Origin of the sequence: Psychrobacter sp. 1Y10 (assembly GCF_052259005.1) — a bacterium.
Taxonomy (GTDB): Bacteria; Pseudomonadota; Gammaproteobacteria; order Pseudomonadales; family Moraxellaceae; genus Psychrobacter; species Psychrobacter saeujeotis.
The window spans coordinates 115,344-159,335 of sequence record NZ_JBQQES010000009.1; the positions used below are offsets into that span (position 1 = coordinate 115,344).

Below are 43,992 nucleotides of genomic sequence, written 5' to 3' on the forward strand. Positions count from 1 at the left end.
GCTGCTATTAAATTTGATCAAGCCAATATTCCTGTTATCCAAAATCGTCATGCTCGTATTGAGACTAGCGTTCAAAGTATCAAACAAGCGTTAACAGAGCAACTTAGCGAGCCTGTATTATGGTCAAAGACCATGCAAGAGCTGGCAGACAAACAAATAAATATATTAATTGAGTGCGGTAGTGGTAACGTGCTAAGTAATTTGGCCAAGCGTCAAACGCAGCCAATTGCAAGTTATCCAATAGACAAGCCTGCTCGTATGGAAAAACTGATGGAGGTATTATCATGAGTCGAACGATTGTATTAGTTAGTGGAGCAAGTCGCGGTATTGGTAAAGCAGTTGCTAAACGTTTTGCGAAAGAAGGACATTTTGTCATTGGCACAGCGACTACAGAAAAAGGTGCTGCTCTTATCGACGATTATTTGCATGATTCCGGTGGTATTGGTCGGGTTCTAGATGTCCGTGATGGCGCACAAATCGATAAATTGTTTGAAGAGATCGAAAGTGTGTATGGCGCTGTACAGGTATTAGTAAATAACGCAGGTATTACTCAAGATGGTTTGCTAATGCGTATGAAAGACGAAGATTGGGACAGTGTGATTGATACCAATTTAACGTCAGTTTATCGTATGAGTAAACGTGCAGTGCGCGGTATGATGAAAGCTCGTCGTGGGCGTATTATTAATATCAGTTCAGTGGTTGCAAAGATGGGTAATGCTGGACAATCCAATTATGCGGCGACGAAAGCGGGCGTAGAGGGCTTTAGTCGTACTTTGGCGCGTGAGATTGGCTCTCGTCAAGTAACGATCAACTGTGTGGCTCCTGGGCTGATTGAAACTGATATGACGGATGAGCTTGACGAACGCTTGCTAAACTCTATGTTGGACGCTGTGCCTATTGGACGTTTAGGACAGCCAGAAGATATTGCCGCAGCAACATTATTCTTAGCTAGTGATGAAGCGAGTTATATTACGGGCGCCGTTATACCTGTTAACGGCGGCATGTATATGTAATGTGATAAATAGGACAAAAGCGTCATTTACACTCATATAATAAAAACCTGCGTGAACGAGTGTAAACTGTATTTAATGGTGTTATAATGACGCATATTTTTATGTTTCAGACCTATATCATAAAGGGTTTCATAAAACATTAAATAAATCGAAATGGGTAAAACTGTGTTAGAGTCTTATCTCTGAGATAAAATACCGTATTCGATAAGACATTATCAGCTCAAAAAATAGCTAGATGATAGTTTTTAAAATTAATAGATAAAGGAGCAGTTTATATGAGTAATGATACTGAGTTAAGAGTAAAATCTGCAGTAGCAGAGCAGTTAGGCATGAACGTTGAAGATATCAGCAACGATGCTTCTTTCATGGAAGATCTAGGTGCAGATTCATTAGACTTGGTTGAACTTGTGATGTCTTTTGAAAGTGATTTTGGTATTACTATTCCTGACGAAGATTCAGCAGAATTGACTACTGTACAAAAAGCAATCGATTACGTCCAAGCTCAACTATAAGCTACTGCTGCTTTATAGTCTATTTATAATATGACTACAGCAAATTTTGCTAAACCGTTTATCTTTATTGATAAGCGGTTTTTTTAAACCTTTAAAAAGTTAACAGTCATGGTTCTTTTGTAATATAAGCAATTTTTCTTACATCATTAGCATTTATATTGTTTAAACAACACCAGTAATATTATTAACACAATCTACCTGTAAGTAACATTATCCAACATACTTTTACTATCTCTCGCTTTTTTGCCTTTCTGGCTTTGTTATACTGACTGGAATGACAGCAATCAAAATCAGTCTGTTATGAATTATAATTCTAGAATATGAAAGACAACCAACAATAAAATTTCAAGGAGTAAATATATGGGTATGTTCAGTTTTGCAAAAGATATTGGTGATAAAATTTTCAATCGTGATGATGATAAGCACGATGCAAAATCAGAGACTAAAGCAGATGCTAATACGCCAGTGAAAAATACAGAACCTTCTGCTCAGTCGGTTGCTAATATCTTGTTGCGCCGTATTCAGCAGCAAAATCTCAATATTGACAATCTAAAAGTTAAATATAACGGTTCAACTGATACTGCTGAAATCAGTGGTGATGCTAAAACGCAAGCAGATCGTGAAAAAGCTATCATCGCTATTGGTAACGTACAAAACGTAGCAAAAGTTATTGATAACATCGATATTGAAGAAGATGCTCCTGAATCTACCATGTATACTGTGAAGTCTGGCGATAGCTTGTCTAAGATTGCTGAGGAAGTATATGGTTCATCTGGTGACTATATGAAAATATTCGAAGCTAATAAGCCTATGTTATCTGATCCAGACAAAATATACCCAGGTCAAGTTTTGCGTATTCCTAAGCCGTAATTGTTAAGTTATAATTCAAACAAATAAAACGCCTCTTGTATTAAGAGGCGTTTTTTATTTTCGTTTGTTTATTAATATTCTGCTACTTGTTACTACTTTTTAGTTTTTCCTCTTGCTCTGCTATAGCCCAATAGATATGCTCATCAAGCATCTCGCTACATCCTAGTCTGTACTGTAGATGATCGATGACATCTAAACTAGGATTCGCGTTACCCAGTCCAATAGCAATGTTACGTAAAAAACTAATATATCCTGTTCGCCTAATTGGGCTACCTTTCGTGTATTCTAAAAAGTCAGATTCTTGCCACTGCCACAGCTCAATTAAACCGATATTATCAAAATGATGTCTAGGGGCAAAGTCGTCTACTGATGTCAGATTGGCATAACGGTTCCAGGGACAGATAAGCTGGCAGTCATCACAGCCAAATACTCGATTGCCTATGGCCCGGCGGTACTTTATGTCAATTGCGCCTTTGTGTTCGATGGTTAGATATGAGATGCAAGCAGCTGCATTGAGCTTATAAGGTGCGACAATCGCTTGCGTAGGACAGATATCAATACATGCGCTACAACTGCCACAATGCGCGTCAACGGGCTTATCATCGGGTAGGTTAAGACTAATAAACAACTCACCCAATACAAAAAACGAGCCTGCAGATTTATTCAGTAGTAAGGTATGCTTGCCTGTCCAACCAAGACCGACTGCATCGGCTATTGGTCGCTCAAAAATAGGGGCAGAATCACTAAATGGTCGAAAGATAAAATCTGACTCAGCTCCAATGTTTAAATGTTGCCATTCGGGGAGTTTATTTTCAATACTAAGTGCCAACTGCTTTAAGCGGTTACGCATTGTTTTATGATAATCACGCCCTCGCGCATAGCGTGCAATAATGCCTTGATTGGGATAATCATTATCGCTAACAGTGCGCGGCACAGGTGCCTGGGTTAGATAATCCATACGAACGCTGATAATGGTTTGTGCACCTGCAACAAGCTTAGCAGGGTGCGCTCTTAAATCATGATTGTTATGCATAAACTGCAACTGTCCTTCATACCCTTTATCTAACCACTGCTGTAGCTGCTCAATTTGTTGAGCAAATAAAGGATGATGGACGGATAAGAACCCACAGTCAGCGAACCCTAAAGCTTGGGCCTCAGACTTAATCCATTGTTTTACCTCTACTGCAGTAGCAAATACAGGAGTATTGGTAACTTCAATACCACCGCTCGTTTGCTGATTAGAGGAATGCACTGAATGCTGTTTGATGGACGATTTATTGTTCATATTAGAGGGTACTAGTTTGTGAATTTATACATCGATAGTGATGTTGTAGCGGCTATGATAGGCCAGTTTATTGCCAATGCAATCATAAAAATTAAATATTGGGTGGTTAGTATTAATACATAAAGCTAGATATGTTTTTGTTATATTTATAACCTAGCAGTTTATAAACTCATAAAATAAGAAAAAGGAATATTATGCAATCATCAATACAATCAGCAGCACAGTGCCCGTACTCGTCATTGCCTATCGCTTTATACGCTAGCGAACAAGTTTATGCTATAGAACAAGCATGGTTTGCACAAGGATACAATAGCTTTGGTTTGATGCAACAAGCTGCTTGGCAAATGGCACAACGTATTATACCGTTTTATGAACGAGTCAAGGCGCAAACGAAGCGCTACGCCAGACATCATCATTATATGACTCGTCAGCCTAGTGCGTGTGTTTGGGTAGGGCAAGGTAATAATGGCGGAGATGGTTGGTTAATTGCTCATTATCTACAGCAAGCGGGCTGGCAAGTACAAGTGATAACAGTCGGCGTAGAAATGGATAATCGGGCAGATAACAGTCAAAAGAGCCAAGAAACAGTCAACGATGCAACAAAGGCTCAGCGTAAGGCTTTAAGCATGAACTGTCCTTACCAACGCTTTGAGGATATGCAATGTTATCAAAATAAAAATGATCAATTGGATATGGCCTTGCAGGCTGATATCTATATCGATGCATTATTTGGTATTGGTTTAGATCGTGCGCCAAAAGGTTTGTATGAACAAGCAATTATAACATTTAATAACGCTGCTCAGCAGATTGGCGCTTTAGTAGTCGCTGTTGATATTCCAAGTGGTCTTGTCGCTTCTACTGGTCAAGTATTTGAAAAATTAGCCATACAGGCAGACATTACCTTATGTCTAATTGCGCGTAAGTTTGGTCTGCATACCAAAGATGGTATGGATTTTAGTGGAGAAGTAATTGATATACCGTTGATACCTTATGCATCTATTGAACCTATTGCAGTATTGCTTAAAGATGCCCAACATCTAACGCCGCGTCGTCATAACAGTTATAAAGGTAGTTATGGTCATGTTTTAGTGGTTGGAGGCAATCGTCTTGATGGCTCTCAAGGCATGGGCGGTGCAGCGATTCTGACTTCCTCTAGCGCGATGGCCACTGGCGCTGGCAAGATAACTGTTGCCTGTCATCAAGCATTTCATGGTGCATTATTGAGCTCATTACCTGACGCAATGACGATTGACTTGCATGATCAAGAGAGCGTTGAGCGTTTAATTAAAAGTGCAAGCGTCGTTGCTATCGGCATGGGGCTTGGCCGCGATGAAAAAGCAAAAATACTATTCACCCGTTACCTGAAAGCTGCAATAGCGCACAACAGATCGTTAATCATTGATGCCGATGGTCTTTATCATTTGGCAGCGTTACAAAGGGATAAAAATGAGCTAATTACTCAATTGCGAGAATATAGTAAGACGCACAATGTTTGCTTGACCCCGCATAGTGGCGAAGCTGCTAAATTGTTAGATAAAAAGATTAGTGCGATAGAAAATGACAGATCGTCAGCCATACATCAATGCGCTAATATCTATGGTGGCAATTGGGTATTAAAGGGCGCAGGCTCACTTATTTTAGCTCAAGGACAGTTATATGTTTGCGGTGTTGGGAATGCTGGCATGGCAACAGCTGGTATGGGTGATATATTATCTGGCGTCGTTGCAGGATTATTGGCTCAACAAGATTTAGATGACGAGCAGAATAACCCGTGTCAAGCGGTAGTGATTCATGCATTAGCAGGCGATATGTTGGTCCATCAAAGCTCATATGATGCTACGACATATGATCGCATAAGTAGCAATCAGTTATTGATTGGGCAGCGCGGCTTACAAGCACAAGATATGCCAGCAGCCATACGTCATATTATGCAAAAGCTGACTTGCTAAGTCTATTTAAGTCAACTTAAAAAATACCGCGTCACTGAGATAAAATTTTTGCATCATTAAGATTTATAGGTACAGCAAGCAAAGAATTGTACTAGCCACGCACTATAATGCTATATATTCATCTCGTTTAGTATCGACTATAGTATGACTGCACCGAAAGCGTTTTTGGTACGGGGCTATAATAACTACTAAAGATATATTTAAGTCTGTGTACCTTGACAATACTGTCCAATCGCTTGTTGTACACGCTCTCGCTTAAGTTCAATCTCGCGGCCATCTAGATACTGGCGTTTACCGTTTGCATCCATCTCATATATACGGCCACCGACATTTAAATTGGTTAAATTGTTACGTAACGATTGACAGCGCTGGGCGTTTGCCTGCGCTTCTTGATCTTTAATACGCGCCTCAAGTTGCGCGACTCGTTGCTGTTCTGCATTTGGCGTATCATTGCTTTGATTGGCATCCGTTTTACCTGCCATCTGTCCTGCATCAGATTGTCTACCATCACTGCGGAACTCAATTACCTCGATATTCCGTGCATTTTGCGGTGCATGTTGACTATATTTGACCTCACCATGCGTACCAAGAGACTTGTAAACTTGGATAGCATGACTTGCACTCATAGGCAGGGCAAATACACAAGTGGTGATAACACCAACCAATAGTTTGTTGACTGTATGAATCATGGGTGAATATGCCATGCTAGCAATCCTTTTGATGAATAAAAGCATTCATGTATAAGCGTAAATGAATTATTGTATAACTTACAATGAGCATACAATGTATGTCGATTCTAACAAAAAATAATGACAAATGTATATTATTTAATAACTAATAGTTAAGGATGGGTTTCACAAGTTTTTCTTGACAATAGGACTTAAACCGTCGAATATAAGGTTAGTTGATTGGTCAGTGAGCGGCTTTTATGATATTGCCGTAGCACTTGGGGATAATTACTGGTTACTGCTTATCAGCAGTCTCTGCAGTTTTATGCTCTTTGTGACAGTAGCACAGTGTAGTAAAAATCATGACTGTCATAGTCTTTATTTTTAACTGTACTTACTGTCTCCGGACTCATCGGTCTACAATGACTAAGATAAACTTATTATTTTAAATGCTAAAAGTTAACTGCTGTATATATACCCTATGATATTGTCATGTGTAATACAAAGTGCAGCCGTCTTATCGGTATGTTACTTTTATTAAGATCACTTATGTTGTCATTGGTTTGGATATTCAACGGTTTAATATTCTTACATTTCTTACCAATAATAAGCTTCTATTAAAAATGCTTTAATCTGCATTTCGTCACGTATATCGATAAACTCCTATCAAAAACCGACCATATAAATTGCTATGTTTGGCTAACTTGCTGTCTTATTGTACAGTTATGTTCTGACATAGTGATCACATATTATTGATAAGGTGATGACAGTGACGCAAACCACGCAAAGTCCAAACATGACCGGCCATACTCAAACGGGTAATGCCGCCAAACACTTCGACGAAAAACAACAACGTATTGCTGAGGGTAGCGCTCAGCCTGTGATGCTATCTGGTGCAGAAATGTTGGTGCAATCACTAACAGATGAAGGGGTCGAATATATTTTTGGCTACCCAGGTGGTGCAGTTTTACATATATACGATGCGCTGTTTCAACAGGACAATATTGAACATATCTTAGTCCGTCATGAGCAAGCAGCAGGTCATATGGCAGATGCTTATTCGCGGACAACTGGCAATACTGGCGTTGTGTTAGCGACATCAGGGCCTGGTGCTACGAATACAGTGACTGCTATTGCCACAGCGTTTATGGACTCAGTGCCGATGGTCGTGATTTCAGGTCAAGTACCAAGCAGTTTAATCGGTGAAGATGCCTTCCAAGAAACGGATATGGTTGGTGTTTCAAGGCCGATCGTTAAACATAGCTTTCAAGTTCGTCATGCCAGCGAAATACCTTCAATCGTCAAGAAAGCTTTTTATATCGCTCAGTCAGGGCGTCCAGGTCCTGTCGTTATTGATGTGCCCAAAGACATGACTGCCCCTAGCGAAAAGTACGCTTACCAATATCCAAAGGATGTGTTCATAAGATCTTATCAGCCATCTGTTAAGGGTCATAGCGGTCAGATAAAAAGAGCTGTTGAGACTTTACTTGCTGCAAAGCGTCCCGTTGTTTATGCAGGTGGCGGCGTTATTTGGAGTAAGGCTCATGAAGAGTTAAAGGATATTGCTCATCGCTTGAACTTGCCTGTGACCAACACTTTGATGGGTCTTGGTACCTTCCCTGGTTCTGATCGTCAGTTCTTAGGAATGCTTGGTATGCATGGTACTTATGAGGCCAATATGACTATGCATCATGCAGATGTCATTTTAGCAGTTGGGGCACGTTTTGATGACCGCGTAACCAACAACGTCAAGAAGTTTTGTCCAAATGCGACAATCATCCATATAGATATTGATCCGGCGTCTATCTCAAAAACTATCTTTGCGCATATTCCTATCGTTGGTGATGTAAAGTCTGTACTTAGCGATATGTTATCTATTATTGGGGAAGATAAAGAGTTAGAACAACATGCATTATTAGATTGGTGGTCGCAGATCAACGAATGGCGCAAGCGTCATGGTCTACGTTATGACACTGATACTAAAAATGGTATCAAGCCGCAAAATGTGGTACAGACTTTGTGCAAAATCACCGAAGGTAATGCAATTATCACCAGTGATGTCGGTCAGCATCAAATGTTTGCTGCGCTTTATTACACCTATAATGAGCCACGTCAATGGCTTAACTCAGGGGGTCTGGGTACTATGGGCGTTGGTTTGCCATATGCCATGGCAGCAAAGCTTGTAAGACCAGAGCGCGATGTCGTCTGTATTACAGGTGAGGGCTCAATTCAGATGAACATTCAAGAGCTATCAACGTGTCTGCAGTATGATCTACCAGTTAAGATTTTAAACCTTAATAACGCGCAGTTGGGTATGGTTAAGCAGTGGCAGGATATGTTGTATGAGGGTCGTCATGCTCATTCTTATATGAATTCATTACCTGACTTCGTTAAATTGGCCGAAAGTTATGGTCATGTTGGTATCAAAATTACTGACCCTGAAAAAATGGAAGAGCAATTGGCTGAAGCAATGGCCATGAAAGACAAGCTTGTATTCATCGATGTCTATGTCGATCGTAACGAGCATGTATATCCGATGCAAGTCGCAGGTCAAACAATGCGTGATATGTGGTTATCAAAAGGGGAGCGTACCTAATGCAACAACATCTGATTTCGGTATTAATAGAAAACGAAGCGGGATCGTTGTCGCGGTTGGTTGGCTTGTTTTCTCAACGTGGGTACAATATTGAGACTCTAAACGTTGCACCAACAGAAGATCCATCCATTTCACGCTTGACAGTAACGACGATTACTTCACCAGAAAAAATAGAGCAAATTACCAAGCAGTTGCATAAGCTGGTTGAAGTAATTAAAGTATTGAATCTATCTGAAAATGTACACGTTGAACGTGAGCTCATGCTGATTAAGGTTCGTGCCACTGGTAGTGTGCGTGAAGAAATTAAACGCAGCGCTGACATATTCCGTGCTCAAATCGTCGATGTGAATGCAAACCTATATACCATCCAAATCGTGGGTGATACCGCTAAGCTTGATGGGTTTATTGATACTATCGGTCGTGAGCGTGTGCTTGAAGTGGTGCGTTCAGGTGTCATTGGTATTGCCCGCGGCGAGAAAACCTTAAGCGTCTAATATTACTCTGTTTTAAATCATTTTATTACTAGGCTTATATTGTTTACTATTTTAAAAAATAATTATGATATAAGTATTTACAACCCATGGCTTCCCATAATTGAGGAAAAGGACTCTACCTATGAACGTTTTTTATGATAAAGATTGTGATCTATCCATCATCCAAGGCAAAAAAGTGGCTATTATTGGTTATGGCTCACAAGGACATGCCCATGCTTTGAACTTACAAGAATCTGGGGTAGACGTAACAGTTGGTCTACGTGCCAATTCTGGTTCGTGGAGAAAGGCTGAAAACGCTGGTCTAAAAGTCTCTGAAGTAGAAGAGGCAGTAAAGGCCGCAGACGTTATCATGATTTTGACACCAGATGAGTTTCAAAAGCAGCTTTATAATGATGTGATTGAGCCAAATATCAAAGAAGGCGCCACGCTTGCTTTTGCCCATGGTTTCGCCATTCACTACAACCAAGTGGTACCGCGTAGCGATCTTGATGTCATCATGGTCGCACCAAAAGCACCAGGTCATACGGTACGTTCTGAGTTCGTTAAAGGTGGCGGCATCCCTGATCTTATCGCTATTTACCAAGATGCATCGGGTCAAGCCAAGCAGTTGGCACTATCTTATGCCGCTGGTGTTGGTGGCGGGCGCTCAGGTATTATCGAAACAACCTTTAAAGATGAGACTGAAACTGACTTGTTTGGTGAGCAAGCAGTATTATGTGGCGGTGCTGTTGAACTGGTCAAAATGGGCTTTGAAACCCTGACAGAAGCCGGTTACGCGCCAGAAATGGCTTATTTTGAGTGCTTACATGAACTTAAGCTTATCGTCGACCTCATGTATGAAGGCGGTATCGCTGACATGAACTATTCGATCAGTAACAACGCAGAGTATGGCGAGTATGTGACTGGTACTGAAGTTATTAATGAGCAATCACGCGAAGCCATGCGTAATGCGTTAAAACGTATCCAGTCTGGTGAATACGCCAAAATGTTCATCTCTGAAGGTGCCACCAACTATCCGTCTATGACGGCCCGTCGTCGTAACAACGCTGAGCACGAGATTGAAAAGACAGGTGCTAAGCTACGTGGTATGATGCCTTGGATTGGTGGTAATAAAATCATCGACAAAGACAAGAACTAAATAGTTATCTGCTAAGCTATTATTAAAACCCATGTTATCGATAGATAGCATGGGTTTTTTGACCTCATATCATCGTCATAGGAGCATTAAAATTACTACTTTTGATTAGAGTAAGCAAACAAGTACTGCAATTAAAATAAAAGGTTGTCCTACTAATTTTGGAAGTAATAAAAAATAGCGCTTGAAAACTTACAATCAACACCCAATGTAAACAACCGATATACCACTTATGCAAAAGTTAATGTTTATAAAACAATAAGCTTGGATCTAAGGGTCTTTGAGCGTTTTTCTTTATTTTTATTTATACTATAGGTTATATGCTGTGCAAATATCTTTTCCAGACTGGCTAACGCCGCAATTCGCATATATTTTTTTCAGCGCTGTCGTTGCCGTTCTGATTTGGATAGAAGGGGAGATGCTTAAACGTAGCAGCGGTAAGCTGCCAAAATCTCTGTTCTTTCAATTTAGCTCATTATTAGACACTTCATGGTTTTTCGTTTCTGTAGTCATGATATATGTGATTGATTTATCACCATTGGCAACGACTGTGCCAGCAGCATATGGTCTTTATACAGTCTTTGGTTGGATCTATGGAACACGTTTACTTAAACTTCGCGGTATTCCAGACTCTCCTGAGGATTTGGTAATACCTTCTAAGTATATTGCTTATAGTCAATCATTCGCTTTAATATTCTTTGGGTTGTGTTTATTTATCTTAGCACTTCCTTGGTTGCCCATATTTGAGTCTTAAGTGTGTTATTAAACTGGCTATATTTGGTTACACAAGTTTACTAAATGAACAACTATACCTTTACAAAAACTCGCAATTTAACATCCTGACCACAATAAAAGCTGCTATACTAAACCTGTACTTAGGGAGTTGTAGACGAAAATAGTCACATATCGTTAAGATATAACGCTGGTTTTAGTCTTAGTATTTGCTTAAAATTCAACTAAGTATTTGTCAATTAATCGGTGAAGACAAAAGTCTCATCAACAGTTAAAGAGTTAGGAAAATTTATGTCAGATAAAGTTGAAGGCACTGTAAAGTGGTTTAATGAAGCTAAAGGTTTTGGTTTTATCGCTCAAGACAACGGCGGACAAGACGTATTCGCTCACTACAGCGCTATCCAAGGTAACGGTTTTAAAACTCTAGCCGAAGGTCAAAAAGTGTCTTTCATCTTAGGTGATGGTAAGAAAGGACCACAAGCTGAGCAAATCGAAGCACTTTAATCTTATTGATGTTAAGTTTGATCAATACTTTTCATTTTTAAAGATAAAATAAAAGCTGAGATTAGTTTGTTGTATAACAACAAAAATATTGTTTAGACTCTATAAAAAAGCAACCTCTAATCAGGTTGCTTTTTTTATTGAAAAAATAACTTTGTAGACAAACTATTGAGTAATAATTAACAAACGATTGATTATAAATAAGAAGGTGCAGTAAGGTGATAATATGAAATGGGAAAACTGGTTTTCGATTGATTGGCAACAGGTAGTTGGCATCTCTTTATCCGCAGTAGGCTTTTATATTGGCCTTATGATGTTCACACGCTTGATGGGACTACGTAGCTTCTCCAAGCTATCGAGTCACGATTTTGCCATGACTGTAGCCATTGGTAGTATCCTGGCATCGACAGTATTATCTGACACGCCATCATTACTCCAAGGATTGTGTGCAGTTGGTGCATTATTTGTCATTCAAGGTTTGGTCTCGATGATAAGACGAAAAATCAAACCTTTAAAAGCACTGATAGATAATCAACCTATAATCTTAATGGCGCATGGTGAATATTTTTGGGACAACTTAAAAGAAGCTAACTTGAGCACTAGTGATGTCCAACAGGTATTACGTAAAAATAGTATTAAATCAAAATCAGAGGTTTTTGTCGTGATCATGGAAACAACTGGTGATATGAGCGTCATTAAAAATAACGATGTAACACCAGATTGGTCATTATTTAATGATATACGTGACAGCGAGCTGCTAATTGACGCTACTAAAAATTCTATGAAAAAAGATACTTTGAACAAAGCATAGTTAAATATGTAATAATAAATTTTGAACGATAAAATCATGAATATATTATGTCATCTGACATGTTTTATATAAATAGTGACAAATTTATGACGCATTATTCACGGCGTTGTCTTGACCTTACTAAGATGCTCACGCAAGATAGTTAGGTCTAATAAGTCAAGCTCAACAGATAATCGTTGACAAACGTAGCTACAAGATTTAAGTAATATTTTGCATCAAGTAAATCAATAGTTTTTGATTTATATTTTCAATTCATAACATTAATAAACGAGGAACGTATGAAAGCATTAGTCGCGGTCAAGCGTGTCATTGATTACAACGTAAAAGTTCGTGTAAAAGCTGATAACTCTGGTGTGGATTTATCGAATACCAAAATGTCTATCAACCCGTTTGATGAGATTGCAGTTGAAGAAGCGGTTCGTCTAAAAGAAGCTGGCGTCATTGACGAGATCATCGTCGCTTCTATTGGACCAAAAGAAGCACAAGAGCAAATTCGTGCAGCGTTAGCATTGGGCGCGGATCGTGGAGTCTTAGTCAAAACTGATGATAAACCATATCCGCTACAAGTCGCTAAAATTCTAAAAAGCATTGCTGAACAAGAAAGCACGGATATTATTTTGTTAGGTAAGCAAGCGATTGATGATGACAATAATCAGACAGGCCAGATGCTTGCAGCCTTAATGGGTATTGGTCAAGGTACGTTTGCTTCTGAAGTAAAAGTCGAAGGTGATAGCGTAAATGTGACTCGTGAAGTTGATGGTGGCTTACAGACAGTGGCGCTATCTCTACCTGCAGTGATTACAACTGATTTACGTTTAAACGAACCACGCTATGCAAAACTGCCAAATATCATGAAAGCTAAGAAAAAGCCTCTTGATGAGAAAACGCCAGCAGATTTTAGTGTTGAGATGACGTCTAAGCAAGAAATCGTTAAAGTTATGCCACCTGCTGAGCGTAAAGCTGGTATTACGGTAGCCTCAGTTGATGAGTTGGTCGATAAGCTAAAAAATGAAGCGAAAGTAATCTAAGACTTCGCTGACGCATTTATAGAGTGTTAGTACTGTAAATGCCGTATTTAAAAGCTATCTGACGACATGAACAAATAAATAAAGGACAAAAAAATGGCAATTTTGGTATATGCAGAACACGACAATGCCAGTCTAAAAAAGGCGACTCTAAGTACTATTGCAGCTGCTAAGCAAATGGGTGATGATATTCATGTATTGGTTGCTGGCAGTGGTAATCAAGCGGCGGCTGACGAAGCAGCAAAAGCTGAAGGCGTAAGCAAAGTGCTATTGGCAGATAACGCAGCTTACGAACATCAAATGGCAGAAAATATATCGTTATTGGTTGCAGATATTGCTGCAGACTATAGCCATATTATTGCACCAGCAACGACCACTGGCAAAAACTTTATGCCACGTACAGCAGCTTTACTGGATGTCAGTATGTTGTCAGAGATTTCTGCTGTTATAGATGCTCAAACTTTTGAGCGTCCTATTTACGCTGGTAATGCGACTGCTACGGTCAAGACGACGGAAAATAAAATCGTATTGACCGTACGTACAACGGCTTTTGATCCAGTGGCTGCTGAAGGCGGTTCTGCTACTGTTGAGACAATCGATAATGTACAAGATGCTGGCAAAGCAAGCTTTGTCAATGAAGAAATGGCCGCTTCTGATCGCCCTGAGTTGACATCGGCCTCAATCGTTGTATCAGGCGGACGTGCCTTAGCGAATGGTGAGAACTTCACCAAATATATCGAGCCATTAGCAGATAAGCTAGGCGCTGCGGTTGGTGCATCGCGTGCTGCGGTTGATGCAGGTTATGTCCCCAACGATATGCAGGTCGGTCAAACGGGTAAAATTGTCGCGCCAGATTTATATATCGCGGCTGGTATCTCAGGTGCTATCCAGCATTTGGCAGGTATGAAGGATTCAAAAGTTATTGTCGCCATTAACAATGACCCAGAATCTCCAATCGCAAGTGTTGCCGATTACTTCTTAGAAGCTGATCTATTTGACGCGATACCTGAGCTCACTAGTAAGGTCTAAGTTCGATAGATGATCTATAAAAGACAATCTAAAAATCCCGCTATCATCGATAGCGGGATTTTTTTAAGTTTAAACACCAAGCTAATATAACTATTCTATATTAACTGTATATGAGTTTAACTATAACGGCGCTGACGTAGCGTTTCATAAAGACAGAGCGAACCTGCGACCGCAACGTTAAGGCTCTCTTGTCCATTGGGCTGCGGTAAGGCGATAGGAGTTGCACATTGCATTAGCTCATCACAGACGCCTTGACCTTCATGGCCCATGATCCAAGCAGTCGGAGCGGTAAGGTTATGTTCGTAAATCAAAGTATCAGTATGTGAGCTGGTTGCCAATAAAGGGGTTTTTACACACTTTAGGATATTTTGAACACTCAAACCTTCATAAATAGTGAGCGCAAACTGCGCGCCCATTCCCGCCCGTAATGTCTTGGGTGACCATGTTTGGGCCGTGCCGCTAGTACAGAGTACTGTTTCTATCCCAACTGCGGCTGCGGTACGTAGTAGCGTACCGACGTTACCACTATCTTGTACATCATTTAAAATCAAGCAGTCGTAATCTATCACCGTTAAGCTTGGCACAGGTACGTTTATGACTCCCATAATATCGATACCTGTACCGAGACTTCGAATGCCCTCATAAAGTGCATCGGACAACGTCAAAACACCTGTGTGGGTAGGCAGACGTGTCAGAACTTGCTGAACCTCAGGATGCTGGTGAGCTGATTGTGCGAGTAGTATTTGAACAAATGGATAATCACTGCGTAGAGCTGCGTCAATAAGATGCACACCTTCAAGTACAGTCTGCCCTTGTTTTTTACGTTGACGAGCTTGAGACAACAGCGCTTTTACGAGTTTTACTGAAGGGTTTTTATCTGAAGTTATCAGCTCGGTAGAGTCTATTGACATAATTGACCGCTTAAAAAAGGTAAAGTTAACAACATTAAGAACAAGCCAGTCCAAAATACTTTTTAATATAGGACTGGTCATGCTTGGTGGATAGGATTACATTATAAATAAGTAATGATAATGCGTACTATTTATTGTCATACTTGATATGTAAGTCTTTGATATAGTCAACCTCGTTTTTACTACCAAGGACGACAGGGACTCGCTGGTGGATGTCGGTTGGGGATATATCTAAAATACGATTGGTGGCGTCAGTCGCACTGCCGCCTGCGCGTTCGATGAGTAAACTCATAGGATTGGCTTCGTACATTAAACGTAACTTGCCAGCTTTGTTTGGATACTTTGTATCAAAAGGATACGTGAATAACCCACCGCGGCATAGTATACGATGCACATCGCCAACCATAGCGGCTACCCAGCGCATATTAAAATCACGACCACGTACGCCTGTATCACCAGCGGTTAGCTCATCAATATACTGCTGCATAGGAGCACGCCAATAACGATAGTTTGAGCTGTTAATAGCATATTCATTAGTATCTGCGTCGATCTGTACATTGTCTTTTACTAGTATGTAGTCGTTACTATCTGGATCTAAGCTAAACATCACTACATTATCCGCTACCGTCAGTGCCAGCATGGTCGATGTGCCATATAGTAGGTAACCTGCTGCCAGCTGTGCGTTGCCCGCTTGTAAAAAGTCGCTATTTTCACTCGTTTGGCCCTGGCGCTGGTAGGGGAGTATAGAGAAAATAGTGCCTACCGCCATATTGATATCGATGTTTGATGAGCCATCAAGTGGGTCAAATAATACGAGTAAGTTACCATCTGCATTGGCAGGGGTTGCATCATCTAGCTCTTCTGACGCCACACCTGCACAGTGTTTGTTTTGTGCTAAAGCATCTAATAATAAATCATTGGCCAATACATCCAGTTTTTTTTGTTCTTCACCTTGGACATTTTGATTGCCTGCTTCGCCCAAAATGTCTGCTAACGCTCCTTTTCTGAGCAGTTGTGAAATGGTTTTACCAACTTCTGTGACAGTAGTGATAACATCGCTTACGGCAGAGTCAGTTTTTTGTGCTTTTAAATATTGGGCTAAAGTCGTCATAGTAGTTCCTAATAAATGGAAGAAGTCGTCTAAGATAAAAAATCATAAGGTTTAGAAATACGCTAGATTAAGCTTATGACTTAGAATATGTTCAGCTAAAACTTTGGTTGAATAAGTAAATATGCAAATAGCAGGCACGTTATCTTTGTCCTGCATGCAAAATCAGCTACACTATGTCTATTATTATTGATAATTTAGTCAGACTTGCTGCTTATTATCGTAGATAGTGGGTTATTTATGAAAGCGAGTAAGATGACATAGGCTACTGCGATAAAGTGTAGCAAATAAGTGCCAAAATGTCCTCGTGTCTGTACACATGGTCATAGTCGTGAACGAAAAAATCGTTATGATTGACTTGATATAAACCCATAATAAAGACTTGCCATTATGCCAACTTCCAAAAAAAACACACCTACAAATACTGTATCACCATCCAAATACGCCACATTTGACCATGATACTGTCCATCAGAGACTCAACACTTCCCTTAGTCGTCCACAGTTAAACCAAGATGGAAGTTTGCGTCACTTTTTGGGCGTAGAAGGGCTAAATAAATCACAACTACAAGCCATCATTGCTAAAGCTGAAACTTTCTTTGATGAAAATGGTCAACTAATCAATCGGCCTGAGCTTGAAGGCTGCACAGTCATGAATCTGTTTTTTGAGCCTTCGACCCGTACCCGCACTACTTTTGAGGTGGCAGAAAAGCGTCTTGGAGCCAATGTGCTAAACATTGATATTGCGCGCTCTAGTACAAAAAAAGGCGAAAGTCTACGCGATACTCTATGGAATTTGCAGGCAATGACAGCTGATATTTTTGTAGTCAGGCATTCTGCATCAGGGGCTGCGCATTTTATGGCGACTGAGGTGACACCAGATATCGCTATTATCAATGGCGGTGATGGCTGGCATGCGCACCCGACCCAAGGGATGCTAGATATGCTGACCATTCATCGCGCCGCGCCGCGCCCGTTTGAGGCGCTATCAGTTGCTATCATCGGTGATATTAAGCATTCAAGAGTCGCGCGCTCCGATATCAATGCGCTGCAAACTTTAGGTGTCAAAGATATTCGCGTCTGCGCGCCACGTACGCTATTACCTAAGGGAATTGAGCGTTACGGTGTGCGTGTGTATGAAAATATGAATGAGTGCGTCACAGACTGTGATGTCATCATGGGATTAAGAATACAAAATGAGCGCATTGGCTCGCCGCTACTGGCCTCATCAAGTGAATATTACAAACATTATGGTATTACGCCTGAACGGGTAGCGCTAGCAAAACCTGACGCTCTAATTATGCACCCAGGTCCGATGAATCGAGGTATTGAGATTGCCTCAAGTGTAGCCGATGGTCCACAGTCTGTTATTTTAGAGCAAGTAAGTAATGGTGTAGCGATTCGTATGGCTGTGTTATCACTTGCCATGGAAGGCCAACGCGCTCATCAAACAGCAAGAAACTCATAAAAGACACCTAACCAATGACGTTAACAGCTGATATTTTGTAATGTAAACTTTAGACGTTTGATGAATCGATTCTATTTATTTAATTATTGATATGGTAACAAGCTCATGACTGACCCCATTACTACTGATGCACAGATGATAAATTTACTTCCTAACGTCTTTAAGAAATCGTTACCGAATGAGACGATGAATAAACTTACAAACCTTGAGACTGGTCGTGAGACTTGGTTATTACCTCCATTAGTAGACTTGTGCGCACGCCTACGCGAACCCGGACAGCAGCAACATGGGACATTATCCTCTGAAGGTCGAGCTGCCCGTGGCAATGGTTTTTTGCATGTAGTGATTCCACCTGATACCAACCCTATCTTAGAAAATGGCTCACTACTCAAAGGTTTGCGTGAACGTGCACTTGAAGATGGTGGTATTTATTTGCATGTACTTGGCGCATTGACAGCAGGTCTAGAAGGGACGCGTCCCTCTAATATCGCAGGTCTTAAAAAAGGAGGCTGTATTGCTGTTTCCAACGCGCGCAGGCCTTTTGATAATGATTTGGTATTGTTACGGACGTTAGAATATGCCGCAACCTTTGGTATGAAAGTGTTTTTTTATCCTGATGAGCCAAGTTTATCCGGCAATGGGGTTGCACACGAAGGCTACATTGCTTCTTATCACGGTCTGCAAGGTATTCCTTGGATCGCTGAGACCGTCGCCCTGTCTACCCAGTTATTGATGGTAGAGGAGACGGGTATTGCAGCTCATTTTAGTCAATTGTCCTGTAAGTCTTCAGTAGAGCTGATGCGCTGGGCAAAAGACAAAGGACTGCCAGTAACGTGTGATGTGGCGATGCATCAGCTATATTTGACAGATGACAATCTAGAAGGCTTTAATGCCCAAGCTTATGTATTACCGCCATTACGTAGTAACACTGATCAACAAGCACTGCTACGTGGCCTCAAAGATGGGACTATCGATGCCATTTGCAGTCATCATGAACCCCTAAATTCTACAGCCAAAAAAGCACCTTTCGCTGAGAGTACACCTGGTATCTCAAATTTCGACACCTTTATGGCTTTAGCCTGTCAATTAGTACGGGATAAGGTATTAACAGTAGAGCAGCTAGTAGATAAGATTTGCATCAACCCTGCGCAAATTGCTGGAATAAGTACCAAATATGAGAGCTTGGGCGGTGCAATCTTAGTCGATCCTAATCTTGAGTGGCAGGTGACAGTAGATACCATGTTATCGAACGGCAAAAACACCCCGTTTTTTAACCAGCATCTGCAAGGCCGAGTCGTGGAGACCTTCTTTGGTTAATTCGTCCCAGCATAATGACAATTCACGACCTTCTATAGCAAGTGAAAGTCATCAGTTATTAGGTGATGACGATAGTTTGTCGAACAAAGCGACCAAAGACAGCGAATCTAGCGAATCGATTAAAGCGGTTGCAGTATACGAGATTGTCAAAGGGGCGGGCGCGCTGATAGGGGCTTTTGCGTTATGGCTTTGGCATACTAATCTTGAGCGCTGGCTGGCCCAAGCATCGGATTCATGGCAACAACGCTTTGGCAGCCTGTTGTCACCACAAATTGACAGTATCGTCCAAATTGCCCAGCAAGCAAGTAAAAACTGGTCACTTTTTTTGTTGTTTATCTTTGCTTATGTCAGTCTGCGTTTTATTGAAGCTTATGGGTTATGGCAAGATAAAACATGGGCGTACTGGTTTAGCGTTATCGGTTATGGAATATTCATTCCTATTGAGATTTACTACTTAATAGTGAGCCCATTTGATTGGTTCAAACTGGGAATCTTACTACTAAATATTATTATTGTCGTTGTGGTCTATCGTAATATGAAACGTAAAGGTTTGATATAACCTTGATAGCAAACCTTATCATAGAGCAGCTGTGCTGTTGAGAGATTGGCACTAGGAAACCAGTATGACGTCATGGCTATATATCTCGCTGACTACTTCGATAGTTATATAGCGTTAATTGTATGGTTTAGATAAGCTGATTAGCTAAATTAATCGCTATTTATGCATAACAGGCTGAATCCTCTTAGCGACTTTACCAATGCTTAACCCTTGTACCAAGATAGAGAAGACGACGACAGCATAGGTAAGCGCCAGTAAAATGTCACGCTCCATCCCTGAGGGTAGCTGTAGTACTAAAGCCACCGAAATGCCGCCGCGTAACCCGCCCCAGGTCAATACTTTCCATGCCCCCTCAGGCAGTTGTAGCTGTCGACTAAAGGTTTTAGTAGTCATGCCGACGACGATAAGGCGAGCAAGTAAGGCAATCATGATACTCAAACCTCCAGCAATAAATAGATTGCCCGAGTAGGCAATAATGACCACCTCAAGACCGATCAGTACAAATAAAATGGCATTCAAAATCTCATCTATCAGCTCCCAAAACAGATCGATATAATGGCGAGTCTTATCGCTCATCGCAAGCTCACGACCACGGTTGCCGACCATTAACCCCATCATCACCATAGCAAGTGGTCCAGATAAATGCCAATGACTGGCCAATGCATAACCGCCTATTACCCCTGCCAGCGTCAACAGTACTTCCTCTTGATAACTATCAATGCTTTTGAGTAAATAGTACAAAATAGCGCCAAGTACCAAGCCAAAAATAATACCGCCGCCAGCCTCAACGGCTAGAGTATGTGCCACATAATTAACCGTGGGAATATCACCACTAGATAGGATACCGAGCAATAGGACAAATATGACAACGCCGATACCGTCGTTGAATAGTGACTCGCCAGCGATGACTGTCTCGATACTCTTTGGTGCTCCCGCTGATGCTAATATTCCCATAACCGCAATAGGATCTGTAGGCGATATCAGAGCACCAAACAATAGGCACCAAATGAAAGGCAGCCCAAAACCGAGGAGTGGTAGCATAAAGTAAAGGGCAGTAGCGATCAGCACGGCTGATACTAGCGTACCAATACATGCAAGAATACCTATAGGAAGTTTATAACGCTTCAAATCACCAATATTGACGTGCAAAGCCCCGGCAAACAGGAGCATAGATAGCATGCCATCAAGTAAGACTTCAGTGAAATCTAGTTGATCTAATAAACTCACCTCATAGTCAATAAGCTGATCGAAGCCCAAAAATCCTAAAAAAATCGCTATCATGGATAAGACAATAGAGATAACCATGACCCCGATTGTAGTTGGCAAGCCAATAAAGCGATGATTGACGTAAGCCAATATCGCCGTTACTGATAAGAAAATAGCGCTAATCTCAAGTATGGTCAGGCTGGTTGCAGATGCCATAAAAGCAGTCTCGATGAGTATAAAAGTTGTTGAAAGGATAACAGGTATTTAGCAGATAGATAGTGCTAGTATTGCTTAATACCTATAGCAAAATTTAGACGTATATATTGAGTTACGGACTACTTATTTACCTTGATTGTGTCTGTAAATCTTTATAAATATGCATATCAAACTTACTGATATATTCAAAATGTTGATGTTGCGCATTGTCGTCATGAATAAACTGCCGTGCTTGTTGGCACATGGCTATCAGGTCCTCTGCCAGCTCCTTATAACTTAGATTCGCTTGACCTGCGTGTTCAATCAAAGTCAGCTCGCGCAATAAAGTCTGACGCTGTGCGCTATTGACTCGAGCATAGTTTAAGTCAGTCACTGCCTGACAAAGCGCCTTTAATACCATTAGGTCAGCAATAGCATATCGACGTATCTCACCTAAGGAGGTTTCGATAAAGTCAGATATCTTTGGTGTTCTGGTGATAAGCGCCAGTATTGCGACACGCGGCTGATTAACCGTAATATTAGACTCATCTTTGTCTTTTGGTGGCGTATAAAAATGATAAGGGCTAGGTGGCTGCCGACGTAACATTAGGCTTAAACAAATGGTCAAAGACTGTACACAGTTGACAGCTGTTTTAGGATCATTAATCCCAGGAGACAATGCCCGCACAGCGATCTCAGTGACTTGCCCCAAACTTGATGCTATATCATTGGTATAAGCGGACTGACGCTCAAAGTGCAGACAAGCGGCAAAGCGTTGCCAAAATATGCCATCGGGTGCCTGTGGAGATACTGCAAGCTGAGAGGTTTTGGTCTTTTTTAGGTTGCTAATATGTGCTGTTGGGCGCCGATAAAAATGCCCTATAACGTTTTTATCAGTGACAAAATCGCCAAGATTGGTATGCAATTGCACCACACCGCCATAATCTTGTGCCAATGTAATAAGTGATTCAAAGTAGATTTGTTGTAAGTAGCCTGAAGTTGGTGCATAGATAGGTGTAGCGGCCCAAGAATGATATTGTTCAACATCATCGCTATTTATGACATTATACTGATGCTCCATCTCGCAGTTGTCGCTATACCAGTAATGAATGTTTTTAATAGCATCATTACATGCTCCTTGAATCACGCGTGACGCTTGAATAGCATGGACCATATGTTGGACAAAGTAGACCAAAAGTAAGGCACAGACAACAGCCATTACGATAGCAAAAGTAACAGATAGCTGTGGCACACCAAAGTTGACGTCATGCTTGTGAATGGCCTTTAAGACCAGCAAGCTATAGCTGAACGTACCGATAAAGGCGCCAAGTACAAACTGGTTTGAGGTGTCTGTAAGAAAGTTACGTAAGAGCCGTGGGCCAAATTGTGATGAGGCCATAGACAGGACGGCAATGGTAATCGAAAAAGTAGTACCAGCCACACCTAAGACAGCTCCTGCGATCGTCGTCATGATAGCTCTTGCAGAAGAGTCATCACCAGTAAACGCAAAACTAATATCTTTAACAGTTGCGCGATCAAACTGTTGATCGATAGCAATAAATAAAGGGGCTAAAAGTATGCCTGTCAGTACACAAGCAGTCGGGATAAACCAGTAAGAACCGATGAGCTGCTGCCATAGATTTCTTAATCGATCAGGTAGATCGGTTAGAGTCTGTAGTGACCATAACTGGATAAATTTTTTGAGTGCGTCAAGACTGGTCGACAGTATGCGTGTGGGCAGGTTGTTTTTGTCATTTTTGGTCACTGCCATAGGCTCCAAAGGGTTGAGAGTATATTTTGACTCATGTCTTCTAGCGAAGGTTATTTTATAATATCGTCTGATAAGGTTAAAGTTAAGGTTATAGCATTTACCTGTTTACTTTTGGATTATCCGCTTCAGTAATGATATTGCCCTGGTGATTGATGCGGTCGTTATTTTTATCTTTATCGTCTGCAATCTGGTCATTTGGAATCAAAATCTCATTGCGATTGTTATCACATATGACGTCACTGTCTTTATCATAGGCTGCTGCTTCAAAATGCGGTGTGTCTTGCTCGCGCCTATGTTTATTGTGCTGTGTATTGCGCTTACTAGATTTCCCAAAAGGCTCTATTTTGTTATCTGCAGAGGTTTTTTTACGTGGCTGACTGTGAGAGAAAATAGCAGACAACGGTAAGTCAAGTTGTTCTTGAGCGAAGGCTTCAGTATTGTTAAAGCGGCGTACCAGCAGGCTTAGCCATGGTTGTTGGCTATTATTTTCCATCTCATCAAGCTCGTCCTTTATAGGTAACGGATAGGGCAGGGTACGATAAAAATCCCATAGCGTCATTTTGCTAAGATCTTTTTTGAGAACGTATTCATCATCTTCAGTCACGGTAATAAGTTTACAGTCTTTTAGATAATTGATGTAGGTATACCATTTAGGCAGCTCTTTACGACCCAATACATTTCGTAGCTCCTGCTCGCTAACAGCATCACCTTTTAAGTGGCTAAGGTAGACTAGATTTAACATATCAAGCAAACTTAACAGCGGGTGTCGCGGATAGACCTCCTCAGTCTCAAAAATAGTTAACGTATAGCTAATCTCAACACCTAGTAAAATCAAGTTCCATGACAGATAAATCCATAATAAAAAGATTGGTAAGGCGGCAAACGCACCGTATATGGCTTCGTAACTGGTAAAGTTGCCCATTACCGTACCAAAGATATGCTTTAGTAATTCAAATACTATTGCAACGAATATACCAGCTATGGCCGCGTTTTTTACGGGTACACGTGCTTTGGGGATGAACCAATACATACCAATAAAGCCTGCGATCGTGACACCAATGGAAACTATTTGTACCCAAAACGACCAGTCGATACCGTAACCGCCTATTTGACGGTTTAAAAAGCTTAAACTTTGTACCGTACTAGAAGCAATAAATGCAGTACCCAATACTAACGGTCCCATGGTGACAATGGTCCAATAGCGCAGCATACTCTTAATACCACCAGAGCGATCCTCTACTCGCCAAATTTGATTAAAGGCACGTTCGATAGTCGTCAAAGTGACAATAGTTGTGACAAATAAAATCATTGCCCCGATGGCCGTCAAGTTAGACGATTTTTCAGCGAAACTGTTGATATACTCACTGACTTGCATACTTGATTTCGGTAGCAAATTGCTATAAATCACTTCATAAATCTGTGCTCTAACTGTAGCAAGCGCTGGAACTGACGATAGGATCATCAGTAGGACGGTCAACATAGGCACAATCGATAGCATGGTGGTGTAAGTAAGTGAAGCTGCTTTTTGTTGGCAGTTGTCTTCAAAAAAATGCCGCGTCAAAAATCGCGAAAACTGAAACCAGCGTTGATGTGTAAACGGGATTTTTTTCAGTAAGTTTTCCATATCGACCATTTAGCAAGGGTAAGAGTGACAGTAGTGTAACAAAAATGTGCCATCAGCATCTGCCAATTAATTGTGTCAAAATACATAATAGCACTCGTTACATGGCTATCACTATAAGGTATAGCAGTCTTTATTTGCATGTCAGTGAATGAGTCGGGCATAATGTGCACATCTATCAATGACGTTAATCTCTTGGTGCAAAGCTTATATGACACCTAAGCTATTATGACACTCAAGCTATGGCATCTCTTAACATTAATGATTTTATAAGGAAGTGTTGCTCATGAGTCAAACCAACCCTTATGTTTTGGTACTATATTATTCTAGTCACGGTACGACTAAGACCTTGGCGTATGCTATCGCTCAAGGTATCGAAGACGCAGGCATGACAGCGCGTATCCGTACAGTACCGATCGTGGCACCTGAGACCACATCGAGCAAACCCGCTATTCCTGACGAAGGTGATCTTTATTGCACGATGGATGACTTAAAAGACTGTAGCGGTCTGGCGCTTGGTAGTCCGACGCATTTTGGTAATATGGCCGCGCCCATGAAATACTTTTGGGACAATACTGTTACGCTATGGCTGGCTGGTAATCTGCAAAACAAACCCGCTTCAGTATTTACAGCGACCGGTTCGATGCATGGTGGCCAAGAAACGACCTTATTGACAATGATGTTACCACTACTGCATCACGGTATGATGATAGTCGGTGTGCCTTATGCTGAGCCTGCACTCAATCGTACTCATCGCGGCGGTACGCCTTATGGCGCTAGTCACGTGAGCGGTGCATTGCATGACCAGCCTGTAAATGATGATGAGCGCGAGCTAGGTGTCGCTCAAGGTCGACGTTTGGCTATTAGTGCTAAAGCATTAGCACAAGCTAATTGGACCCGCTAAGCTGTTTTTATATCGTGCAGCACAATGCTATTAAACTAGGAAACAGACGTATCTAATGGCTACTAACCGTCCAGATAATAACACTCAGGCAAAACCAGCAGCAAAAAAAGCCAGTAAACCTGTCAAACCTATTACGCCCATTCGTCAGCGTTTGATGTTGACGTGGCTTATTTGGCTAGCTTATAGAATGCTTGCACTGCCCATTCTTATTAGTGTGTTTAACGTCAGTAACCCCGATATCGTGGGCGGTATTGCATGGCAGACATTATGGCTTTTGCCAGCCTTTATATTGACGCCATGGATTGTGCGTGGTCGTTCACCTTATGCGTTGTTGATAAGTAGTATGTTCACTTTAGTCTATTTGGGCGCAAGTGGGGTCGTGCTGTTTACTCGCATCTATGGTAGTAGCTGGTCTGAGATAGCGGTATATTTGCTTGATTTTGTGCTATTGCTGGCGATCAACGTTTGGTTATTTATTCTATTAAAGCGTTTGCCTTCAATGAATAACGTCGTCAAACAGCCACGCTCTCGCTAGATTGGTTTTTACCTCTGTTATTGATATAAAAAAGCTTAGATAATAAAAAGCGGCGCTCTTATCCAGAGCGCCGCTTTCTATTATGGTCTTGCTTATTTAAGCCATGTATCTACTTTAGCTAATATCGACTCTACATAACGTAATCATCAGCTAAATGAGTAATAGCTCAGAATCTAGTTGGCTTTCGTTAATTCTAAATCCATTTTTTTGCCATCGTTGACTTGGCTTACTTTGACAGGTAAATAATCTAAGCTCGGTGCCAACCAAAAACTGGTTGAACGACTATTGTCGTCATGAATACGGTCAACACGAACGGTATCAAAAGTCCCCGCTGGTACGGTGATTTTGGTATTACCAGACTTCTTAAATGGCGTCTTTTCTACTTTATTTTTTTTGGCCATATAGTAGTTACCAGAAAAATCACCATTCAATAGGTCTTGACGAATTTGCACTTCAAGGCTCAAATCATCAAAAGCTTGCTGCGCCATATTCATAGTCGTGGTTTTGCCTTTATAAGTACTGGTGACTTCTTTACTACTAGGATTAAAGCTTAGCTTATGCGTACGTCCAAGACCTAGCAACTTATAGGTAGTGCTCGCTTTAGTTGGGCTGACACTATTGCCATTGATGGTAAAGGTACTGTCTTGCGCGGCACTAGCGACGCCAGCTACGCGAGCTTTCACTTTATAATTCCAAGTATTACCAGAATTTTTTAAGGTGCGGTTGGCAGTGCCTTTATATTTATTTTCAACTGTGAAGCTATAATCGGCACTTGATGGTTGTATGGTTTTTGCGTTGGCAAGAGTAGGGGCGGTCATACTTAAAGCTCCGATAATAGCGATACTAGCACCTGTAGTTAAGGCGGTTAGAAATTTCGATTTATTATGTCTAAGGTTTTGATTGTCAGTTATTGCTAACTTTTTATTTATTGATAAAACACTCATGAATACTCCTTAGTAGATAGAAGACAGAGATGTCATCTTTTCTTATAACTATTATTATGTTCTCAACGCTTATAATGGTCATATGTTGTTACATTTTCAAGAGCGTTAACATATAGCAGTGTTCAGCTCTTGTAGCCTATGTTGCCGAAATTCCTTGAGCCGACGTCACAAGTAACGCTTTGTGAGTAAGGTTACTCGCTAGCATGAATTTATAAATTGTTTACACTCATATTCTTGTAAATTTTTCAAATTTACACTTGAAGCCATCTTCTATTGCCCCCACTTTTTGATACAAGCTCAACGCTTATCTATGAGACATTACTGTTAATCGTATTTCTTATGGATACTGGTCTTGAGACTATTCATTCAAATAAACCCTTTAACGTAAACAATCAACTTTTGGAGTCATATCGATGAACATTCGTCCTTTACATGACCGTATCGTCGTCCGCCGTATAGAAGAAGAAACAAAAACTGCTGGTGGTATTTTGTTACCTGGTTCAGCACAAGAAAAACCGTCACAAGGTGAAGTGCTAGCAACTGGTAATGGTCAGGTTCGTGACAACGGCGAAACTCGTGCGTTAGATGTAAAAGCTGGCGACAAAATTTTGTTCGGTCAATATGCTGGTCAAACGGTAAAAGTTGACGGCGAAGAACTACTTATTATGAAAGAGTCTGATGTATTGGGTGTGCTAGAAGGTTAATTCTTTTAGGTAATATTAAGCACTCAGCACATTACTATATCGACTTATTCGATCGTATTTTTATACTTATAATAATGGAGTAAATTAACATGGCAAAAGATGTAAAATTCGGCATTGATGCTCGTAAGCAAATGATGGACGGTGTTAACGTTCTAGCAAACGCTGTAAAAGTCACGCTAGGCCCTAAAGGTCGTAACGTGGTTATCGACAAGTCATTTGGCGCACCAACCATCACTAAAGATGGTGTATCAGTTGCCAAAGAGATTGAGCTTGAGAACAAATTTGAAAACATGGGCGCACAGCTCGTTCGTGAAGTTGCTAGCCGCACTAATGACGTCGCTGGTGATGGTACGACTACCGCAACAGTATTGGCTCAATCAATCCTGCAAGAAGGCATGAAATCAGTTGCCGCTGGCATGAACCCAATGGATCTTAAGCGCGGTATCGACAAAGCAGTACGCGAAGCGGTTAAAGAAATCCATAAGCTATCGACCCCAGCCGACGATCATAAAGCGATTGCTCAGGTTGGTTCTATTTCTGCGAACTCAGACACCAAGATCGGTGAATTGATTTCTCAAGCGATGGAAAAAGTCGGTAAGCAAGGCGTTATCACTGTTGAAGAAGGTTCAAGCTTTGAGGATACTTTAGAAGTTGTTGAAGGTATGCAGTTTGACCGTGGTTATATCAGCCCATACTTTGCGAACAAGCAAGACAGCTTAACGGCCGAGTTTGAAAACCCATATATCCTATTGGTTGACAAAAAAATCAGCAACATTCGTGAAATCGTGCCACTACTTGAGCAAGTGATGCAGCAGAGCAAACCGTTGCTAATCATCGCTGAAGACGTAGAAAACGAAGCATTGGCTACGCTAGTTGTCAACAATATGCGTGGTGGTTTGAAGACTTGTGCGGTTAAAGCACCAGGTTTCGGCGATCGTCGTAAAGCAATGCTAGAAGATATCGCGACACTAACTGGCGGTACGGTTATCTCTGAAGAGATTGGCTTGAGCCTTGAGACTGCGACCCTAGAGCAACTGGGTACTGCGAAGAAAGTTACTGTCGGTAAAGAAAACACGGTTATCGTTGATGGTGCTGGTCAAAAAGCTGACATCGAAGCGCGCGTTGAGTCTATCAACCGTCAAATCGAAGAGTCTACCTCTGACTACGATAAAGAAAAGCTACAAGAGCGTGTTGCAAAACTGGCTGGCGGCGTAGCCGTTATCAAAGTTGGCGCGGCTACTGAAACAGAAATGAAAGAGAAAAAAGACCGCGTTGACGATGCGCTACATGCGACTCGTGCAGCGGTTGAAGAAGGCGTTGTCCCTGGTGGTGGTGTTGCCTTAGTTCGTGCAATGAATGCATTGTCTGAGCTACGTGGCGATAACGACGACCAAAACGCAGGTATGAACATCTTACGTCGCGCGATGGAGGCACCATTACGTCAAATCGTTACTAACTCTGGCGAAGAAGCCTCAGTTGTGGTTAACGAAGTGAAAAGTGGTAGCGGTAACTATGGTTACAACGCAGCGACTGGCGAGTATGGCGATATGCTAGAGATGGGTATCCTTGACCCAGCGAAAGTTGCTCGTTCAGCATTAGAAAACGCTGCATCTGTTGCAGGCCTCATGCTCACGACCGAAGTCATGATTACTGATTTACCGCAAGGTGATGACGGTATGGCTGCTATGGGCGGTGCTGGTGGAATGGGCGGTATGGGTGGAATGGGCGGCATGATGTAATTTTACTTCTGCTACAAGGCGATTTCTCTTTGTCAGACGCGCTCAATGTACAATAGGTACTATTTTCGCTCGTCTTTCTCGACAAATCGCTTTTCGCTAGAAGTATGACTTTATCATAACGTACTTATTAAACCTAATTCAAATGAAAACCCCGATAGGCTGAGCTTATCGGGGTTTTTTTATACAAGTTTAGTATGTTTTAGCATGATGATTACGAATCCGCTTCATCTCTTCTAAACGTCCATGTCTTATCATCAGACAGCTCATCGACATAATAATATCCCGCCAAGTCAAAATTCTTTAACTCCTCAGCCTTGGTCAATTTATTGTCAGCAGCATATTTCACCATCAATCCACGGGCTTTTTTGGCGTAAAAGCTAATTACCTTATATTGACCGTTTTTTTCATCTTCAAATCTTGGTGTAATGATTTCAGCATTTAGCGCCTTTTTCTTGACCGATTTAAAATATTCATTAGAAGCGAGGTTAACCAGTACTTTGTCATCGTTATCTGCCAAGTGTGCATTGATAACATCAGTCACTTCCTCGCCCCAAAATTCATATAGGTTGTCACCTCGCGCGTTTTTCAGCTTAGTGCCCATCTCTAAGCGATACGGCTGAATCAAATCAAGTGGTTTCAGCACACCATAAAGACCTGACAAAATACCTAAGTGCTCATTAACATAAACGGCCGTTTCTTTATCCATATTATACATATCAAGACCAGTATAGACATCTCCATCAAACAAATAACTCGCTGGTTTGGCATTCTGATCATCAAACGGCTGATTTTTACTCCAGCTCCATTGTTGATTGCGCTCAGCATTGAGCTGCGCCAAATCGTCAGAGATGCTCATCATCTCTTGCAAATCAATCGGTTCTTTCGATTTTAGTATTTTCATGAGTTCTTGCGCGTGTTCGATAAGCTCAGGCTGACTGTAATAATTGCATAGGTTTACGGGAATATCATCTTTTTCATTCAAAGATTTGGCAGGGGAAAGTACAAAATACATAGTCATTCCTTATAGTTTATGAGGTCGAAAAAAATAAAAATTTCAAATATAGCAATAAAGATTATATAAATGGTATAAATACATAACTTTTTATTTACTTATGGGTCATCATTAGACAATGAAAGTTAGCAAACGATGTCTCTATAATAAAAACACATGATGGAAAGCAGCTGGTCATTTATTATATTGATAATATTGGTTGAACTATTTAATGTAAGCGTTGACCAAAATTTTCGCTCTATGCATCTCATCATGCAAATAATCTGTGTATAGGTCAGTAATATATTTAGAGTAAGGAGACGGTATGAAAATCGGTGTCATCAGTGCAGATATCACACACGAAAACCGCGTAGCGCTCACCCCAGATGCGGTCAAAAAGCTAATTAAACTTGGGTTTGAAGTCGTCATCCAGTCAGGTGCAGGTCAAGCAGCGTATTATGCTGATAATTTGTACCAAGCGGCTGGTGCCGATATTGCAAATAGTAGTGCTGAGGTAGTTAACCAGTCTCAAATTATTACCACAGTTAATGACTTACCTTCTATAACTACTGACAGCTTAAAATCTGGTCAGATTGTCATTGGTATGCTCGATCCTTACCGTAATACTCAGCTGGATGCTTATGCTGCTAAAGGAGCAACGGCATTTGCGATGGAACTATTACCACGTACCTTATCACGCGCACAGAATATGGATGTCTTGTCGTCGCAAGCCAACCTTGCAGGCTATAAAGCGGTATTGCTAGCCGCCAATGAGTATTCACGTCCTTTTCCGATGTTTATGACCTCAGCGGGGACAGTCAAGCCCGCTAAAGTTGTCATCTTAGGTGTAGGGGTTGCAGGTTTGCAAGCGATTGCGACGGCCAAGCGCTTAGGTGCCGTCGTTGAAGCCAGTGATCTGCGTCCTGCAGCTAAAGAGCAGGTTGAATCACTCGGCGGTAAGTGGCTTGAGGTACCGATGAGTGAGGACGAAGCGCAAAAAGCTAAAGCAACTGGTGGCTATGCATGGACACCTTCAGAGCAGTATATCAAAGATCAAGCAGCTGTCGTGGATAAAGCATTAAGCAACGCTGATATCGTGATTACTACAGCGCAGATTCCTGGTCGTCAGGCACCGCGCTTAGTACACGGAGCCACACTTGCCAAAATGAAGGCGGGCTCAGTGCTGATTGATATGGCTGCTGGAACAGGCGGTAACGTAGAAGGCAGTGTGCCAGATGAAACCATTACTACGGACAATGGGGTGCGTATCGTCGGTGCGGCCAACATTCCATCGATGCTGGCCGCTCAATCTTCAGATTTGTATGCTAATAACTTGATTAACTTTATCACAACCTTGATAGCTCCAGCTGCTACAGATGACGATGCAACAAACAAACTGGCACTGAACTTAGATATGGAAGATGAGATTCAAGGTGCGCTAGCAGTGACTCACGCGGGTCAGGTACGCCTCGCTAAGCGCTAAGTCTTGATGGTTTGTCGCCATCCACTTGTCAGTAATGAATAAATTTTAGGAGGATAAGATGATTGCCACTGTTTTAGCCGCAGCGCCTGCCGGTGCAGCCATGAGTAGCACACCGTTTGTCGCCATTTTTACCGTATTTGTACTCGCTATTTTTGTGGGATATTACGTCGTTTGGGGTGTTACCCCAGCGCTACATACACCGTTGATGGCGGTGACGAATGCTTTATCAAGTATTGTCATTGTCGGCGCGATGCTACAGACGGTCACAATTGATGGCTCGGTATTTACGCCAACCAGCTTGCTTGGTGCCTTTGCAGTATTTCTAGCCAGTATCAATATCTTTGGTGGCTTTGCCGTGACTGAACGTATGCTGGCAATGTTTAAACCGAAAGTAAAAAAAGCACCTGCTGTTGACGTCAATGCAACTGAAAATGGAGGCGACGCATGAATGATTTTTCAGCAATGATTGCGGCAAATGCAGATTGGTTCTACCTGGTCGGCGCTATCCTCTTTGTATTAACCCTGCGTGGTTTATCTAGCCCAAAAACGGCCATTCGCGGTAACCGCTTTGGTATGGTAGCAATGGCAATTGCGGTCGCAACGACCTTCTTTTTGGCAGAAGGCCCTGTGCTTTGGCTAATTATCGGCGCCATGGTTTTAGGTGCCCTTGTCGGAATGTGGAAAGCGAAAACAGTTGCCATGACCCAAATGCCAGAAACGGTCGCTTTGATGCATTCGTTCGTTGGCTTAGCAGCAGTCGCGATTGCTTTGGCAACGGTATTGCATACTGAACAGCAGCATGGTGCAGTTGCTCGTGTAGAGCTGTTTATCGGTTGTTTTATCGGTGCGATTACCTTTTCAGCGTCGGTCTTTGCTTTCGGTAAATTGGCGGCAAAGAGTTGGGCAAAGACACTGGCTGGCGGCTGGGTAAAACCTGTACAAGCGCTATTATTCATTGCTATGATTGGCTTTGGCGGCGTGTACTTCGTCACGGACTCTTTGCCTGCGTTTTATGCCATGGCAGTGATTGCGGTTATCTTTGGCTGGATGTGGATTGCACCAATCGGTGGCGGTGATATGCCAGTCGTTGTGTCACTATTAAACTCATTCTCAGGTTGGGCGGCAGCAGGTATTGGTTTCACCCTTGGCAACTCAATGCTGATTATCGCAGGCTCGCTCGTTGGTTCATCAGGCGCGATTTTATCTTATATTATGTGTAAGGCCATGAACCGCTCATTACTGAACGTCTTATTTGGTGGTATAGCTAGTGCAGCGGTCGCTGGCGGCGCTGATGATAGCGCGCCAAAGAACTACAAAGCAGGTTCGGCAGAAGATGCAGGGTTTCTCATGGCCAATGCCAGCAACGTGGTGATTGTACCGGGTTATGGTATGGCGCAGGGCCGCGCACAGAACGCTGTTAAAGAGATGTATGAATTGCTTAAAGAAGAAGGCGTTAACGTACGCTTTGCCATTCACCCAGTCGCGGGTCGTATGCCAGGTCATATGAACGTATTATTGGCAGAAGCGGACGTCCCTTATGATGATATTTTAGAGATGGACGAGATTAATTCCGACTTTGCCAGTACCGATGTGGTCTTGGTCATCGGGGCTAACGACGTGGTCAATCCGTCTGCAAAAGACGATCCATCTTCACCCATCTTTGGTATGCCAATTTTAGAAGTTACCAAAGCTCAAACGATTATGGTTATCAAGCGTTCGATGAGTACTGGTTACGCTGGCCTTGATAATAGCTTGTTCTATATGGACAAAACCATGATGATCTTTGGTGATGCGAAGAAGATGGTAGAGGAGATGGTACGTAGTATCAATGGCGGTGGTCATTAACCTTTAACAATATATGTCTATCGAAGAAGTCACTGAGGTGGCTTTTTTGCGTTATGGTATGACGCCTTTATCTCAGATATAAAAGATAACCAATTATAAAACACAGTATAGTAGTTTCAATTTGAAAGTGTTATAGCGCTACTGGGATGCTTGCTTTTAGATATTAGTCGCGCAGCATCGAGCGATAGCAGCACGCAAGGAAAATTTATACCAGTAGTGCATTTAAATTGATGACAGTTTTATTTTCAACTGACTATATAAACATCAAGAGAGTTTTTTATGAATATGTTGATTCGCTTCTTTATTATGACAAGCTTACTCAAAAAACAACTTAAGCTGCAAAATGCTAGTGAAAAATTAACCACTGAAATGTTGAGCGCGCCAATTGCTCGTCAGTATCGAGTATTGCCACATGACATGGGCTTTCGCGATCATCTGCCAAATTACCGTTACCTGTCTTTTATTGAGCTCAATATCACCCGTTGGCTAATGACCTGTGTTCATCAAAAAGGTATCAAACCCTTAAATTGGGTTATCGCTATGCAAGAGATGGTTTATCTCAAAGAGATTAAATTCTTAGATAAGATGACAGTGAGTAGTGAGCTTGTTGGCTGGGATAAGAAATATATTTACTTTGAAACTCGCTTCTTTGTCAAAAGTCAGCTAATGGGCGTTGGTATGACTAAATTTTTACTAAAAGATAAATACGGTAATAAGTGTACGCCTGATATGTTAGATATGGCGGATGAGCAATTGAGCGACGTGATTACCAGTTGGAATAAGCATCAAGTGGCTGTTAAATCTGAGAGTCGTTAAAACCAAGCCTATCTATACAGTAGAGGCTGAAGTTTGTTAGGATAGTTCATAATACTGGTATAGTCTAATTACTTTAAAAGTGTCGTAGCGCTGCTGGGATGAATTTTACGCAGCATCGAAAGATAACAGCACGCAAGTAAAATTTATACCAGTGGCGCGTTCAAATTTATAATCATTTTATTTTGAACCTACTATACAAGGCTTAATTAACAATAAAGAGGCACCATTATGACCCCACAAAAACTAAAATGGACAGACAGTTTAGACATTGCTATTGAGCTTTATGAAAAATTCCCAGAGACTGACCCGCAGTACATACGATTTACTGATTTGCATCGCTGGGTGACTGAGCTTGAAGGCTTTGATGATGATCCACAAAAGTCAAACGAAGGTATCCTGGAAGCGATTCAAATGAATTGGATAGATGAAGCAGATTAGACCTTTCTTTATGTGACAAGCTTTCATGATCTTTTTCATTCATTAGGAAACAATATGACTTCTCAAGTAACAGAGTTAGCTGATGCAATCGTTTGCAAAGGTATTAGCACTCGCACCACGAATAACGCAGAAATCAGCCATGATACGGCTAAATTAGGACGTTTATGGCAAAAGTTCTACCAAAACCATGTCAGCCATTTGGCTGAAGGTGAAGATATTTACGGGGTGTATCAGAACTACGAGAGCGAAGATTTGGTCGGCGCTTTTGATGTAGTCGCTAGTTGGAAGGTAGAGAGTGCACAAGCAGCAGGCGAAGGCAGTGACGAAGAACATAATGTTTTAAGTGCTGAAAATATTCTTAGTGCCGCTCATGCTAGCGATGTGGTGACAGTTACTATTCCTGCCGGTAAATATTTAGTATTTTCTGAAGAAGGTAGAATGCCGAATACCGTGATGAACGCTTGGGAGAAAGCTTGGGAGTACTTCCATAATCCAGATTGCGCGCATACTCGCACTTATAAGGTCGATTTTGAGCATTATATTGGTGGTAATTTAGAGTATGGGCAGGTGGACTTATATATTGGGATTGAGTAAAGCCAGTAAATGACCTTGTCTGTCAGTAAAAATTAGATAATTTAAAAGGTTTAATTTATAGTTGATAAAGAACAATGATAAAAAAAGCGCTATTTTAAATCAGATAGCGCTTTTTTACGTTAGAGGGGTAAAATCAATCTAACAACAAATTCTCTAGAATGCCTTCATATATCTGCGCCAATCTGCCCAAGTCATCCACCTCAACCTTTTCATCAACTTGATGAATCGTAGCATTGCGCACGCCAAGCTCAACGACTTGTGCACCCGTTGGCGCAATAAAGCGTCCGTCAGAAGTACCGCCTGAAGTCGATAAAGTTGCCTGTGTGCCCGTCACCGACTTAATGGCTTGCTGGCAGGCAGAGACGAGTTTACCTTCAGGTGTCAAAAACGGCTGACCAGATAATTTCCAATGAATATCATAACTGGCCTTGCTATCAGCAAAATGCTTATCAAAGATAGCATGGGTTTTTGCTTTTAGTTCATTTTCAGTTGTTTCCGTTGAAAAGCGGAAGTTAAAAACGACTTCAAGCGTCTCAGGGATGACATTGGTTGCGCCAGTGCCACTATTGATATTAGAGATTTGTAGAGAGGTGGCGGGGAAGTAGTCATTGCCACTGTCCCAAGTTGCCGTCGTGAGTTCTGCTAACGCGGAGGTAGCCGCATGAATAGGGTTACAAGCCAAATGCGGATAGGCCACGTGACCTTGCTTACCGGTGACCGTCAGCACGGCACCCAACGAGCCGCGGCGACCGTTTTTGATAATATCGCCTAGGGTATCAGTACTCGAGGGCTCACCAACAAGACAATAGGTAATTTTTTCATTACGTGCTTCTAGAGTTTCTATGACTTTAACGGTGCCATTGATAGAGGGGCCTTCTTCATCTGAGGTAATTAAAAAGGCGATAGAGCCATTATGCTCAGGATGGTTGGCAACGAAACGCTCAGCTGCGATGGTAAAAGCAGCAATGCCGGTTTTCATATCAGCGGCACCGCGCGCCCAGAGATAGCCATTTTCGATGGTTGGGGTAAAGGGCGGGTAGGTCCAATTATTGACATCGCCTGTTGGCACCACATCGGTATGACCGGCAAAGCAAATCACTGGTTCAGTCGTGCCACGGCGTGCCCAAAGGTTTTTGACTTCCGCGTGCTCGCCAGTCTTATCTCTATCGCCAAAATACGTAAACTCACAATCAAAGCCTGCCTGTCTTAAGCGTTCCGATAAAATATCTTGGCAACCGTCGTCGTCTGGCGTCACTGAAGGACGTTCTAATAGTTCAATGCTTAGATCAAGAGTGGCTTGCTGATGAGTTTGCGTTAAAGTATTTTTATTATTAGACATGATAGACCTTTCAGAATTGAGCGTAGGCTGGGTTTTTAACCCAGCATTCTGCATTTGCGAAGTTTAAAAGCTGGGTTAAAAACCCAGCCTACAATAAATAGCTTATTTAACCCTCTTCAACAAAAGGCACTAAACCATCTCGGCGCATCCACGTCGCGATAGAATAGCGCTGCCGATGAGCGATTTGTACTTGATGTTGCAGGTCGCTGTCAAATATGACCAGACGATTGGCAACAGGCATGACATTATGATGTATACCATGTTTGTCAACAATTTCTAACGCGCCGCCATCATTGGCTGCCCATTCGTCGTTTAAATAAAACACGGCTGAGATAACGCGCTCATTGCGGCCGGCAGGGTTGTCACTATGCCATTTATAACCGAAACCTACCGGATAGCAGGCATAATGTGCTTCACTGTGGCGAATACCTGCAAACAAGCTTTGATTGAATAAAGTGGCAAGCGCATTGATACTTTGTAGATAAAAGTAGCCAGCAAAGAAATTTTTAGTGATCCAGCGAATACGGTCACCGCGAATATCACTAATCCGAACACCAGCGGTCAGCTCAGCATCACGATAGTCAACAAAACCACTCTCTGCTTGCAAAGCCTGTAGTGCCAAATGATCAAACACGCCATCTACCACTATCCAGCCATCAGTTACAAACTTATCTAACTGTCTATCGGTCAGCTTATCCGCCCAATTGACAGCAAAGTTTGTCATCTGCAAAACATCTTGGGTAAGCAGTTTATCGCTGGTTTTATCAGTACACGGTGCAAGCTGCGGCGGATTATCAGGACCTATCGGATGATTGACCACAAGCTTTGTCACATTTAGGTTGCTAATAATCTTAGTCATCTCACCTCGTTATTGTCAATTAGCTGGCATTCAAAGCCCTTTTATTAAAAGTGCTTACCAAAACCACATTATCTTTTATGCTTCCTATGCTACCATAGATGCAATTTTTCTTATTTAAACTTTTGAGATTATGAACTATAAACATGCCTACCACGCTGGTAACTTTGCTGATGTGGTCAAACACATTTTATTGGTACAACTGCTTAATCAACTGGGCCAAAAAAACAAACCTTTTTATGTGCTTGACGCTTATGGCGGTCGCGGACTGTATTCACTTAGTAGTGAAGAAGCGCGTAAGACAGGAGAAGCCAAGGGCGGTATCCAAGCTCTACTAAAAACGGACATTGAAAAGGCCCCAACTGCTGTTAAAGAATATGTGGAAGGTATCAAGCAAGCCAAATTCACTTATGATAGTAAAGTCTATCCAGGGTCGCCATGGTGGGTTGCTCACCATGTTGAAAAAAACCCAGACGCAGGCGTGCGCGGTGAAGCTTTTGAAGCTAAAGCTTCTGAATATGATGCGTTGAACTATCAATTACATAAGTTACCAATTGGTATCCATCATCGTGATGCGTTTGAAGGTATTACAGCGGTTATCCCACCAGCCGAGCGCCGCGGACTTATTTTCCTTGATCCTCCCTATGAGCAAGAACACAAAGACTTTACACGCCTTATCAACTTGCTTGTTACTGCTTATAACAAATGGCCACAAGGTACTTATGCGTTGTGGTTCCCCATTAAAAACATTGAAGCGGTAGAGCTGTTCTACAAAAAGCTAAAACGTACTGAAATGCGTCGTCAGCTAGTTTGTGAGCTAAATATTTATCCAAATGATGTCGCCGTTGGTCTCAATGGTACGGGGCTGCTCGTTATCAATCCGCCATGGCAGTTTGATAATCATGCACGTGAAATATTACGATTTTTACAGCCTGCTTTAAAAGTAGCTGATGCGCCAAATCTGACGCCTGATAGTGCAACCAATGTACGCTGGTTAGTTGGCGAATAAGGATATCAATATGACGACTGAGCAATCGCCTCACAATAGTTTAAATGACAGCGCCGCAACTCAGCCACCCTTTGTTGATGAGCATGAATTCAATATTCGCTTGGCGGATAATGATAATTACGATGGGCTGACTTTCGAGGTGATTGAGACAGAAGTTGCAGAAGGTAAGCCTGTGGTCAGTCGCGGTGTTTATTTAGCGCCCAACTTGATCACCACTTTATCGCTATTATCTGGTTTTTACTCGATTTTAGCCAGTACTCAAGGCGAGTTTTATAAAGCATCTTTAGCCATCTTTTTATCCGCTATTCTTGACGGTGCTGATGGGCGGGTTGCACGTATGCTCAATGCACAAAGCCCCTTTGGCGAGCAGTACGACTCCCTTGCCGATATGTTGGCTTTTGGCATTGCACCGGCTATTTTAATTTATAGCTTTGCCTTAGAGCCTTTGGGTCGCATTGGCCTAGGATGTGCGTTCGTTTTCACGGCTTGTGGTGCATTCCGTTTAGCACGTTTTAACGTGCAGGTTGGTATTGTAGATAAGAAGTACTTTGTTGGTTTAGCAAGTCCGCTTGCCGCTATATTAGTAACGTCTGCTGTTATGGTTGCTGTCGATCATAATGAATGGGTGGGACAACATGATACTGCTGTTATGTTCTTATTTGCCGCTTGGGTAGTTATTTGCGGTTTATTGATGGTCAGTAACGTCAAATACTATAGTTTTAAAGAATTTGATAAAAAGAAAGTACCTTTTGTGGTGCTTATCATTGGTGTATTAGTCATGAGCATTGTGCTCTATGACATACCTGTTGGTATCTTAGCCATCGGTATTATCTATGCGTTATCAGGTATAGTCACTACTGTAAAAACTAATTTTAAACACTAAAGTTTGTGTCAGTCATATCTTAGTTTTGGTAGTTATGATGCATTTTCAGACTTCAAGTAATAAAGACAGTTGATATTAAACCAATTCTAAATATATATTATAAGAGCCGCTTATTAATAAATAAGCGGCTTTTTTTGTCTGCTATCAAATCATTGCTCTCTTCATACAAACCATTGCTCCCTTCATAACTTGAATGTTGGCATATATAGTGCATGTAAACACAATATGTCAATATGTATATTTAATGTTTATTTTTATATTTAGAACGTATAAAAATATTTCTGAAGAAGGTGAGAGGTTTATCTCTTAAAGTTTTAAAAAAATTTCTTAACCTTCTATTAGATATGAGGCTCATACAATGACCCAGCTAACTGCTTCCTTGTTTAACTATTTTTCAACACTAACTTCTATACCTATTAGTGATAGTTCAACTATCAGACTATTTGTATAGCCATCATATTAGTTGCTTCGATAGCGACTTTATATATACAGGATACTCTCATGTTAAACCATGTTTACCGCGTTGTTTTTAATCGTTCTACGGGTTGCTATACAGCCGTTAGTGAAATTAGCAAGTCGGGTGGAAAATCCAGCAAAGGGTCAGGTCATGTTAGTACAGTGGGAGCAATGCCAACTGCATCATTCGGAAAATTGCTACGTCAAAGCGCTATAAGTATTGCTATTGCTAGCGTATTTGGACTGACGGCGATGAGTAGTCAGGCAGAAGTGTGTTTGACAGAAAATTTCATGCCAAGTAATAGTGTTGCATCACCTGAATCTATTGCTTGCGGATTTTCAAACGAAGCATCAGGTATCCGTAGCACTGCAATAGGTTATGACAATACTGCTTCAGGTTTTTCTAGCTCAGCTGTCGGTACTATAAATACCGCTTCAAATACTTATAGCTCAGCTGTCGGTGCTATAAATACCGCTTCTGGTGAAAGTAGTTCAGCGATAGGTGCTTATAATAGCGCGTTAGGTGATTCAAGTTCGGCTATAGGTTCGGAAAATTACGTCGAAGGTTTTAGAAGCTCAGCATTTGGTAACGAAAATAGAATAACAGAAGGTTTTGGATTGGCAGCAGGTCGTCTTAATCAGGTCGAAGGCTATATTGGTACAGCGGTAGGCTATAGCAACAAGGCAATTGGTCAAGCTAGCTCCGCAATAGGTAACGAAAATACAGCATCTGGAGTTCGTAGCTTGGCGATAGGTAGCGACAACTCAACCGTTGAGGAGCGTAGTACCGCAGTAGGGAGCCAAAACGTAGCTTCTAAGTTGCGTAGTTCGGCGCTAGGTTCCAATAATACCGCCTCGGGAGAACGTAGCTCAGCAGTGGGATATGGTAATACTGCATCAAGTAATGATAGTTCAGCAGTAGGGTCGAATAATAGATCAAATGGTATAGAAAGCTCGACGTTTGGACGAAACAATACAATAGCAGAGACTGGGGCATATAGCATTGCTACAGGCTATTCAAATACAACTTCAGGTGTTGCAGGCTCAGCAGTCGGTTATAGAAATACTACCTCAGGTAATAATAGCTCAGCATTGGGTTTTACTAACATCGCATCAGGTATTGCAAGCGCTGCGGTTGGTCATACCAATGAAGCAAGTGGCGAACGTAGTTCAGCACTGGGTTACGATAATACTGTTTCAGGAGATGATAGCTCAGCGATCGGCGCTTATAACGAAGCATCAGCTCAGAATAGTACTGCTATGGGAAGTTATAACGCTGCCCAAGCTGAAGTTAGTTTAGCAATAGGTAGCTATAACACGGCTTCAGGCTTCGCTAGCTCATCAATAGGTGTCGGTAACAATACTTTAGGCATCGCTAGCTCATCAGTAGGTGTCGGTAATGAAGCTTCAGGTAACGTTAGCTCCGCACTAGGTGGTTTTAGTAGAGCTATGGCTAGCGGGTCTACTGCATTAGGTAGCGGTGCTGATTTTGTAGTAGTCGCTGTCGAGGGTGCTATTGAGCAAGCAGAATTTACTGCAGCTACTACTCCTATCCAGACTGATAATGATGGACGACGTTTTAAAGATGACGATAATGGCGGTCAGATCTTTGAGTTTGCACAGAGTGATTATGAAGCTCTAGGCATCGGCGCAAAGGCGAGCGGCATCCGCGCGACAGCTATCGGTAATACATCAGTAGCAAGTGGTCGTGACAGCGTAGCAATGGGTACAGGATCAACGGCTGATATTCGTAACAGCGTTGCTCTAGGCGCACAAAGCAAAACATCAGTTAATGCGGGGATAACAGGTTATTCAGCTAATGGCGATACCAATCCTATTTGGCAATCTACTCTTGGTGCCGTTAGTGTTGGTGATACGAGCAATGCTAACTCTAGCCAATGGCAGACCCGTCAAATTACAGGCGTTGCTGCTGGAACATCTGATACTGATGCCGTCAACATTGCTCAATTAAAAAAGGTAGAAACAACGGGTTTGTCTCATTTCAGCAGCATAGCAACCGCTCTAGGTGGGGATGCGCAGTTCAGTAATACAGGAGTATTCCAAGCGCCTACGTATCGAATAAGCAGTGCAGAATACAGCAATGTAGGCGCCGCGTTCTCTGCAGTTGATGGCAAGCTGACGGATTTGCAAACACAGATAAATACGATTGAGCTAACACCTGGACCTAAAGGTGATCAGGGTGATAAAGGAGAAGTTGGCCCACAAGGTCCAGCAGGTCAAAACGGAACAGACGGTTTAAATGGTGCTGATGGCCAGGATGGCACTAATGGCGTAGATGGTATCAACGGTCAAGATGGCGCCGATGGTGCTCAAGGTCCAGTTGGTTCACAAGGTCCAGTAGGTCAAAACGGTACTGATGGCTTAAATGGTAAAGACGGTATTAACGGTGTTGACGGTTTAAATGGTATGAACGGTGCTAAGGGAGACAAAGGTGATTCAGGTATCAGCGAAGAAGCTAAAGTTGAATTAGAAAGCAGAATCGAAGATAGCCAAGCTCGCTTCTTTAGCGTTAATGGTTCTAGTGACAGCGAAGATACAGGTAATTATAACGGCAATGGCGCTACTGCTGTCGGTGCGATAGCAATCGGAGTCAACGCTCAGTCTAAAGGTAAGGACAGTATCGCTATGGGCACTAATACTACAGTGACTGGCGATCAATCTACCAGCGTGGGTAATGGCAACATCGTTTCAGGTGATCGCTCAGGTGCGTTTGGAGATCCTAATATTATCGGTGGCAACGCCAATTACGCGGTTGGTAACGACAACGTCATTGGTGATACTACCAGTAATTCCGTGGTACTGGGTAGCAATGCTACCGTTGGCGCTACAGCGGTAACAGTTGGTCCCAATAGTACACCAACCTTTACGAACGCGACTAACGCTTCAAACTCTGTCGCTATCGGTGAGTCAGTGAACGTTCAAGCCACAGACGCAGTAACTATCGGTGCTAATAGCAGCGTAACTCATAGCAATGCTGTTGCATTAGGAGCAAACTCACAATCAACAGCGGACAATACGGTATCGGTAGGTAATACAAACACTCAACGCCGAATCACCAATGTCGCCGCTGGTGTCAATCCAAATGATGCAGTGAATGTCTCTCAGCTCAACCAAAATCGTGCTGAAGCAATGGGCTATACAGATAGAAGAATAGATGATCTCGAAGGAGAGACTCATTCAGCAGTTGCAGGTGCACTCGCATTCGGTGCTCTACGTTATCCTAATGTTTCTGGCAAAGTTAGCGTAGGTCTTGGTGGAGGTACGTGGGAAGGTGAAACAGGATATGCTCTAGGCGTAGGCTACACCACATCAAACGGACTTTTCTCTATCAGTAGTGCTTTCGGTGGTAGCGGCAGTCAACAAGGTGGAAACGTCGGAGTAAGCTATACCTTCGATTAAAGCCAGTCTTTAATTAAGCATGCATATATTTGAGCCTATCATCTAAAAGATGGTAGGCTTTATCAGTTGATGTAGTTAATCAATAGTATTGAAAGAATAAAAAATAGCTTTTTAAATCAAGCTGCTGATAAATATAGAATTACTTTTTTATAATTGATTATATGAAAATAAACTTTTAATTCCCCTTGACCCCCTATTAAAAGCGCGTATAATGCCACCCAGTCGAAAGGGAAGGGTGATTGGAGAGTGGTTTACCACTGA

40 protein-coding genes (1 of these 40 cut by a window edge) are annotated in these 43,992 nt (G+C 41.9%); 29 read left to right on the plus strand and 11 right to left on the minus strand.

From position 1 onward, the window contains the following. The 4 genes from fabD to lysM all read left to right on the plus strand — a co-directional run. Window positions 1-288, plus strand: the final stretch of a protein-coding gene (gene fabD / locus ACTXGH_RS11940) for an ACP S-malonyltransferase (RefSeq protein WP_439296545.1). It extends 681 nt beyond the left edge of the window; the window shows 288 of its 969 coding nt (coding positions 682-969); the start codon falls outside the window, past its left edge; it ends in the stop codon at window positions 286-288. Continuing rightward, a complete protein-coding gene (gene fabG / locus ACTXGH_RS11945) occupies window positions 279-1,013 on the plus strand; it encodes a 3-oxoacyl-ACP reductase FabG (RefSeq protein ID WP_439296601.1) in 735 nt (244 codons plus the stop codon). The genes fabD and fabG overlap by 10 nt, the downstream gene beginning before the upstream one ends. Before the next feature lie 275 nt (window positions 1,014-1,288). Next, on the plus strand, window positions 1,289-1,525 hold the full coding sequence (gene acpP, locus ACTXGH_RS11950; protein ID WP_058368288.1) for an acyl carrier protein: 237 nt from the start codon (window positions 1,289-1,291) through the stop codon (window positions 1,523-1,525). A gap of 360 nt (window positions 1,526-1,885) precedes the next feature. Continuing rightward, window positions 1,886-2,395 (plus strand): peptidoglycan-binding protein LysM, encoded by a 510-nt coding sequence (lysM, locus tag ACTXGH_RS11955; RefSeq protein WP_299221412.1) that lies wholly within the window; start codon window positions 1,886-1,888, stop codon window positions 2,393-2,395. Between the two features lie 82 nt (window positions 2,396-2,477). On the opposite strand, the gene queG is transcribed toward lysM, so the two are convergent. Continuing rightward, on the minus strand, window positions 2,478-3,680 hold the full coding sequence (queG, locus tag ACTXGH_RS11960; RefSeq protein ID WP_439296544.1) for a tRNA epoxyqueuosine(34) reductase QueG: 1,203 nt from the start codon (window positions 3,678-3,680) through the stop codon (window positions 2,478-2,480). 194 nt (window positions 3,681-3,874) lie between these two features. Between queG and ACTXGH_RS11965 the strand changes: the two genes are divergently transcribed. Then, on the plus strand, window positions 3,875-5,629 hold the full coding sequence (locus ACTXGH_RS11965; RefSeq protein ID WP_439263282.1) for an NAD(P)H-hydrate dehydratase: 1,755 nt from the start codon (window positions 3,875-3,877) through the stop codon (window positions 5,627-5,629). 200 nt (window positions 5,630-5,829) lie between these two features. Here ACTXGH_RS11965 and ACTXGH_RS11970 read toward each other — a convergent pair whose 3' ends face one another. After that, the gene (locus ACTXGH_RS11970) at window positions 5,830-6,333 is read right to left on the minus strand and encodes a DUF4124 domain-containing protein (protein WP_439296543.1); all 504 of its coding nucleotides are present in this window, start codon (window positions 6,331-6,333) and stop codon (window positions 5,830-5,832) included. Window positions 6,334-7,180: 847 nt separating this feature from the next. Between ACTXGH_RS11970 and ACTXGH_RS11975 the strand changes: the two genes are divergently transcribed. The 8 genes from ACTXGH_RS11975 (at window position 7,181) to ACTXGH_RS12010 (ending at window position 14,620) form a co-directional block, all read left to right on the plus strand. Beyond that, complete coding sequence (locus ACTXGH_RS11975; RefSeq protein ID WP_439263337.1) at window positions 7,181-8,893, plus strand: acetolactate synthase 3 large subunit; 1,713 nt, start codon at window positions 7,181-7,183, stop codon at window positions 8,891-8,893. Next, window positions 8,893-9,387, plus strand: a complete 495-nt coding sequence (gene ilvN, locus ACTXGH_RS11980) for an acetolactate synthase small subunit (RefSeq protein WP_299221401.1) — start codon at window positions 8,893-8,895, stop codon at window positions 9,385-9,387. Before ACTXGH_RS11975 ends, ilvN begins: the two co-directional genes overlap by 1 nt. Before the next feature lie 121 nt (window positions 9,388-9,508). Then, the gene (gene ilvC, locus ACTXGH_RS11985; RefSeq protein ID WP_299221398.1) at window positions 9,509-10,525 is read left to right on the plus strand and encodes a ketol-acid reductoisomerase; all 1,017 of its coding nucleotides are present in this window, start codon (window positions 9,509-9,511) and stop codon (window positions 10,523-10,525) included. 322 nt (window positions 10,526-10,847) lie between these two features. Further along, the gene (locus ACTXGH_RS11990) at window positions 10,848-11,276 is read left to right on the plus strand and encodes a hypothetical protein (protein WP_439263287.1); all 429 of its coding nucleotides are present in this window, start codon (window positions 10,848-10,850) and stop codon (window positions 11,274-11,276) included. A gap of 269 nt (window positions 11,277-11,545) precedes the next feature. Continuing rightward, window positions 11,546-11,758, plus strand: a complete 213-nt coding sequence (locus ACTXGH_RS11995; RefSeq protein ID WP_058368296.1) for a cold-shock protein — start codon at window positions 11,546-11,548, stop codon at window positions 11,756-11,758. Between the two features lie 223 nt (window positions 11,759-11,981). After that, window positions 11,982-12,566 carry a DUF421 domain-containing protein gene (locus ACTXGH_RS12000; RefSeq protein WP_439263289.1) on the plus strand — a complete coding sequence of 195 codons (585 nt, stop codon included), beginning with the start codon at window positions 11,982-11,984 and terminating at the stop codon, window positions 12,564-12,566. A 278-nt stretch (window positions 12,567-12,844) separates the two neighbouring features. Then, on the plus strand, window positions 12,845-13,594 hold the full coding sequence (locus tag ACTXGH_RS12005; RefSeq protein WP_439263291.1) for an electron transfer flavoprotein subunit beta/FixA family protein: 750 nt from the start codon (window positions 12,845-12,847) through the stop codon (window positions 13,592-13,594). Window positions 13,595-13,687: 93 nt separating this feature from the next. Then, window positions 13,688-14,620, plus strand: a complete 933-nt coding sequence (locus tag ACTXGH_RS12010; protein WP_439263292.1) for an electron transfer flavoprotein subunit alpha/FixB family protein — start codon at window positions 13,688-13,690, stop codon at window positions 14,618-14,620. 116 nt (window positions 14,621-14,736) lie between these two features. Here the strand turns inward: ACTXGH_RS12010 and ACTXGH_RS12015 are convergent, their stop codons facing one another. Together ACTXGH_RS12015 and ACTXGH_RS12020 are read right to left on the minus strand one after the other, a co-directional pair. Then, the gene (locus tag ACTXGH_RS12015; RefSeq protein WP_439296542.1) at window positions 14,737-15,531 is read right to left on the minus strand and encodes a TrmH family RNA methyltransferase; all 795 of its coding nucleotides are present in this window, start codon (window positions 15,529-15,531) and stop codon (window positions 14,737-14,739) included. Between the two features lie 127 nt (window positions 15,532-15,658). Beyond that, window positions 15,659-16,642 carry a class 1 fructose-bisphosphatase gene (locus ACTXGH_RS12020; protein WP_439296541.1) on the minus strand — a complete coding sequence of 328 codons (984 nt, stop codon included), beginning with the start codon at window positions 16,640-16,642 and terminating at the stop codon, window positions 15,659-15,661. A gap of 387 nt (window positions 16,643-17,029) precedes the next feature. Here ACTXGH_RS12020 and ACTXGH_RS12025 point away from each other — a divergent pair, with 387 nt between their 5' ends. From ACTXGH_RS12025 to ACTXGH_RS12035, 3 genes are all read left to right on the plus strand, one after another. After that, window positions 17,030-18,106, plus strand: a complete 1,077-nt coding sequence (locus tag ACTXGH_RS12025) for an aspartate carbamoyltransferase catalytic subunit (RefSeq protein ID WP_439296540.1) — start codon at window positions 17,030-17,032, stop codon at window positions 18,104-18,106. 135 nt (window positions 18,107-18,241) lie between these two features. Next, window positions 18,242-19,423 carry a dihydroorotase gene (locus ACTXGH_RS12030; RefSeq protein ID WP_439263338.1) on the plus strand — a complete coding sequence of 394 codons (1,182 nt, stop codon included), beginning with the start codon at window positions 18,242-18,244 and terminating at the stop codon, window positions 19,421-19,423. After that, window positions 19,416-19,982, plus strand: coding sequence for a DUF2127 domain-containing protein (locus ACTXGH_RS12035; RefSeq protein WP_439263300.1), 567 nt, complete (start codon window positions 19,416-19,418; stop codon window positions 19,980-19,982). The genes ACTXGH_RS12030 and ACTXGH_RS12035 overlap by 8 nt, the downstream gene beginning before the upstream one ends. A gap of 156 nt (window positions 19,983-20,138) precedes the next feature. Here ACTXGH_RS12035 and ACTXGH_RS12040 read toward each other — a convergent pair whose 3' ends face one another. The 3 genes from ACTXGH_RS12040 to ACTXGH_RS12050 form a co-directional block, all read right to left on the minus strand. Further along, window positions 20,139-21,404, minus strand: coding sequence for a cation:proton antiporter (locus tag ACTXGH_RS12040; protein WP_439296539.1), 1,266 nt, complete (start codon window positions 21,402-21,404; stop codon window positions 20,139-20,141). Window positions 21,405-21,531: 127 nt separating this feature from the next. Next, a complete protein-coding gene (locus tag ACTXGH_RS12045; protein ID WP_439263302.1) occupies window positions 21,532-23,154 on the minus strand; it encodes a DUF2254 domain-containing protein in 1,623 nt (540 codons plus the stop codon). A 97-nt stretch (window positions 23,155-23,251) separates the two neighbouring features. After that, window positions 23,252-24,778 carry a YihY family inner membrane protein gene (locus tag ACTXGH_RS12050; RefSeq protein ID WP_439263304.1) on the minus strand — a complete coding sequence of 509 codons (1,527 nt, stop codon included), beginning with the start codon at window positions 24,776-24,778 and terminating at the stop codon, window positions 23,252-23,254. A gap of 283 nt (window positions 24,779-25,061) precedes the next feature. Between ACTXGH_RS12050 and wrbA the strand changes: the two genes are divergently transcribed. Both wrbA and ACTXGH_RS12060 read left to right on the plus strand, forming a co-directional pair. After that, window positions 25,062-25,679: an NAD(P)H:quinone oxidoreductase gene (wrbA, locus tag ACTXGH_RS12055; RefSeq protein WP_439263306.1), complete on the plus strand. Its 618-nt coding sequence runs from the start codon at window positions 25,062-25,064 to the stop codon at window positions 25,677-25,679. A gap of 55 nt (window positions 25,680-25,734) precedes the next feature. Continuing rightward, a complete protein-coding gene (locus ACTXGH_RS12060; protein WP_439263308.1) occupies window positions 25,735-26,214 on the plus strand; it encodes a hypothetical protein in 480 nt (159 codons plus the stop codon). A 173-nt stretch (window positions 26,215-26,387) separates the two neighbouring features. Here ACTXGH_RS12060 and ACTXGH_RS12065 read toward each other — a convergent pair whose 3' ends face one another. Beyond that, window positions 26,388-27,158 (minus strand): DUF3108 domain-containing protein, encoded by a 771-nt coding sequence (locus tag ACTXGH_RS12065; RefSeq protein WP_439296538.1) that lies wholly within the window; start codon window positions 27,156-27,158, stop codon window positions 26,388-26,390. A 413-nt stretch (window positions 27,159-27,571) separates the two neighbouring features. Here ACTXGH_RS12065 and ACTXGH_RS12070 point away from each other — a divergent pair, with 413 nt between their 5' ends. After that, entirely contained in the window at window positions 27,572-27,862 is a 291-nt protein-coding gene (locus ACTXGH_RS12070; RefSeq protein WP_439296537.1) for a co-chaperone GroES, read from the plus strand. 89 nt (window positions 27,863-27,951) lie between these two features. Next, window positions 27,952-29,601: a chaperonin GroEL gene (gene groL, locus ACTXGH_RS12075; protein ID WP_439296536.1), complete on the plus strand. Its 1,650-nt coding sequence runs from the start codon at window positions 27,952-27,954 to the stop codon at window positions 29,599-29,601. Between the two features lie 211 nt (window positions 29,602-29,812). On the opposite strand, the gene yaaA is transcribed toward groL, so the two are convergent. Next, the gene (yaaA, locus tag ACTXGH_RS12080; RefSeq protein ID WP_439296535.1) at window positions 29,813-30,613 is read right to left on the minus strand and encodes a peroxide stress protein YaaA; all 801 of its coding nucleotides are present in this window, start codon (window positions 30,611-30,613) and stop codon (window positions 29,813-29,815) included. A 304-nt stretch (window positions 30,614-30,917) separates the two neighbouring features. Between yaaA and ACTXGH_RS12085 the strand changes: the two genes are divergently transcribed. The 6 genes from ACTXGH_RS12085 (at window position 30,918) to ACTXGH_RS12110 (ending at window position 35,768) form a co-directional block, all read left to right on the plus strand. Further along, entirely contained in the window at window positions 30,918-32,075 is a 1,158-nt protein-coding gene (locus tag ACTXGH_RS12085; protein WP_439296534.1) for a Re/Si-specific NAD(P)(+) transhydrogenase subunit alpha, read from the plus strand. Window positions 32,076-32,175: 100 nt separating this feature from the next. Further along, the gene (locus tag ACTXGH_RS12090; protein ID WP_439296600.1) at window positions 32,176-32,523 is read left to right on the plus strand and encodes a proton-translocating transhydrogenase family protein; all 348 of its coding nucleotides are present in this window, start codon (window positions 32,176-32,178) and stop codon (window positions 32,521-32,523) included. Continuing rightward, on the plus strand, window positions 32,520-33,920 hold the full coding sequence (locus ACTXGH_RS12095; RefSeq protein WP_439296533.1) for an NAD(P)(+) transhydrogenase (Re/Si-specific) subunit beta: 1,401 nt from the start codon (window positions 32,520-32,522) through the stop codon (window positions 33,918-33,920). The genes ACTXGH_RS12090 and ACTXGH_RS12095 overlap by 4 nt, the downstream gene beginning before the upstream one ends. A 279-nt stretch (window positions 33,921-34,199) precedes the next feature. Then, window positions 34,200-34,736 carry an acyl-CoA thioesterase gene (locus ACTXGH_RS12100; protein ID WP_439296532.1) on the plus strand — a complete coding sequence of 179 codons (537 nt, stop codon included), beginning with the start codon at window positions 34,200-34,202 and terminating at the stop codon, window positions 34,734-34,736. Between the two features lie 228 nt (window positions 34,737-34,964). Continuing rightward, a complete protein-coding gene (iscX, locus tag ACTXGH_RS12105) occupies window positions 34,965-35,174 on the plus strand; it encodes a Fe-S cluster assembly protein IscX (RefSeq protein WP_021812734.1) in 210 nt (69 codons plus the stop codon). Between the two features lie 54 nt (window positions 35,175-35,228). Next, on the plus strand, window positions 35,229-35,768 hold the full coding sequence (locus ACTXGH_RS12110) for a GyrI-like domain-containing protein (protein ID WP_439263321.1): 540 nt from the start codon (window positions 35,229-35,231) through the stop codon (window positions 35,766-35,768). 133 nt (window positions 35,769-35,901) lie between these two features. Here ACTXGH_RS12110 and dapE read toward each other — a convergent pair whose 3' ends face one another. Then, window positions 35,902-37,107: a succinyl-diaminopimelate desuccinylase gene (dapE, locus tag ACTXGH_RS12115; protein ID WP_439296531.1), complete on the minus strand. Its 1,206-nt coding sequence runs from the start codon at window positions 37,105-37,107 to the stop codon at window positions 35,902-35,904. 106 nt (window positions 37,108-37,213) lie between these two features. Next, entirely contained in the window at window positions 37,214-37,966 is a 753-nt protein-coding gene (locus ACTXGH_RS12120) for a 2OG-Fe(II) oxygenase (RefSeq protein ID WP_439296530.1), read from the minus strand. A gap of 130 nt (window positions 37,967-38,096) precedes the next feature. Here ACTXGH_RS12120 and ACTXGH_RS12125 point away from each other — a divergent pair, with 130 nt between their 5' ends. The 3 genes from ACTXGH_RS12125 (at window position 38,097) to ACTXGH_RS12135 (ending at window position 43,731) form a co-directional block, all read left to right on the plus strand. Then, complete coding sequence (locus ACTXGH_RS12125) at window positions 38,097-38,972, plus strand: 23S rRNA (adenine(2030)-N(6))-methyltransferase RlmJ (protein ID WP_439263327.1); 876 nt, start codon at window positions 38,097-38,099, stop codon at window positions 38,970-38,972. A 10-nt stretch (window positions 38,973-38,982) separates the two neighbouring features. Further along, entirely contained in the window at window positions 38,983-39,855 is an 873-nt protein-coding gene (gene pssA, locus ACTXGH_RS12130) for a CDP-diacylglycerol--serine O-phosphatidyltransferase (protein ID WP_439296529.1), read from the plus strand. A gap of 501 nt (window positions 39,856-40,356) precedes the next feature. Beyond that, window positions 40,357-43,731, plus strand: coding sequence for an ESPR-type extended signal peptide-containing protein (locus ACTXGH_RS12135; protein WP_439296528.1), 3,375 nt, complete (start codon window positions 40,357-40,359; stop codon window positions 43,729-43,731). Window positions 43,732-43,992: the final 261 nt, after the last annotated feature.

Excerpts from the sequence above, each read along its gene's own strand:
- ACTXGH_RS12050 (WP_439263304.1), bottom strand. The coding sequence starts at position 24,778 with ATGGAAAACTTACTGAAAAAAATCCCGTTTACACATCAACGCTGGTTT.
- ACTXGH_RS12020 (WP_439296541.1), bottom strand. The coding sequence starts at position 16,642 with ATGACGACTTTAGCCCAATATTTAAAAGCACAAAAAACTGACTCTGCC.
- ACTXGH_RS12085 (WP_439296534.1), top strand. The coding sequence starts at position 30,918 with ATGAAAATCGGTGTCATCAGTGCAGATATCACACACGAAAACCGCGTA.
- ilvN (WP_299221401.1), top strand. The coding sequence starts at position 8,893 with ATGCAACAACATCTGATTTCGGTATTAATAGAAAACGAAGCGGGATCG.
- ACTXGH_RS12135 (WP_439296528.1), top strand. The coding sequence starts at position 40,357 with ATGTTAAACCATGTTTACCGCGTTGTTTTTAATCGTTCTACGGGTTGC.
- ACTXGH_RS11975 (WP_439263337.1), top strand. The coding sequence starts at position 7,181 with ATGCTATCTGGTGCAGAAATGTTGGTGCAATCACTAACAGATGAAGGG.
- ACTXGH_RS12030 (WP_439263338.1), top strand. The coding sequence starts at position 18,242 with ATGATAAATTTACTTCCTAACGTCTTTAAGAAATCGTTACCGAATGAG.
- ACTXGH_RS12060 (WP_439263308.1), top strand. The coding sequence starts at position 25,735 with ATGGCTACTAACCGTCCAGATAATAACACTCAGGCAAAACCAGCAGCA.
- ACTXGH_RS11970 (WP_439296543.1), bottom strand. The coding sequence starts at position 6,333 with ATGGCATATTCACCCATGATTCATACAGTCAACAAACTATTGGTTGGT.
- ilvC (WP_299221398.1), top strand. The coding sequence starts at position 9,509 with ATGAACGTTTTTTATGATAAAGATTGTGATCTATCCATCATCCAAGGC.
- ACTXGH_RS12125 (WP_439263327.1), top strand. The coding sequence starts at position 38,097 with ATGAACTATAAACATGCCTACCACGCTGGTAACTTTGCTGATGTGGTC.
- ACTXGH_RS12025 (WP_439296540.1), top strand. The coding sequence starts at position 17,030 with ATGCCAACTTCCAAAAAAAACACACCTACAAATACTGTATCACCATCC.
- lysM (WP_299221412.1), top strand. The coding sequence starts at position 1,886 with ATGGGTATGTTCAGTTTTGCAAAAGATATTGGTGATAAAATTTTCAAT.
- dapE (WP_439296531.1), bottom strand. The coding sequence starts at position 37,107 with ATGTCTAATAATAAAAATACTTTAACGCAAACTCATCAGCAAGCCACT.
- ACTXGH_RS12110 (WP_439263321.1), top strand. The coding sequence starts at position 35,229 with ATGACTTCTCAAGTAACAGAGTTAGCTGATGCAATCGTTTGCAAAGGT.
- ACTXGH_RS12000 (WP_439263289.1), top strand. The coding sequence starts at position 11,982 with ATGAAATGGGAAAACTGGTTTTCGATTGATTGGCAACAGGTAGTTGGC.
- ACTXGH_RS12040 (WP_439296539.1), bottom strand. The coding sequence starts at position 21,404 with ATGGCATCTGCAACCAGCCTGACCATACTTGAGATTAGCGCTATTTTC.
- wrbA (WP_439263306.1), top strand. The coding sequence starts at position 25,062 with ATGAGTCAAACCAACCCTTATGTTTTGGTACTATATTATTCTAGTCAC.
- pssA (WP_439296529.1), top strand. The coding sequence starts at position 38,983 with ATGACGACTGAGCAATCGCCTCACAATAGTTTAAATGACAGCGCCGCA.
- ACTXGH_RS12015 (WP_439296542.1), bottom strand. The coding sequence starts at position 15,531 with ATGTCAATAGACTCTACCGAGCTGATAACTTCAGATAAAAACCCTTCA.
- ACTXGH_RS12065 (WP_439296538.1), bottom strand. The coding sequence starts at position 27,158 with ATGAGTGTTTTATCAATAAATAAAAAGTTAGCAATAACTGACAATCAA.
- queG (WP_439296544.1), bottom strand. The coding sequence starts at position 3,680 with ATGAACAATAAATCGTCCATCAAACAGCATTCAGTGCATTCCTCTAAT.
- ACTXGH_RS12095 (WP_439296533.1), top strand. The coding sequence starts at position 32,520 with ATGAATGATTTTTCAGCAATGATTGCGGCAAATGCAGATTGGTTCTAC.
- acpP (WP_058368288.1), top strand. The coding sequence starts at position 1,289 with ATGAGTAATGATACTGAGTTAAGAGTAAAATCTGCAGTAGCAGAGCAG.
- ACTXGH_RS11995 (WP_058368296.1), top strand. The coding sequence starts at position 11,546 with ATGTCAGATAAAGTTGAAGGCACTGTAAAGTGGTTTAATGAAGCTAAA.
- ACTXGH_RS12010 (WP_439263292.1), top strand. The coding sequence starts at position 13,688 with ATGGCAATTTTGGTATATGCAGAACACGACAATGCCAGTCTAAAAAAG.
- ACTXGH_RS12120 (WP_439296530.1), bottom strand. The coding sequence starts at position 37,966 with ATGACTAAGATTATTAGCAACCTAAATGTGACAAAGCTTGTGGTCAAT.
- ACTXGH_RS12005 (WP_439263291.1), top strand. The coding sequence starts at position 12,845 with ATGAAAGCATTAGTCGCGGTCAAGCGTGTCATTGATTACAACGTAAAA.
- ACTXGH_RS12045 (WP_439263302.1), bottom strand. The coding sequence starts at position 23,154 with ATGGCAGTGACCAAAAATGACAAAAACAACCTGCCCACACGCATACTG.
- ACTXGH_RS12100 (WP_439296532.1), top strand. The coding sequence starts at position 34,200 with ATGAATATGTTGATTCGCTTCTTTATTATGACAAGCTTACTCAAAAAA.
- ACTXGH_RS12070 (WP_439296537.1), top strand. The coding sequence starts at position 27,572 with ATGAACATTCGTCCTTTACATGACCGTATCGTCGTCCGCCGTATAGAA.
- groL (WP_439296536.1), top strand. The coding sequence starts at position 27,952 with ATGGCAAAAGATGTAAAATTCGGCATTGATGCTCGTAAGCAAATGATG.
- yaaA (WP_439296535.1), bottom strand. The coding sequence starts at position 30,613 with ATGTATTTTGTACTTTCCCCTGCCAAATCTTTGAATGAAAAAGATGAT.
- ACTXGH_RS12090 (WP_439296600.1), top strand. The coding sequence starts at position 32,176 with ATGAGTAGCACACCGTTTGTCGCCATTTTTACCGTATTTGTACTCGCT.
- ACTXGH_RS11965 (WP_439263282.1), top strand. The coding sequence starts at position 3,875 with ATGCAATCATCAATACAATCAGCAGCACAGTGCCCGTACTCGTCATTG.
- iscX (WP_021812734.1), top strand. The coding sequence starts at position 34,965 with ATGACCCCACAAAAACTAAAATGGACAGACAGTTTAGACATTGCTATT.